The 56,191-nt window shown below is 71.9% G+C and carries 53 protein-coding genes, 1 tRNA gene and 3 pseudogenes (2 of these 57 only partly in view); 35 read left to right on the top strand and 22 right to left on the bottom strand.

The features are described 5' to 3' along the window. A protein-coding gene (locus MED15_RS07785; RefSeq protein WP_112582577.1) for a glycoside hydrolase family 3 protein crosses the window boundary here: on the top strand, positions 1-1,258 show its 3' portion. It extends 476 nt beyond the left edge of the window; only the last 1,258 of its 1,734 coding nucleotides appear in the window; its start codon lies off the left edge, out of view; the stop codon is at positions 1,256-1,258. 30 nt (positions 1,259-1,288) lie between these two features. On the opposite strand, the gene MED15_RS07780 is transcribed toward MED15_RS07785, so the two are convergent. Next, complete coding sequence (locus tag MED15_RS07780) at positions 1,289-1,963, bottom strand: lipoprotein (protein ID WP_112582578.1); 675 nt, start codon at positions 1,961-1,963, stop codon at positions 1,289-1,291. 134 nt (positions 1,964-2,097) lie between these two features. Here MED15_RS07780 and MED15_RS07775 point away from each other — a divergent pair, with 134 nt between their 5' ends. Then, positions 2,098-2,316 (top strand): hypothetical protein, encoded by a 219-nt coding sequence (locus tag MED15_RS07775; protein ID WP_112582579.1) that lies wholly within the window; start codon positions 2,098-2,100, stop codon positions 2,314-2,316. 49 nt (positions 2,317-2,365) lie between these two features. Here the strand turns inward: MED15_RS07775 and fabF are convergent, their stop codons facing one another. The 7 genes and pseudogenes from fabF to MED15_RS34535 all read right to left on the bottom strand — a co-directional run bounded on the left by fabF (position 2,366) and on the right by MED15_RS34535 (position 9,096). Further along, positions 2,366-3,592: a beta-ketoacyl-ACP synthase II gene (gene fabF / locus MED15_RS07770; protein WP_112582580.1), complete on the bottom strand. Its 1,227-nt coding sequence runs from the start codon at positions 3,590-3,592 to the stop codon at positions 2,366-2,368. Between the two features lie 2 nt (positions 3,593-3,594). Next, positions 3,595-3,834, bottom strand: coding sequence for an acyl carrier protein (locus MED15_RS07765; protein ID WP_030330276.1), 240 nt, complete (start codon positions 3,832-3,834; stop codon positions 3,595-3,597). An 85-nt stretch (positions 3,835-3,919) separates the two neighbouring features. After that, complete coding sequence (locus tag MED15_RS07760) at positions 3,920-4,864, bottom strand: beta-ketoacyl-ACP synthase III (protein ID WP_112582581.1); 945 nt, start codon at positions 4,862-4,864, stop codon at positions 3,920-3,922. Positions 4,865-4,869: 5 nt separating this feature from the next. Beyond that, positions 4,870-5,787, bottom strand: a pseudogene (locus tag MED15_RS07755) (ACP S-malonyltransferase); the annotation flags it as partial. Positions 5,788-5,865: 78 nt separating this feature from the next. Beyond that, on the bottom strand, positions 5,866-7,203 hold the full coding sequence (locus MED15_RS07750) for a PucR family transcriptional regulator (RefSeq protein ID WP_279636242.1): 1,338 nt from the start codon (positions 7,201-7,203) through the stop codon (positions 5,866-5,868). A 10-nt stretch (positions 7,204-7,213) separates the two neighbouring features. Continuing rightward, complete coding sequence (locus MED15_RS07745; protein WP_112735177.1) at positions 7,214-7,915, bottom strand: response regulator; 702 nt, start codon at positions 7,913-7,915, stop codon at positions 7,214-7,216. Next, positions 7,912-9,096 (bottom strand): sensor histidine kinase, encoded by a 1,185-nt coding sequence (locus MED15_RS34535; protein WP_112582585.1) that lies wholly within the window; start codon positions 9,094-9,096, stop codon positions 7,912-7,914. The genes MED15_RS07745 and MED15_RS34535 overlap by 4 nt, the downstream gene beginning before the upstream one ends. Positions 9,097-9,410: 314 nt before the next feature. On the opposite strand from MED15_RS34535, the gene MED15_RS07735 reads away from it, so the two are divergent. Next, positions 9,411-9,740, top strand: a complete 330-nt coding sequence (locus MED15_RS07735) for a hypothetical protein (protein ID WP_112724924.1) — start codon at positions 9,411-9,413, stop codon at positions 9,738-9,740. A 40-nt stretch (positions 9,741-9,780) separates the two neighbouring features. Here MED15_RS07735 and MED15_RS07730 read toward each other — a convergent pair whose 3' ends face one another. Beyond that, positions 9,781-10,431, bottom strand: coding sequence for a hypothetical protein (locus tag MED15_RS07730; protein ID WP_112601478.1), 651 nt, complete (start codon positions 10,429-10,431; stop codon positions 9,781-9,783). Between the two features lie 252 nt (positions 10,432-10,683). Here MED15_RS07730 and MED15_RS07725 point away from each other — a divergent pair, with 252 nt between their 5' ends. Next, complete coding sequence (locus tag MED15_RS07725; RefSeq protein ID WP_244220409.1) at positions 10,684-11,301, top strand: copper resistance CopC family protein; 618 nt, start codon at positions 10,684-10,686, stop codon at positions 11,299-11,301. Positions 11,302-11,336: 35 nt separating this feature from the next. Here the strand turns inward: MED15_RS07725 and gltX are convergent, their stop codons facing one another. The 3 genes from gltX to MED15_RS07710 are packed head-to-tail and all read right to left on the bottom strand — an operon-like array spanning position 11,337 to position 15,421. After that, positions 11,337-12,746: a glutamate--tRNA ligase gene (gene gltX, locus MED15_RS07720; protein WP_112731953.1), complete on the bottom strand. Its 1,410-nt coding sequence runs from the start codon at positions 12,744-12,746 to the stop codon at positions 11,337-11,339. A 51-nt stretch (positions 12,747-12,797) separates the two neighbouring features. Then, a complete protein-coding gene (locus MED15_RS07715; RefSeq protein WP_112582590.1) occupies positions 12,798-14,075 on the bottom strand; it encodes an MFS transporter in 1,278 nt (425 codons plus the stop codon). Beyond that, positions 14,072-15,421, bottom strand: coding sequence for a GH1 family beta-glucosidase (locus tag MED15_RS07710; RefSeq protein ID WP_112601476.1), 1,350 nt, complete (start codon positions 15,419-15,421; stop codon positions 14,072-14,074). The genes MED15_RS07715 and MED15_RS07710 overlap by 4 nt, the downstream gene beginning before the upstream one ends. Before the next feature lie 188 nt (positions 15,422-15,609). Between MED15_RS07710 and MED15_RS07705 the strand changes: the two genes are divergently transcribed. After that, positions 15,610-16,056: an SRPBCC family protein gene (locus MED15_RS07705; protein WP_112582592.1), complete on the top strand. Its 447-nt coding sequence runs from the start codon at positions 15,610-15,612 to the stop codon at positions 16,054-16,056. A 134-nt stretch (positions 16,057-16,190) separates the two neighbouring features. On the opposite strand, the gene aceE is transcribed toward MED15_RS07705, so the two are convergent. Continuing rightward, positions 16,191-18,929, bottom strand: coding sequence for a pyruvate dehydrogenase (acetyl-transferring), homodimeric type (aceE, locus tag MED15_RS07700; protein ID WP_112582593.1), 2,739 nt, complete (start codon positions 18,927-18,929; stop codon positions 16,191-16,193). Between the two features lie 178 nt (positions 18,930-19,107). On the opposite strand from aceE, the gene MED15_RS33800 reads away from it, so the two are divergent. Next, positions 19,108-19,578 (top strand): hypothetical protein, encoded by a 471-nt coding sequence (locus MED15_RS33800; protein WP_181562549.1) that lies wholly within the window; start codon positions 19,108-19,110, stop codon positions 19,576-19,578. Between the two features lie 26 nt (positions 19,579-19,604). Further along, positions 19,605-20,009 (top strand): YjbQ family protein, encoded by a 405-nt coding sequence (locus MED15_RS07690; RefSeq protein ID WP_167457620.1) that lies wholly within the window; start codon positions 19,605-19,607, stop codon positions 20,007-20,009. Positions 20,010-20,144: 135 nt separating this feature from the next. On the opposite strand, the gene MED15_RS07685 is transcribed toward MED15_RS07690, so the two are convergent. Continuing rightward, on the bottom strand, positions 20,145-21,791 hold the full coding sequence (locus tag MED15_RS07685) for an alkaline phosphatase D family protein (RefSeq protein ID WP_112601475.1): 1,647 nt from the start codon (positions 21,789-21,791) through the stop codon (positions 20,145-20,147). 274 nt (positions 21,792-22,065) lie between these two features. Here MED15_RS07685 and MED15_RS07680 point away from each other — a divergent pair, with 274 nt between their 5' ends. The 5 genes from MED15_RS07680 to MED15_RS07660 all read left to right on the top strand — a co-directional run bounded on the left by MED15_RS07680 (position 22,066) and on the right by MED15_RS07660 (position 26,314). Further along, complete coding sequence (locus MED15_RS07680) at positions 22,066-22,470, top strand: MarR family winged helix-turn-helix transcriptional regulator (protein WP_124855812.1); 405 nt, start codon at positions 22,066-22,068, stop codon at positions 22,468-22,470. A gap of 51 nt (positions 22,471-22,521) precedes the next feature. Then, positions 22,522-25,062: a thiamine pyrophosphate-dependent enzyme gene (locus MED15_RS07675; RefSeq protein WP_112601474.1), complete on the top strand. Its 2,541-nt coding sequence runs from the start codon at positions 22,522-22,524 to the stop codon at positions 25,060-25,062. 113 nt (positions 25,063-25,175) lie between these two features. Continuing rightward, positions 25,176-25,613, top strand: coding sequence for a DUF3052 domain-containing protein (locus MED15_RS07670; RefSeq protein WP_030330240.1), 438 nt, complete (start codon positions 25,176-25,178; stop codon positions 25,611-25,613). A gap of 88 nt (positions 25,614-25,701) precedes the next feature. Continuing rightward, positions 25,702-26,166 carry a peroxiredoxin gene (locus tag MED15_RS07665; RefSeq protein ID WP_112601473.1) on the top strand — a complete coding sequence of 155 codons (465 nt, stop codon included), beginning with the start codon at positions 25,702-25,704 and terminating at the stop codon, positions 26,164-26,166. A 76-nt stretch (positions 26,167-26,242) separates the two neighbouring features. Further along, positions 26,243-26,314 (top strand) — tRNA-Val (locus tag MED15_RS07660). A gap of 31 nt (positions 26,315-26,345) precedes the next feature. Here the strand turns inward: MED15_RS07660 and MED15_RS07655 are convergent. After that, entirely contained in the window at positions 26,346-26,933 is a 588-nt protein-coding gene (locus MED15_RS07655) for a TetR/AcrR family transcriptional regulator (protein WP_112732951.1), read from the bottom strand. 85 nt (positions 26,934-27,018) lie between these two features. Here MED15_RS07655 and MED15_RS07650 point away from each other — a divergent pair, with 85 nt between their 5' ends. From MED15_RS07650 to MED15_RS07640, 3 genes are all read left to right on the top strand, one after another. Further along, the gene (locus MED15_RS07650; RefSeq protein WP_112582597.1) at positions 27,019-27,435 is read left to right on the top strand and encodes a nuclear transport factor 2 family protein; all 417 of its coding nucleotides are present in this window, start codon (positions 27,019-27,021) and stop codon (positions 27,433-27,435) included. Beyond that, positions 27,432-27,635 (top strand): heavy-metal-associated domain-containing protein, encoded by a 204-nt coding sequence (locus tag MED15_RS07645; RefSeq protein WP_112582598.1) that lies wholly within the window; start codon positions 27,432-27,434, stop codon positions 27,633-27,635. The genes MED15_RS07650 and MED15_RS07645 overlap by 4 nt, the downstream gene beginning before the upstream one ends. A 115-nt stretch (positions 27,636-27,750) precedes the next feature. After that, a complete protein-coding gene (locus MED15_RS07640) occupies positions 27,751-28,299 on the top strand; it encodes a hypothetical protein (protein ID WP_112735173.1) in 549 nt (182 codons plus the stop codon). 92 nt (positions 28,300-28,391) lie between these two features. Here MED15_RS07640 and MED15_RS07635 read toward each other — a convergent pair whose 3' ends face one another. Continuing rightward, positions 28,392-29,135, bottom strand: coding sequence for an SDR family NAD(P)-dependent oxidoreductase (locus MED15_RS07635; protein WP_112582600.1), 744 nt, complete (start codon positions 29,133-29,135; stop codon positions 28,392-28,394). A 236-nt stretch (positions 29,136-29,371) separates the two neighbouring features. Between MED15_RS07635 and MED15_RS07630 the strand changes: the two genes are divergently transcribed. Further along, positions 29,372-30,001 carry an HAD-IA family hydrolase gene (locus tag MED15_RS07630; RefSeq protein WP_112601521.1) on the top strand — a complete coding sequence of 210 codons (630 nt, stop codon included), beginning with the start codon at positions 29,372-29,374 and terminating at the stop codon, positions 29,999-30,001. A gap of 6 nt (positions 30,002-30,007) precedes the next feature. On the opposite strand, the gene MED15_RS07625 is transcribed toward MED15_RS07630, so the two are convergent. Continuing rightward, positions 30,008-31,201, bottom strand: coding sequence for a glycosyltransferase (locus MED15_RS07625; RefSeq protein ID WP_112735171.1), 1,194 nt, complete (start codon positions 31,199-31,201; stop codon positions 30,008-30,010). 123 nt (positions 31,202-31,324) lie between these two features. Here MED15_RS07625 and MED15_RS07620 point away from each other — a divergent pair, with 123 nt between their 5' ends. Then, entirely contained in the window at positions 31,325-31,804 is a 480-nt protein-coding gene (locus MED15_RS07620) for a GNAT family N-acetyltransferase (protein ID WP_112582602.1), read from the top strand. Positions 31,805-31,897: 93 nt separating this feature from the next. Continuing rightward, positions 31,898-33,040, top strand: coding sequence for a polysaccharide pyruvyl transferase family protein (locus MED15_RS07615; protein WP_112582603.1), 1,143 nt, complete (start codon positions 31,898-31,900; stop codon positions 33,038-33,040). Between the two features lie 8 nt (positions 33,041-33,048). On the opposite strand, the gene MED15_RS07610 is transcribed toward MED15_RS07615, so the two are convergent. Next, a complete protein-coding gene (locus tag MED15_RS07610) occupies positions 33,049-33,255 on the bottom strand; it encodes a hypothetical protein (protein ID WP_030488784.1) in 207 nt (68 codons plus the stop codon). A gap of 82 nt (positions 33,256-33,337) precedes the next feature. Here MED15_RS07610 and MED15_RS07605 point away from each other — a divergent pair, with 82 nt between their 5' ends. After that, the gene (locus MED15_RS07605; RefSeq protein ID WP_112582604.1) at positions 33,338-33,856 is read left to right on the top strand and encodes a DinB family protein; all 519 of its coding nucleotides are present in this window, start codon (positions 33,338-33,340) and stop codon (positions 33,854-33,856) included. A gap of 28 nt (positions 33,857-33,884) precedes the next feature. Here the strand turns inward: MED15_RS07605 and MED15_RS07600 are convergent, their stop codons facing one another. Then, positions 33,885-34,757: a carbohydrate kinase family protein gene (locus MED15_RS07600; RefSeq protein ID WP_112601469.1), complete on the bottom strand. Its 873-nt coding sequence runs from the start codon at positions 34,755-34,757 to the stop codon at positions 33,885-33,887. A gap of 185 nt (positions 34,758-34,942) precedes the next feature. On the opposite strand from MED15_RS07600, the pseudogene MED15_RS34785 reads away from it, so the two are divergent. The 3 genes and pseudogenes from MED15_RS34785 to MED15_RS07590 all read left to right on the top strand — a co-directional run. After that, a pseudogene (locus MED15_RS34785) lies at positions 34,943-35,677 on the top strand (ATP-dependent helicase); the annotation flags it as partial. A gap of 123 nt (positions 35,678-35,800) precedes the next feature. Further along, positions 35,801-38,299: pseudogene (locus MED15_RS07595) on the top strand (DEAD/DEAH box helicase); the annotation flags it as partial. After that, positions 38,296-39,198 (top strand): SWIM zinc finger family protein, encoded by a 903-nt coding sequence (locus tag MED15_RS07590; protein WP_112735167.1) that lies wholly within the window; start codon positions 38,296-38,298, stop codon positions 39,196-39,198. The pseudogene MED15_RS07595 and the gene MED15_RS07590, both read left to right, overlap by 4 nt. Positions 39,199-39,244: 46 nt before the next feature. Here MED15_RS07590 and MED15_RS07585 read toward each other — a convergent pair whose 3' ends face one another. Beyond that, the gene (locus MED15_RS07585) at positions 39,245-39,502 is read right to left on the bottom strand and encodes a DUF3040 domain-containing protein (RefSeq protein WP_091409372.1); all 258 of its coding nucleotides are present in this window, start codon (positions 39,500-39,502) and stop codon (positions 39,245-39,247) included. A 431-nt stretch (positions 39,503-39,933) separates the two neighbouring features. Between MED15_RS07585 and MED15_RS07580 the strand changes: the two genes are divergently transcribed. Genes MED15_RS07580 through MED15_RS07560 form a run of 5 tightly spaced genes read left to right on the top strand, consistent with a single transcriptional unit; the run spans position 39,934 to position 46,224 of the window. Further along, positions 39,934-42,015: a DUF1800 domain-containing protein gene (locus MED15_RS07580; protein ID WP_112582608.1), complete on the top strand. Its 2,082-nt coding sequence runs from the start codon at positions 39,934-39,936 to the stop codon at positions 42,013-42,015. An 8-nt stretch (positions 42,016-42,023) separates the two neighbouring features. Then, positions 42,024-43,406, top strand: coding sequence for a DUF1501 domain-containing protein (locus MED15_RS07575; protein WP_091409379.1), 1,383 nt, complete (start codon positions 42,024-42,026; stop codon positions 43,404-43,406). Next, positions 43,403-44,821: a ferredoxin reductase family protein gene (locus MED15_RS07570; RefSeq protein ID WP_112735165.1), complete on the top strand. Its 1,419-nt coding sequence runs from the start codon at positions 43,403-43,405 to the stop codon at positions 44,819-44,821. The genes MED15_RS07575 and MED15_RS07570 overlap by 4 nt, the downstream gene beginning before the upstream one ends. A gap of 13 nt (positions 44,822-44,834) precedes the next feature. After that, on the top strand, positions 44,835-45,452 hold the full coding sequence (locus MED15_RS07565; protein ID WP_112735163.1) for an FMN-binding protein: 618 nt from the start codon (positions 44,835-44,837) through the stop codon (positions 45,450-45,452). A 49-nt stretch (positions 45,453-45,501) separates the two neighbouring features. Further along, the gene (locus MED15_RS07560; protein ID WP_112699552.1) at positions 45,502-46,224 is read left to right on the top strand and encodes an FAD:protein FMN transferase; all 723 of its coding nucleotides are present in this window, start codon (positions 45,502-45,504) and stop codon (positions 46,222-46,224) included. A gap of 263 nt (positions 46,225-46,487) precedes the next feature. On the opposite strand, the gene MED15_RS07555 is transcribed toward MED15_RS07560, so the two are convergent. Beyond that, positions 46,488-47,159 (bottom strand): bifunctional DNA primase/polymerase, encoded by a 672-nt coding sequence (locus MED15_RS07555; protein WP_091409390.1) that lies wholly within the window; start codon positions 47,157-47,159, stop codon positions 46,488-46,490. A gap of 248 nt (positions 47,160-47,407) precedes the next feature. On the opposite strand from MED15_RS07555, the gene MED15_RS07550 reads away from it, so the two are divergent. The 7 genes from MED15_RS07550 to mctP all read left to right on the top strand — a co-directional run bounded on the left by MED15_RS07550 (position 47,408) and on the right by mctP (position 54,147). Next, positions 47,408-48,637, top strand: coding sequence for a helix-turn-helix domain-containing protein (locus tag MED15_RS07550; protein ID WP_112582611.1), 1,230 nt, complete (start codon positions 47,408-47,410; stop codon positions 48,635-48,637). 16 nt (positions 48,638-48,653) lie between these two features. Further along, a complete protein-coding gene (locus MED15_RS07545; protein ID WP_112582612.1) occupies positions 48,654-49,226 on the top strand; it encodes a flavoprotein in 573 nt (190 codons plus the stop codon). A gap of 118 nt (positions 49,227-49,344) precedes the next feature. Then, on the top strand, positions 49,345-50,181 hold the full coding sequence (locus tag MED15_RS07540) for a Nif3-like dinuclear metal center hexameric protein (protein ID WP_373861034.1): 837 nt from the start codon (positions 49,345-49,347) through the stop codon (positions 50,179-50,181). Further along, the gene (locus tag MED15_RS07535; protein ID WP_112582614.1) at positions 50,171-50,908 is read left to right on the top strand and encodes a zinc ribbon domain-containing protein; all 738 of its coding nucleotides are present in this window, start codon (positions 50,171-50,173) and stop codon (positions 50,906-50,908) included. Before MED15_RS07540 ends, MED15_RS07535 begins: the two co-directional genes overlap by 11 nt. Positions 50,909-50,911: 3 nt before the next feature. Next, the gene (locus MED15_RS07530; RefSeq protein WP_112724911.1) at positions 50,912-52,093 is read left to right on the top strand and encodes a bifunctional RNase H/acid phosphatase; all 1,182 of its coding nucleotides are present in this window, start codon (positions 50,912-50,914) and stop codon (positions 52,091-52,093) included. Positions 52,094-52,255: 162 nt separating this feature from the next. Further along, complete coding sequence (locus MED15_RS07525; RefSeq protein WP_112582616.1) at positions 52,256-52,498, top strand: DUF3311 domain-containing protein; 243 nt, start codon at positions 52,256-52,258, stop codon at positions 52,496-52,498. Further along, positions 52,498-54,147: a monocarboxylate uptake permease MctP gene (gene mctP, locus MED15_RS07520; RefSeq protein ID WP_112734446.1), complete on the top strand. Its 1,650-nt coding sequence runs from the start codon at positions 52,498-52,500 to the stop codon at positions 54,145-54,147. Before MED15_RS07525 ends, mctP begins: the two co-directional genes overlap by 1 nt. A gap of 336 nt (positions 54,148-54,483) precedes the next feature. On the opposite strand, the gene MED15_RS07515 is transcribed toward mctP, so the two are convergent. Next, entirely contained in the window at positions 54,484-54,945 is a 462-nt protein-coding gene (locus MED15_RS07515; protein ID WP_112735161.1) for a MarR family winged helix-turn-helix transcriptional regulator, read from the bottom strand. Positions 54,946-54,999: 54 nt separating this feature from the next. Here MED15_RS07515 and MED15_RS07510 point away from each other — a divergent pair, with 54 nt between their 5' ends. Next, on the top strand, positions 55,000-56,191 hold the 5' portion of the coding sequence (locus MED15_RS07510) for an MFS transporter (RefSeq protein WP_112699518.1). 41 nt of this gene lie beyond the right edge of the window; 1,192 of the gene's 1,233 nt are visible here — the first part of the coding sequence; it begins with the start codon at positions 55,000-55,002; its stop codon lies beyond the right edge, outside the window.

Here is a 56,191-nt window from a genome sequence, read left to right as displayed (position 1 = left end):
CGCCGCCGGTTCGGCGCCGCTGCTCATCGGCACCGACCAGGAGTACGGCGTCGTCACCCGCGTGACCGACGGGGTCACGGTGCTGCCCAGCGCCCTCGCGGCCGGCGCGGCCGGTGACCCGAAGCTCACCGAGGCCGCCTGGCGGGCCGCCGGCGCCGAGTTGGCCGCGATGGGCATCAACATCGACTTCGCCCCGGTGGCCGACGTGCTGGCCACCCGCAGCGCCGTGATCGGCTCCCGGTCGTACGGCGCCGACCCGAAGCAGGCCGCCGCGCAGGTGGGCGGCGCAGTCCGTGGCCTCCAGGCGGTCGGGGTCGCGGCCACCCTGAAGCACTTCCCTGGGCACGGCCACAGCGCCGACGACTCGCACCAGGACCTTCCGGTGCTCACCCAGTCAGCCGCGGCGTTGCAGAGCGGCGCGTGGCCGCCGTTCACCGCCGGGATGGACGCGGGCGCGATGGCCGTGATGTCCGGTCACCTGGACGCGCGCGCGATCGACCCGGGGACCCCGGCGACCTTCTCCCACAAGCTGCTCACCGACGTGCTGCGCGGCCAACTCGGCTTCAAGGGCGTGGTGATCACCGACGGGATGAACATGCCGCCCGCGATGCGCTGGGCTCCCGGCGAGGCGGCGGTCCGGGCGCTCAACGCCGGTAACGACCTCATCCTGATGACCCCGAACGTCGGTCAGGCGTACGACGGGCTGCTCGCCGCGCTGCGCGGCGGATCGCTGCCCCGGACCCGGCTGGTCGAGGCGGTCACCCGGGTGCTGACCATGAAGTTCCAGCTCGCGGCGCTGCCGGCGGCGCAGATGTCCACGCTGAACACCCCGGCACACCGGGCGGCGGCCGACGCGCTGGCCGCCGCCGCCGTCACCGTGCTGCGCGGCGCCTGCGGCAAAGCGGTACGCGGGCCGGTCACCGTCACCTCGTCCGGCGGTCGGGACGGCACCCGGGCCACGCTCACCGCCGCGCTGACCGCCGCCGGGGTGCAGGTCAAGCCCAGCGGCGGCACGATCGTGCACCTGGTGGGCTACGGTGACGGCGCCAAGGACCTGAGCCCCGGCGCGGCGGTCACTGTCGCCATGGACACCCCGTACGTGCTGGCCGACGCGAAGTCACCGACGCTGCTGGCGACGTACTCCTCCAGCCGGGCGTCGATGACCGCGCTGGCCGCCGTGCTCGCCGGCAAGGCCCGGCCGGGCGGCCGGTCCCCGGTGGCCGTTCCCGGACTGCCCGCGACGACCTGCGGTACCTGACCGTCCGGCACGGCCAGGTCAGCGCCCACCTCACTCGCCCTTCGCGAGCCCTCGCACCGCGAGTCGGTACGCCGGCAGCACGTCGGTCCGTTCGGTGATCAGCCCCTCGTTGACAGCGAAGACCAGCGTCTGCCCCGCCGACTGGACGGCCAGCGCCCAGTTCCGCGACTGTTCCTCCTCCTCGACCAGCGGGTTGGTGGCGAGCCAGGTCATCTCGGTGGCGTCGAAGCCGCCAGCCCGGAGGTCACGGAACTGTTGCCCGGCGACCGTCTCGCCGGCCCCGGCGGCGAAACCCTCCAGCGCGGCGCGCGGCGTGGCCGTCGGCGAGTCCGCCGCCCAGATCCGCAGGAATCCGCCGCCGGCCGAGCGGCCGTCCACCTCGCAGCGCACGGTCGTGCCGCCGCGCTTGGTGAGCGCCTCGCCGACCAGCTCGGCCAGCTCGCCCTCGGGAGGCTCGATCGCCTTCGCCGTCCACCCGTCGGCCAGCGGAAACGTCACCGGTACCGGGCAGGGGGAACCAGTGCCGCCGGTGGTGCCGCCGGGCGACGCCGGGGTCGTCTCGTCGTACCAGGGCTCACCAGTGGCCTGTGGGGCCGGGGGGCCGGCGGCGGGCCCGGCGGGAGCGGCGGCGTCGTCGCCACAGCCGGACAGCAGGCCGAGGGTGAGCGCCGCCGCCGACACGGCGACGCGGGTACGAGTGTCCATGGTGGTGATCCCCGTCAGTCGATCTTCAGTCGGCCCATCTAAGCCGTGCGGTCTCTCGACGTCAATCGGGATCGTGTGCCCGCGCGAGCGAAATCCGGTCGCCTCACCCCCGATCGGTCTGACAGCCTCACCCCATGGGAGCGGCAGCAGGATTCCGGCACGTGCAACGGGCGGACGGCACTGTGGTGATCACCCACCACGGCCGGGTCGCCGGCACGCTGCGCGGCGCTCGGGCCGCGGAGTTCCTCGCCGAGGTCGACGACGACCCGCAGTTGGTGATGGCCCGCTGGACGGGCAACTACCGCCACGGCAACGAGCGCACCGCGAAACAGCACCCCCGCAACCGAGGCTGAACGACGAAAGGGCCCCTCCTCTCGACGAGGAGGGGCCCTTCGCGGGATCTCAGGGGCGGGCGAAGACGAGCGCCACGTTGTGGCCGCCGAAGCCGAACGCGTTGTTCAACGCGGCCGGGATCTCCATGTGGCGGGCCTTGTGCGCGGCGACATCCAGGGTGAGGCCTGGCTCGGGGTCGTCGAGGTTGATCGTCGGAGGGACGACACTGTCGCGGATCGCCAGGATGGTGGCGATCGACTCCAGCGCACCGGCCGCACCGAGCAGGTGACCGGTCATCGACTTCGTCGCGGACAGCACCGGGTGGTCGCCGAGCGCCTTGTGCAGCCCGCCGATCTCCAGCATGTCCCCGACCGGGGTCGAGGTGGCGTGCGCGTTGACGTGCACGATGTCCCGCTTGGCCACGTCCGCGTCGGCGATCGCCTTGGCGATGGCCCGGATGGCGCCCTCGCCCTCGGCGTGCGGCTGCACGATGTCGTACGCGTCGGAGGTGATGCCGGCGCCGGCGAGGCGCGCGTACACCCGGGCGCCCCGGGCCGCGGCGTGCTCGGCCCGCTCCAGCACCACGATGCCGGCGCCCTCGCCGAGGACGAAGCCGTCCCGGCCCCGGTCCCACGGGCGGGAGGCCCGCTCCGGGTCGTCGTTGCGGGTCGACATGGCCCGCATCGAGCTGAAGCCGGCGATCGGCAGCGGGTGGATGACCGCCTCGGTACCGCCGGCCACCACCACGTCGGCCCGGCCGGAGCGGATGATGTCCAGACCGAGGGCGATCGCCTCGGCGCCGGTGGCGCAGGCGCTGGCCACCGAGTGCACGCCGGCCTTGGCGCCCAGCTCCAGCCCGACCCAGGCGGCCGGACCGTTCGGCATCAGCATCGGGATGGTGTGCGGGGATACCCGCCGTGGCCCGGAGGCCTCCAGGATGTCGTCCTGGGCGAGCAGGGTGGTGGCACCGCCGATGCCGGAGCCGACGCTGACGGCCAACCGCTCCCCGTCGAGGTCGGAGCCGGCGAGGCCGGCGTCCGCCCAGGCCTGCTGCGCCGCGATGATCGCGATTGCCTCGGAACGGTCCAGGCGGCGCAGGCGGACCCGGTCCAGCACCTCGGACGGCTCCACTGCCAACTGGGCGGCGATCCGGACCGGCAGTTGCGCGGCCCACTCCTGGGTGAGGGCACTCACCCCGGAGCGGCCGGCGAGCATTGCGTCCCAGGTCGACGCGACGTCCCCGCCAAGCGGGGTCGTCGCGCCGAGCCCGGTGACGACGACGTCAGGACGACTCATGATCAGGACTGCGCCGCGATGTAGCTGACAGCGTCGCCGACGGTCTTGAGGTTCTGCACCTCGTTGTCCGGGATCTTGACGCCGAACTTCTCCTCGGCCGCGACCACGACCTCAACCATGGAGAGCGAGTCGACGTCGAGGTCGTCGGTGAAGGACTTCCCCTCGGCCACGTCGTCCGGGTTCACCCCGGCAACCTCTTCGAGGATCTCGGCGAGGCCGGTGGTGATCTCGTCACGGGTCATTGCGGTTGGTTCCTTTCATCGGGGTTCTCCGGCGGCCGGCGTCGCCGACCGCCACTCCTGGACGCGTACGCGCCCGAGGGGGTCATCAGGGGCAGCGGACGACCTGACCGGCGTAGGTCAGGCCACCGCCGAAGCCGAACAGCAGCACCGGTGCGCCCGAGGGCACCTCCCGGCGCTCGACCAGCTTGGACAGGGCCAGCGGCACGCTCGCCGCGGAGGTGTTGCCGGACTCGACGATGTCCTTCGCGATGATCGCGTTGGGGATGTTGAGCCGCTTGGCGATGCCGTCGATGATCCGGGCGTTGGCCTGGTGCGGCACGAACGCGGCCAGCTCCGACGGGTCGACCCCGGCCCGCTCGCAGGCCTGTAGCGCGAGCGGCGCGATCGCGGTGGTGGCCCAGCGGAACACCGACTGCCCCTCCTGCTGGATGTACGGGCGCCAACCCTCGATGCGGACCGCGTCGCTCTTGTCCGGCACCGAACCCCAGACGACCGGGCCGATGCCGGTCGGCTCGTCGTCGGCGGTGGCGGAGACCACAGCGGCACCGGCACCGTCCGCGAAGATGATGCAGGTGGAGCGGTCGGTCCAGTCGGTGAAGTCGGACAGCTTCTCCGCGCCGATGACGATCGCGTTGCGCGACGCCCCGGCCCGGATGGCGTGGTCGACGGTGCCCAGCGCGTACGCGAAGCCCGAGCAGGCGGTGTTGAGGTCGAACGCGCCCGGCGCGGTGATGCCCAGCTTGGCGGCGACCCGGCAGGCCACGTTGGGGCTGCGGTCGATGGAGGAGCAGGTGGCGACCACGACCAGGTCGATGTCGGCGGCGGTCAGGCCCGAGTTGGCCAGCGCCTTGCCGGCAGCCGCGGCGGCCATGTCGGCGACCGTCTCACTGTCGGCGATCCGCCGGCTGACGATGCCGACCCGGTCGCGGATCCACTCGTCGTTGGTGTCGACGAGCTGGGCGATGTCGTCGTTGGTCACCACCCGGGAGGGCTGGTAGTGCCCCATCGAGACGATGCGACTGCCAGTCATGAACGACCTCCGATACGGGCGATCAGGTCCCGTGCGGCCGGCAGGTCGTCCGGGGTGTTGAGGGTGACGATCTCCGGGGCGCCGTCGCCCTTGAGTTCCCGCTTGACCAGGCCGGCGAGGGTGCCGGCCGGGGGCAGTTCGATCACGCCGGTGACCCCGAGGTCGGCCAGCGTGCGCATGCACAGGTCCCAGCGCACCGGCGCGGTGACCTGACGGACGAGACGCTGCACCATGGCCGCGCCGTCGTCGACAGCGGTGCCGTCGAGGTTCGACAGCAGGGTCCGGACCGGGGCGGCGGGGCTGATCCCGGCGGCCTCCGCGGCGAGCGCGGTCTCGGCCGGAGCCATGTACGGGGTGTGGAACGCACCGGCCACCTGGAGTCGGATGATCCGGGTCCGGGTGGGCGGCGCGGCGGCGAGCTTGTCCAGCCCGTCCAGGGCGCCCGCGGCGACGATCTGCCCGGCGCCGTTGCGGTTGGCCGGGTAGAGCCCGTTCGCCTCGATCGCGGCGATCACCTCGTCGGGGTCGCCACCGAGCACCGCGGCCATTCCGGTCGGCTCCAGCGCGCACGCGGCGGCCATCTCCCGGCCGCGGACGCCGGCCAGGGTGATCGCGGCGTCGGCCGACAGCACACCCGCGAGGGCGGCGGCACCCAACTCGCCCACGCTGTGGCCGGCGGTGAGCGCGACGTCGTCCAGCGGCAGGTGCTCGGCCGCGAGCAACGCCGCGGCAACCAGCAACGGCTGGGTGCGGGCGGTGTCCTTGATCTCGTCGGCGTCGGCGGCGGTGCCCAGGTGCAGCAGGTCGACCCCGGCCAACGCCGACCAGTCGCGCAGTCGCGCCTCAGTGCCGGGCAGGTCGAGCCAGGGGGTCAGGAAGCCGGGTTTCTGAGAACCCTGGCCGGGACTAAGTACGGCGAGCACGTCTATGACTCTCCCGGATAAAGGCGGGTAACGCGGTGCCGCCTTCGACCAAACCACACTAGGACCTTTAGAGGTTTCCTACAAAGATCGGCGGGGATCATCCTCGGTTTGGGCGGATTTCCGGGTAGCCGGGGTCATTGTCTGAGTCGGGACCGGCGAGGCCAGCGGGGCGACCGGATCCAACCGACCCACTGTCAGCGCGACCTGAAGGGCGAACGCGTCGCGCGGCGACAGTGGCGAGAACCCGGTCACCTCGGCGATCCGGCGCAACCGGTAGCGCACCGTGTTCGGGTGCACGAACAGTGCCCGGGCCGCGCTCTCCAGCGTGCCACCTGCGGCCAGGAAGGCGTCCAGGGTCGCCAGCAGTTCTCCACCGGCGCGCACCAGCGTCGCGTACACATCGTGACGCAGCCGCCGACGGGCCTCCGCGTCGCCGGCGAGGGCCCGCTCCGGCAGCAGGTCCGCGGCCGGCACCGGCCGCGGCGCGCTCGGCCAGGCCGGTGCGGCGCGAAAGCCGGACAGCGCGGCCCGCGCCGACTCGGTCGCCTCGTCGAGGCTCGGTACGGCGGGACCGACCACCACCGGGCCGTCCCCGAACGCGCTCAGGAGCTTCGCGGTGGCGGTCAGCGGGTCAGGTGCGCCGCCCAGCACGATCACCAGCCGGTCGCCGTGGACGCCGCCGATCACCTCCACACCGATCCGCCGGGCCTGGCGGTAGACCACGTGCAGCACCGCGGAGACCTCGCCGCCGGGCGACCGACCGACAGCCACCGCCACCGGCGGTGCGTCCGCCCAGCCGAGCGCGGCGGCCCGACTGGCCAGGACGTCCGGCGAGTCACCGCGCAACAGCGCGTCGACCAGCAGCGCCTGCAACCGGGCGTCCCAGGCGCCGCGCGACTCGGCGGCCCGCGCGTACACCCGGGCGGCGGAGAACGCGATCTCCCGGGAGAAGCGCAGCACCGCCTCGCGTAGCTGCTGCTCCTCACCCTCGGCGGCCAGGTGCGACACCTGCTCCTCGACCACGTCGATCGTCACCTTGATCAACGCCACGGTCTGCTGGAGGGTGATCGACCGGGCCAGCGCCTGCGGGGCGGCGGCGAAGACCTCGTCCGACACCTCCTGGGTGCTGTCCGCCGTGCCGCCGCCCTCGCGCAGCCACTGCACCAGCGAGCTCGCGCCCGCCTGGGCCACCAGCATCACCCAGGAACGCTGGTCGGCCGGCAGCGCCCGGAACCAGGGCAGCGTCTCATCCATCCGGGCCACGCTGGAGGTGGCCAACGCCCCCGCCGATCGTTCGATCCGGCGCAGCGTGGCCGACAGCTCCCCACCGCCCGGCGTGCTCACCGCCCTAGCCTGACACGTCGTGAGCAGGCCAACCACGCCGGCACCGGTCCGCCGACCGCTGCCGGCGCCCAGCCGGCCCGTCTCACGGCTGCGGGGGAGCGGGCAGGCCCACCTCCTGGGCCAGGATCGCGGCCTGCACCCGGCTGCGCAGGTCCAGCTTCGCCAGGATCCGGCTCACATGGGTCTTGGTGGTGCTCTCCGCGAGCACCAGTCGATCGGCGATCTGCTGGTTGGACAGGCCCAACCCGAGGCAGGCCAGCACGTCACGCTCACGCGGGGTGAGGGTGCCCAGCGCCGCCCGGGCGTCCGCCGACGCGCCCGGCGCGGTGGCCGCGAACGCGGTGATCAACCGGCGGGTCACAGTGGGCGCGATGAACCCGTCGCCCCGCGCCACCGTCCGCACGGCGCTGACCAGGCCGTCGGCGTCGGTGTCCTTGAGCAGGAACCCGGCCGCGCCGGCCCGCAACGCCCCGAAGACGTACTCGTCCAGGTCGAAGGTGGTGAGCACCAGCACGTCGGCGAGCCCGTCGCCGACGATCGCCCGGGTCGCGGAGATCCCGTCCCGGTGCGGCATCCGCACATCCAGCACCGCCACGTCGGGGCGCAGCTCCCGGCACAGGCGCACCGCGGCGTGGCCGTCGGCCGCCTCGCCGACCACCTCGATGCCCGCTGAGCTGTTCAGGATCAGGGCCAGTCCGGCCCGTACCGCCGGCTGGTCGTCGGCGAGCACCACCCGTACCGTCGCCGGGCCAGCGGTGTCCGGCGGCCGCGCCGGCCCGGTCACCCGACCTCCCCGGTGGGCAGGGCCGCCCGCACCTGCCAGCGGCCGTCGTGCGGCCCTGCGGTGAACCGGCCGGCCAGCAGCGTGGCCCGCTCCCGCATACCGATCAGCCCGGCCCCGGCGCCCGGCAGCCCGGCCCCGCCCCGGCGCACCGGGTTCTCCACCGTCAACACCACCTCGGCCGGCCGGTACGCGATCGTCAGCTCCGCCTCACCCGTACCGTGCTTGAGCGCGTTCGTCAGCGACTCCTGCACGATCCGGTACGCGGCGAGGTCCACCCCCACCGGCAACGCGCCCGGCGTGCCATCGGTCCGGACCCGCACCGCGAGGCCGGCCGCCCGGGCCCGGTCGACCAGTCCGTCCGCCTCGGCCAGCCGCGCGGTGACCACCTCCGGCGTGGCCGGGTCGGCGTTGGTCCCGGGCTCGCGCAGCACCTCGATCATCTGACGCATCTCGGCGAGGCCCTGCACGCTGCTCTCCCGGATCACCCGCAACGCCGACTCCACCTGACCGCTGTCCAACCCGGGCACGGAGAGCACGGCGGTGGCGTGGATGGCCACCGCGCTGAGGTGGTTCGCGACCACGTCGTGCAGTTCCCGGGCCATCCTGGCCCGTTCGGCGCTGACCGCCTGCCGACGGTCCAACTCGACCAGCCGGGCGGTCTGCTCGGCCCGCGCCCGCTCGGCGGCAGCCTGGTCGCGGTACTGCCGCACACTGATGCCGGTCAGGACCGGCAGCAGCCCGGCGAGCACCACCAGCACCCCGAGCGCCGCCCCGCGCCACTGGCCGTACGCGAGCACGCCGACGACCACTCCGACCAGGCTCAGCGCCACGGTGATCCGCAGCAACCACCGCCACAGCCGGGGCGGGCCGTACACGCAGGCGTCGTAGAGCACCTGCGTGTAGACCAGGACCGTGCCCAGCGAACTGCCCAGCGCCGTGTCGACCACCAGCGCTCCGGTCCCCACGGCCAGGCTGGCGCGTGGAGCGACCCGCCGTAGGCCGACGGCGACGCAGACCGCCACCAGCGGCGGCAGAAACAACGCCGACGGCACGTTCCCGTCCGGACGGACCTGCGGTTGCCACCCCAGGGCGTGCAGCACCAGACCACCGGCCAGCGACGCGCCGGCCAGCACGAGGTCGCGGCCGAGGGTGCCGGAGTCGAGCCACGGTGGCGCACGCATGCCCCGATCCCACCACAGTCGTCGCCCGCCGAACTCCCACCGGGGGAGGACCTCGACCGCACCGCCATGCGCCGAAAGGGGTACGCGGGCCCTTACCGACCGCCAGTACGGTCCTTGGCCGTGACGCGTTGGGCGAACGGCACGAAAAGAAGCTGTGAACTGCGTAACCGGCCCCCGCGCCCGGCGGCGTCTCCGAGGATCGGCCGGTCCGGACCCCGGGTACGCTGCGCGCGGCCCGTCAGTCCCGGCCAGTACGGTGACAGGGCACCTCGGGGAGAGCACCCGAGGGTGAGGCGAGCGTGAGGAGACCGGGGATGGCGCACGGGGAGGCCGAGCACGGCTGCGCCCAGGGCGAGCCCTGCCGGCCGGGGCACCACGACCCGCAGGCGGCTGGCAAGCACCGCCGGCCGGTCGGCGGCGCATCATCGCACCCGGTGGAGCCACTGCACGGGCGCGTCGATGACGAGCCGGTGCTGCCGCGTCAGCGCTCCGCCGAGCCCGCCGGGCTCGCCGAGCCCGACTCGGACGTTCCCGCTGGTTGCCTCAGCGAACTTCCCGGCTGGGCCGGGGCGCACCGGCACGGCGCGGTCCGACCGCGGCCGCGGGCCACCCGCCGGGAGCGCCCACCGCGCCGCTGGTGCTGAGCACCGCCGACGCACCCGCCGCCTGAGCGAGTGCGTCGGGTCAGCGCGTGCGCCGGCGGATCAGCAGGGCGATCCCGGCGAGGCCGACCGTGATGGTCAGCATCACGCCGACGTTGAGCAGCAGCAGGTGTTGCAGGTCGCCGATCGCCTCGTCGAGGTCCTTCGCGGGGTCGAGAGTGTCCTCCGGGAGCACGCGCTCGCCGCCGCCCGCGCCGCCACTGACCGTGTCGAACTGCCGCTCCAACGGCACACCGGCGGTGCGCAGGGTCTCGGACATGCTGAGCCGACCCAGGAACCAGCCGGCGCTGGACTTGCGGCCGTCCGGCTGCTTCGCCGGCCGGTAGACGCGGGGGCCACCGACAGCCTTGGGATACAGGTCGTAGGTCTGCTTCGGCGTCTCGCCGGCGAGCACCACGACAGTGTATTTCGGACCGAGGTTGGCTGCCTTCGGACCGGTCGGCATGCCGGTGCGAGCGAGGAAGTTGACCTGGTCGATGACCGCGCCCACGAGGGCGGGCTCCTTGTCCGCGTGCAACCGCAGCGGCTCGGACAGCCCCGTGCCGGTGATGTCCACTCCGGCGGGTGCCGGCTTCGGCGCCGCCGAGGCCGAGCCGGCGGTGCCAAGCGACAGCAGTGCCACCGCCAGCGTGCCCGCCAACACGGCGACCAACCGCCTCATGTGTCGGACCATCCCGCCTCCTCGCCCCGTTCGATGGATGGCTTCGTCGTGACGTCTGGACCGATCTGCCGGTGCGGCATCGACCGGATGGTCGCGTCCACTCCTACAGACTCCGCAGAACGTCGATGAGTTGCAGCTTTCGGAACAGTAATTGGAACTATCTGCGATCTCTGCTCGACTAATGAGGAGCCGTTTGATCAGCGGGCGGATCGTACCCTTACGGAGGGGTTCATGGGGGGCAGGGTTACACGTACGGTGCGGGTCATGCCAGTGGTGCTCGGCGTGGCGTTCGGTGTGTCGTTTCTGGTGCCGGCGACTCCGGCCGCCGCCCACAACCAACTGACCGGCAGCAACCCGCGCGACGGCGCCCGCGTGGCGACGGCACCCGCCCGCGTCGAGCTGCGGTTCCTCGCCACGCCGTCGCCGACTACGACGAAGATCACAATAACCGGACCGGACAATGTGGTCGCTGGCGGGACTCCCGCCTTCGACGGCAGTCGGGTGCGGGTGCCGTTCAAGCCGGCCGCCGCCGGGCTCTACATCGTCGGCTACCAGCTCGCGTCGTCCGACGGGCACCCGGTGAAGGGCGAGGTGCGGTTCACCCTCACCACCGGCACCGCGGCAGACCCGTCCGCCTCGCCGTCGGCCGCCGCCAGCACCAGCCCGGCCGGCGCGCCCTCGGCTGGCGCGTCGGCCGTCGGCGCACCCTCCGCCGGGCCCGCCTCGGCGACCCCCGGCAGCTCGACGGCCTCCACCGTGCCGGCGGCGTCGGAGCGGTCCGACTCCGGCAGCCGCTGGTGGATCTGGGCGCTCGGCGGCCTGTTGCTGCTCGCCGCACTCGGAGCCGGCCTCGTGTTCCGCCGCCGACGCGGAGCGCAGTGATCAGCGGAGCGCACTGATCAAACTGTTGTGCTTCGTCAGACCAGGCGCAGGCGGGCGGCGCGCATCCGGGTCAGGGTGCGCTCGCGACCGAGCACCTCCAGCGACTCGAACAGCGGCAGACCAACGGTGCGGCCGGTGACCGCGACCCGCACCGGCGCCTGCGTCTTGCCGAGCTTGAGGCCCCGCTCGGCGCCGACCGCCTCCAGCGTCGACTTCAACGACTCGGCGTCCCAGGACTCCAGCGCCTCGAACGCGGCGACGGCGTCGTCCAGCAGCTCGGCGGAACCGTCCTTCATCGTCTTGGTCCAGGCGGCCTCGTCGATCAGCGGCGAGGCCAGGAAGAGGAAGTCGACGTTCGGCACGATCTCGCTGAGCACCGCGATCCGCGTCTGGGCCAGCGGCGCCACGGCGGCGAACGCGTCGGCGTCGAACTCCTCCGGCTGCCACGGCGGCGGCGCGATGGTCCCGGTGCCGGTCAGCCACGGCTGGCAGGCGTCGATGAACTCGGCCACCGGCAGCGCGCGAATGTACTCGCCGTTGAAGGCGCGCAGCTTCTTCTCGTCGAAGAAGGCCGAGGAGAGGTTGACCTCGTCCAGCCGGAACTCGTCCTCGATGACCGACCAGGGAACGATCTCCCGGTCGCCGGAGGGGGCCCAGCCGAGCAGCATGAGGTAGTTGCGCATCGCGCCGGCGAGGTAACCCTCGTCGCGGTACGCCTCCAGGGCGACCTTGTCCCGGCGCTTGGAGAGCTTCTGCCGCTTCTCGTTGACCACCACCGGCACGTGCGCCCAGATCGGCGGCTTGACCCCGAGGGCTTCCCAGAGCAGTTGCTGCTTGGGGGTGTTGGGCAGGTGCTCCTCGGCCCGGATCACGTGGGTGATCCCCATGGTCATGTCGTCGACGACGTTGGCCAGCAGGAAGACCGGCGAGCCGTCGCCCCGGGCGATGACGAAGTCCTCGATGAGCTTGTTCTCGAAGGTGGGCTCACCACGGATCAGGTCGACCACCACTGTCGCGCCCTCGTCGGGCGTACGGAACCGCAGGGCGTTCCCCGGGCCGGGGCCGAGGCCACGGTCGCGGTGGTAGCCGTCGTAGCCCTGGTACTGCGAGCCGGTGCGGGCCTGCAGGTCCTCACGGGTGCAGTCGCAGTAGTAGGCGCGGCCCGACTCGTACAGGCGCGCGGCGGCGGCCCGGTGCTCGCCGGCGTTCGCCGACTGGAAGTACGGGCCCTCGTAGCTGCCCCGGGAGATGCCGATCCAGTCCAGCGCGGAGAGGATGCCCTCGGTCCACTCGGGCTTGTTGCGCGCCGCGTCGGTGTCCTCGATGCGCAGCACGAACACGCCGCCCTGCTGCTTGGCGTAGATCCAGTTCTGCAGCGCCGAGCGGGCACCGCCGACGTGGAACATACCGGTCGGGGAAGGGGCGAAGCGCACACGTACTGTCACGTCCCCCAGCCTACGGCGGTACGCGACTGCTTTCCGCCACCGCCCCCTGGCTCACGGCACCGAGCGGATCTTGACGACCAGCGCGCTGCCGAGCAGGGTGACCACGGCGGTGACCGCGTAGAGCGTGGGATAGCCGCCCAGGTACACCACGAGCGGGGCGGAGAGCGCCGGACCGAGCACCTGCGGCGCCGAGTTGGCGATGTTGATGACGCCAAGGTCCTTGGCGCGGTCGGTGGCCCGGGGCAGCACCTGGGTGATCAACGCGGCGTCGACCGAGAGGTAGACGCCGTAGCCAGCGCCGAGCAGCAGCGCGGCGACGATCGCCATCGGCCAGACCGGCGCGACAGCGAGCAGCAGCGCCGCCACCGCCATGATCAACCCGGAGACGATCACGTAGATCTTGCGGCGGCCGGAACGGTCGGACAGCCGGCCGGCGACCACAGCGGTCAGCATCATTCCGAGCGTGTAGAGCAGGATCAGCACCAGCAGCCCGCCCTCGGGGTCGGGGTGGCGCACCCCGTCGCTGAGGAAGTACAGCAGGTAGAGGGTGCCCAGGGCGTTGCCCAACTGGACCAGGAACCGGGTGATCCAGGCCCAGGCGAAATCCGGATGTCGGCGAGGGCTGATCCACATCGAGGCCAGCAGCGCCCGCGTCCGGATCGCCGGCCGATGGGTACGCGGCAGCGGTTCGTCGGGGGTGAGCAGCGCGAACGGCAGCGACAGCAGCAGGATGGCCACGGCGATGGCCAGGTAGCCGGCGGCGTTGCCGGTGACCACGGCGGTGACCAGCACCGCGCCGAGCACCAACCCGAGTGCCTGCGGGATGCCCACCCACCCGGAGACCCCGCCGCGCTGGCGCACCGGGACCCGGTCCGGGATGGCGGCGGTGAGGCTGGCCAGCATCGCGTTGAAGCAGACCTGCGCGGCGACCCAGCCGAGGGCGACGCCGAGGATGGTCCGTTGCTGGGCCAGCAGCACCAGGGCCGCCGCGCCGAGCACGGCCCCGCCCGCCGTCCAGACGTGCCGACGACCGAACTCGCGGCCGGCGATCCGCAGGCAGGTCCGGTCGGAGAACGCGCCCGCCAGGGGGTTGGCCAGCACCGCGGCCAGCGCACCGAGGCCGGTGACCACGGCCAGCATGTTCTCCTTGTCGCCGGGCGCGATCTGCTCGATCTGCTGTGGCAGCAGCACCTGGATGGGAGTGAAGAACGCCATCCACACGCCGAGGTTGGCCGCGAAGATCAGACCGATCCAGCCGCGCCGCACCGGCACCGTCGGCTCGGCGAGCGCCGCCGGCAGCGACGCCGGCGTCGGGTCGAGGGTGGTCACCGCGCCGACCCGGGCCGGCTGGCCGCGATCACGTCCCGCAACCAGGTGTACGACGACTTCGGCGTACGGGTCTGGGTGGCGTAGTCGACGTGCACCAGACCGAAGCGCTTGGTGAACCCCTCGGCCCACTCCCAGTTGTCCAGCAGCGACCAGACGAAGTACCCGCGGACGTCCACCCCGTCGTCGATGGCGGCTCGGACCGCCCGCAGGTGCCCGTCGAGGTACGCGATCCGCTCCGGGTCGGCCACCTGCCCGTCGGCGTCGGGTGCGTCGTCGTACGCGCAGCCGCTCTCGGTGATCTCGATGGGCGGCAGCGCGTCGCCGTACGTGTCGCGCAGCCAGCCGAGCAGTTCGCGTAGCCCGTCGGGGGCCACCGGCCAGTCGAAGGCGGTACGCGGGTAGCCGTCCAGCGGCACGAGGTCGAACGGCAGGGGCGAACCCTCCTCGGCCGCCCGTACCCCGGTGGGGTTGTAGTAGTTCACCCCGAGCACGTCGATCGGCGTGGCGATCGTGTCGAGGTCGCCGGGGTGGATGACGCTCGGGTCGAAGCCGGGCAGCTCCGGGTAGCCACGGCCGAGCAGTGGGTCGGTGAAGAGCCGGTTGTGCAGCGCCTCGTACGCCGCCCCGGCGGCCCGGTCGGCGTCGCGGTCGCCGAGCACCCGCACCGGCGAGTAGTTGTTGGCGATCGCCACTGGGCTGGCGGCGTGGGTCCGCAGCGCGGCGACCGCGAGCCCGTGCCCGAGCAGTTGGTGGTGGGCGACCGGGAAGGCGTCGAACAGCAGCATCCGGCCGGGGGCGTGCACACCCATGCCGTAGCCGAGGCTCATGTGGATGAACGGCTCGTTGAGGGTGATCCAGAGCCGGACCCGGTCGCCGAGGCGGGCGGCGGTCTTCTCGGCGTACTCGGCGAACCGGGCGGCGGTGTCGCGGTGCAGCCAGCCGCCGGCGTCTTCGAGGGGTTGCGGCAGGTCCCAGTGGTAGAGGGTGGCCACCGGGTCGACGCCGGCGGCCAGCAACTCGTCCACCAGGCGGTCGTAGAAGTCCAGGCCGGCCGGGTTGGCCGGGCCGGCGCCGGTGGGCTGGATGCGGGGCCAGGCGATGGAGAGCCGGTACGCGGAGACGCCCAGGCCGGCCAGCAGCGCCACGTCCTCGGTGTGCCGGTGGTAGTGGTCGCAGGCCACCTCCCCGCTGCTGCCGTCGCTGATCCGCCCGGGGGAGCGCGCAAAGGTGTCCCAGATGGACGGAGCCCGGCCGTCGGCAGTGGTGGCGCCCTCGATCTGGTGGGCCGATGTGGAGACGCCCCAGCGGAAGCCGGTGGGGAACTGGGGCATCGGTGCGGTTGACATGCGCCCTCCCGGTCAACGTGAAACGTGCTCGGGACTTTAGGGCGCTCTCGATGAATGCGCCATAGGCCGGCCTGGCGCAATGCGCAATGGTTGATCGGCGTGTCTTTTTCCGAACCCGTCCAGGTAAGTCCGATTTAGCGCATAGAGTGCCGATATCGTGGGATGTCCTCACCGGAGGAAAGACGGAAATGATCCTCGTGGAACGCAGTGCGCACGTGGCGGCGCCAATTGAAGTGGTCTGGGATGTCGTGCAGCGGGCCGAGCAGTTGCCGGCCTGGCTCGCCGGGGTCCGCGCGGCCGAAGTGCTCTCGGGAGAGGGCTTCGGGCGGCGACAACTGGTCCAGGCAGGGCGCGGCTCGGCGCATGAGGCCGAGGTGATCGCCTACCAGGAGCCGACGCTGATCGGCTGGCGGGAGCGGGCCAAGGGTGCCGGTGCTCGTGCGGAGGCGCGCACCGAAATCTACGTCCAGCTCACCGGAGACGAGGAGGAGGGCGGAACCATCGTGCGCCTCATCGTGGTCCGCTGGCCGGCCGGCCCGGTCAAGGCGGCCCTGCTGCGCCTCGGACTGCGTCGGGTCGGCGCCGACCTGGAGGACTCGCTGGCCCGGCTCACCGACCTGGCCGCCGTCGGCTGACGAGCGCCCATCCTCCCGGCGTCACCCGCGACGGCGGTGGTCCGGATCCCCGCCAGGGCCCCCGGACCACCGCCGCTCCGTACACCGAAAAGGGCCCGGCGCGGATGCGCCGGGCCCTCCTCAGTGGTGCTGGATCAGCTGTCGCCGCCGGTCTCGCCGACCGGGGCGGCGTTGACGTCGTCGATCGCGTACTTCTTGGCGGCCTCGGCCGGCACCGTGGTCGCCACCGCGCCGCTGCGGGCGAGCTGCCGCAGCGTGGCCACCACGATCGACTCCGCGTCGACGTGGAAGTGCCGGCGCAGCGCGTGCCGGGTGTCCGACATGCCGAAACCGTCGGTGCCGAGCGACGTGTAGTCGCCGGGTACCCAGCGGGCGATCAGATCCGGTACCGCGCGCATGAAGTCGCTGACCGCGATCTTCGGCCCGTCCGACTCGGCCAGCTTCTGCTGGATGTACGGAACCTTCGCCTCGGCACCCGGGTTGAGCAGGTTGTACTCCTCGGTCTCCACCGCGTCGCGGCGCAGCTCGGTCCAGGAGGTCACCGACCAGACGTCGGCACCCACCCCCCAGTCCTGGGCGAGGAGCTGCTGGGCCTTGAGCGCCCACTGCATCCCGGTGCCCGAGGCGAGCAGGTTGGCCTTCGGGCCGTCGACCTGCGGTGCCGGCGAGTAGCGGTAGATGCCCTTGAGCAGGCCCTCCACGTCCACGTCGGCCGGCTCGGCCGGCTGGAGAGTCGGCTCGTTGTAGACCGTCAGGTAGTAGAAGACGTTCTCCTGAGCGTCCCCGTACATCCGGTGCAGACCCTGCTCCAGGATGTGCGCGATCTCGTACGCGAACGCCGGGTCGTACGCCACCACGGCCGGGTTGGTAGCGGCGATCAGCAGCGAGTGCCCGTCCTCGTGCTGAAGGCCCTCACCGTTGAGCGTGGTCCGACCCGCGGTGGCGCCGAGCAGGAAGCCCCGGGCCATCTGGTCGGCCGCGGCCCACAGCCCGTCGGCGGTCCGCTGGAACCCGAACATCGAGTAGAAGATGTACATCGGGATCATCGGCTCGTCGTGCGTGGCGTACGCCGAGCCGGCTGCGGTGAACGAGGCCACCGAACCGGCCTCGTTGATCCCCTCGTGCAGGATCTGCCCGGTCGTCGACTCCTTGTACGACAGGAACAGCTCCCGGTCGACCGAGGTGTAGCGCTGGCCGTGCGGCGAGTAGATCTTCGCGGTCGGGAAGATCGAGTCGAGACCAAAGGTGCGGGCCTCGTCCGGGATGATCGGCACCCAACGCTTGCCGAACTCCTTGTCCTTCATCACGTCCTTGAGCAGACGGACGAAGGCCTGCGTGGTGGCCACCTTCTGCTTGCCGGAGCCGCGCTTGATGTCGGCGAACCGCTCCGGCCCGGGGATGGCCAGCCGCTTCGTGCTGGTCCGCCGGGACGGCAGGTACCCGCCGAGCTGCTCGCGCCGCTCCTTGAGGTACGCCATTTCCTCGGACTTCTCACCCGGGTGGAAGTACGGCGGCAGGTAGGGGTTGTCCTCCAGCGCCGAGTCCGGGATGTCCAGGTAGAGCCGGTCGCGGAAGGTCTTCAGGTCCTCCAGCGTCAGCTTCTTCATCTGGTGGGTCGCGTTGCGGCCCTCGAAGTGCGAGCCGAGGGTCCAGCCCTTGATCGTCTTCGCCAGGATGACGGTGGGCTGACCGGTGTGCTCGGTGGCCGCCTTGTAGGCCGCGTAGAGCTTGCGGTAGTCGTGCCCACCCCGCTTGAGGTTCCAGATCTCGTCGTCGCTGAGCGGCTCGACCATCTTGCGGGTCCGTGTGTCACGGCCGAAGAAGTGCTCCCGCACGTACGCGCCGGACTCCGCCTTGTAGGTCTGGTAGTCGCCGTCGGTCGTGGTGTTCATCAGGTTGACCAACGCGCCGTCGGTGTCCGCGGCGAGCAGCGGGTCCCACTCACGACCCCAGACGACCTTGATCACGTTCCAGCCGGCACCCCGGAAGAACGCCTCCAGCTCCTGCATGACCTTGCCGTTGCCCCGGACCGGGCCGTCCAGCCGCTGCAGGTTGCAGTTGATCACGAAGGTGAGGTTGTCCAGCTCCTCGCGGGCGGCGACGCCGATGGCGCCGAGCGTCTCCGGCTCGTCCATCTCGCCGTCGCCGAGGAACGCCCAGACGTGCTGCTGGGAGGTGTCCTTGATGCCGCGGTGCTGCAGGTACCGGTTGAACCGGGCCTGGTAGATCGCGTTCAGACCGCCGAGGCCCATCGAGACGGTGGGGAACTCCCAGAAGTCCGGCATCAGCCGAGGGTGCGGGTACGAGGGCAGCCCACCACCGGGGTGCGACAGCTCCTGGCGGAACCCGTCGAGCTGGTGCTCGCTGAGCCGCCCCTCCAGGAACGCCCGCGCGTACATGCCGGGGGAGGCGTGGCCCTGGTAGAAGATCTGGTCGCCACCGCCCGGGTGGTTCTTGCCCCGGAAGAAGTGGTTGAAGCCCACCTCGTAGAGCGACGCCGAGCTGGCGAAGGTGGAGATGTGCCCGCCGACGCCGATCTCCGGGCGCTGCGCCCGGTGCACCAGCATGGCGGCGTTCCACCGGACGTACGCCCGGATCCTCCGCTCGACGTGCTCGTCACCCGGGAACCAGGGCTCGCGCTCCGACGGGATGGTGTTGATGTAATCGGTGGTGGTCAGGGGCGGAACCCCGACCTGGCGCTCACGGGCCCGCTCCAGCAGGCGCAGCATGACGTAGCGGGCGCGTTTGGCGCCGCGTTCGTCGATGACACCGTCAAGCGACTCGACCCATTCGCTGGTCTCTTCAGGGTCGATGTCCGGAAGCTGGCTCGGTAGGCCGTCGCTGATCACCGGGCGCTTGCGTTCCGTAGCCACAGGCGTTCCCTCGGTTGTGTGTGGGATAGGTCTCTAGCGCCATCCTGCCCCCTGGTGGCACCCCTCGTCACGTCTAGGTCCCCCCGACGCGATGCTGAACACAGGTACTCGCCGGTAACTTAGCGCGACGGCCGGGTGAAAGCTGAGCGGTTTGACCGCCACTCCTACCGTTACCGCCATGAACGGACGCCGTGTCGCGGTCGCCGCGACCATGATCGTTGTCGGGGTGGTTGGCCTGGTCATCGGCGCCGTCGCCCTCGCCTCCGGCAACCTGCCGATGGTCGGACTGGTGGCCCTGGGCGCCCTGGTGGCAGTGCTCGGCGGGGGCCTGCTGCGCGACGCGATCCGCGCGGCCCGTCTGAGCGGCCAGGATGGCCGTCGCCGTCGTCCGGACGCGGACGGCGGCGGGTACGGGTTCTACCCGATGCCCGCCGGGGACGCCGGAAGCGGGCACGTCGGCCGCCAGCGGGACGGCGACCACGACAGCTCCGACAGCACGGAGCCGGCCGGCGGCAGCGGCGACTCCGGGGGAGGCTGGTCCGGCTGGGGCTGGTCCGGCGGTGACTCCGGTGGCGGCTGGTCCGGCGGTGACTCCGGTGGCGGGTGGTCCGGTGGCGGCGACTCTGGCGGCGGTGGCGGCAGCTCCTGACCGCACGCTGCGGCAGAATGCGACGTATGCGCAGCGACGTGATCACCGTCCAGACCGGGTCCCGGCCGACCGTCCGGGACATCACCGCGGAGGCCCAGCAGTTCGTCTCGGGCGAGGGCGACGGCCTGCTGCACGTCTTCGTGCCGCACGCCACCGCCGGCCTGGCGATCATCGAGACCGGTTCGGGCTCCGACGACGACCTGCTCAGCGCCGTGGACGACCTGCTCCCCACCGAGGACCGCTGGCGGCACCGACACGGCTCGCCCGGCCACGGCCGCGACCATGTGCTGCCGGCGTTCATCCCGCCGTACGCCACGCTGCCGGTGCTCGGCGGTCGGCTGGCGCTCGGCACCTGGCAGTCGATCTGCCTCGTCGACACCAACGGCGACAACCCGACCCGCCAGGTCCGCTTCTCCTTCCTCCCCGCCTGACCGCGCCTGCCCGGCCGTCGTCCCGGGACGCCGGCCCGCCTCAAGATCTGCACAACCTCCCCGGAACTGCTGGCTCAGCGCGTGGCGAGGCAACAAGTTCCCTGACGTTGCGCGGATCTTGAGGCGTCGGGCTGGTTACGGGCGGACGGTCTCCTGCTGGACGGTCTGCTGGCCGGGGTCCGCGGATGGCGCGGCAGTGCGGGCCGCTGACGGGACTGGATTGTCCGCCGTCTGGTGCAGGCCGGGCACCCGGTCCTCGATCACGAACGAGGCCCGGGTGTACGCGGGCGCGCCCGGCCGGCTGACGTACGGCAGCACGTCGAAGTCGGCAGTGAGCTGTCCCGGGGTGATCGTGGTGCGCACGTACCCCCGCAGGTTGTTCTGGAAGCGCAGGTGCGGGTTGAACGCGAACCACGGGTGCGAGCCGGACGCCGAGTCCGCGCCGTCACCTGTCGAGGTGATCGAGGAGCAGACCAGTTCGGTGCCGACGGTGCGCGAGGTCGGGTCGGCATAGTCCAGCTTGAGATCACTGGCCCAGTGCGCGTGCACGTCGCCGGTCAGCACCACCGGGTTGCGTACCCCGGCGGCCAACCAGCCCCGGGTGATGCGGTCCCGAGAGGCGACGTAGCCGTCCCAGGAGTCCATGCTGGTGACGGTGAGCGGGCCGGAGTTGTTGTCCCGTTGAGCGAAGAAGACCTGCTGGCCCAGGATGTCCCACTGGGCGTCCGAGCGGCGGAAGCCGTCCAGCAGCCACGCCTCCTGCTCGGCCCCGGTGATCGACCGGGCCGGGTCCGATGCCGCCGCGCAGTCCCGGTAGCCGTCGCCGCAGGCCTGGTCGTCGCGGTACTGCCGGGTGTCGAGCATGTGGAACGTGGCCAGCCGCCCCCAGCGCACCCGTCGGTAGAGCTGCATGTCGATGCCGCGGGGAATCGAGGTGCGCCGCAGCGGCATGTTCTCGTAGTACGCCTGGAACGCCGCCGCCCGCCGCGCGGGGAACTCCGGGTCCGGCGCCTCGGGCACCTCGTCGGCCCAGTTGTTCTCCACCTCGTGGTCGTCGAACACCACAGCCCACGGCGCCACCGCGTGCGCGGCCTGCAGGTCGGCGTCGGTCTTGTACTGAGCGTGCCGCTGCCGATAGTTGGCCAGCGTCCGCGTCTCCGGGCCCTCGTGGTCACGCGGGTTGCCACCGGGGACGTTGTACGTGTCCGGGGCGTACTCGTACTGGTAGTCGCCCAGGTGCAGGATGAGCTCCGGCTCGGTCTCGGCCAGCCGCCGGTAGGCGGTGAAGTAGCCGTGCTCGTACTGGGAACAGGAGGCGAAGCCCATTGCCAGGGCGGCTGGCATGGTCCACGGTGCCGGGGCGGTGCGGGTGCGTCCGGTCGGCGAGACGTGGCGCTCGGCCCGGAACCGGTAGAAGTACTCGCGTCCGGCCAGTAAACCGGCCAACTCCACGTGCACGCTGTGCGCCGAGCGGGTGCGGGCGACCGCGACCCCGCGGCGCACCACGTGCCGGAACCGCTCGTCGGCGGCCAACTCCCAGTGCACCGGCACGTCGCGGTCCGGCATGCCGCCGAGGCCGTCCTCGGCCAGTGGCTGTGGGGCCAGGCGGGTCCACAACACGAACCCGTCGTGGTCGGGGTCGCCGGAGGCCACACCGAGGGTGAAGGGGTAGGCCAGCGGCCGGCCCGGTGCCGCGCCGGCCGTCGCCGGCAGCCCGGTGACCGCGCCCGCGGCGCCGATCGCGGCGCCGGACAGCAGGATGGTACGTCGGGACAGTGACACGAATCCTCCCCAGAGTCCGATCTTCGTGACTCCGGGAGCCTCGCGAGCCCCGATGGCCGACAGATGACACTGAGTGGCCCTGCTTGTCGCCAGCAGTCGAACACCGATGACAGCTGTCGATCGGTGCTGACCGCCGTCCGACGGGTGTGATCCGGCCGGGCCCTGACCGACGACGCCCGTCTCTGCGTACCATGTGGCCGTGACGCAGGAGGTGGTTCCCGCGGCAGGTGAACGGGTGGATCGGGCCGGTCTCGCCGTCGATGTGGTGCGGCGGATGGCGCACGTCACGGCCGCGCTGCGACACCGGCAGGGTTCTGCGTTCGCCGAGTTGGGGCTCACCCCGGCGGCGGCCCGGGCGCTGCGGGAGTTGGACCCGGATCACCCGCTTCCGGCTCGGGATCTCGCCGGTCAGTTGGGTTGTGACCGGTCGAACGTGACGGTGCTGGTCGACAAGCTGGAGCAGGCCGGGCTGGTCGAGCGCCGCACCGACCCGACGGACCGGCGGCAGAAGACGCTGGTGGTGACCGGGGAGGGCCGCGTCGTGCGGGCGCGGGTGATCGAGGTGATGTCCGACTCCCGACTCCTGTCCGGGCTGAGCGACGAGGAGCTGAGCACCCTTCGTGACCTGGTCTGGAAGGTGTCCGACGGCGGCTGTCCGGAGTCCTTCGGGCCGGAGTGAGCGCACCCCCGCCGGCCGTGTCCCACTGGGCGAGCAGGGCTTCCGTCGGTAATGCTGTCCGACGTGACCACCCCGCAAGATCTCGACGACCGGTTCCGGGAGACGCTGGCGGCGCTGCCTGCCGCCGAGCGGCGGCGTGACCCCGCCGACCCGGTCACCGATGACGCCCCGCTGACCGGCGCGCAGGTGCTGGACCTCTTCGACGCGCAGGTGACCAGCCGGCAGCTCGACCTGGCCGGCCGCTGGTTGCGCAGCTTCGGGGAGGGCTTCTACACCATCGGCTCGGCCGGGCACGAGGGCAACGCCGCTGTCGCCGCCGCGCTGCGTCCCACCGATCCGGCGCTGCTGCACTACCGCTCGGGCGCCTTCTACTGTCTGCGTGCCGCCCAGGTCGCGGCCGACCCGACGCTGGCCACCGACTCCGTGCCGTCCGCCGTCCGGGCACGGACCGCCGACCCCGATCAGGACGCCGACCGAGCGCGGTCCGCCGACAGTGAGTTGACCGTCGACGGCGCAGCGACACGTGACCCGGAGACGACCTCCGATCCGCAGCTGTCCGAATCGGAGCCGGCCGGGACCGAGCCGACCGCGGCGACCGGGGCCGCGAACGCGTTCGCGGCGTACGCCGACGCGGCCCGGGACGTGCTGCGCGGGATGGCCGCGTCCAGCCTTGAACCGATCGCGGGGGGCCGGCACAAGGTGTTCGGGCGGGCGGACCTCGCCATCGTGCCGACCACCTCCACCATCGCCTCGCACCTGCCCCGCGCGGTCGGAATGGGACTGGCCGTGGAGCGGCTGCGCCGGCTGGACAGCGCCGGACGGCGTACCGGGGCCGGGGTGCGGGTCGGCAGTGGCGCGGGCGCCACGCACGCCCCCTGGCCGCCGGACGCGATAGTGGTCTGCTCCTTCGGCGACGCCTCGGTCAACCACGCCAGCGCCACAGCCGCCTTCAACACCGCCGGGTGGTACGACCACGCCGGGCTGCGGATTCCGGTGCTCTTCGTCTGCGAGGACAACGGGCTGGGCATCAGCGTCCGCTCGCCGGAGGGCTGGGTCGAGGCGACCCTGCGTGCCAAGCCGGGCATCCGCTACTTCAGCGCGGACGGAGCCGACCCGGTGCGGACGTACGAGGTGGCGGCGGAGGCCGCGGCCTGGGTACGCCGCAACCGGCGGCCGGCCGTGCTGCACCTGCGCACCGTACGGCTGATGGGGCACGCCGGGGCGGACGCGGAGTCGGCGTACCGGAGTCCGGCCGAGCTGGCCGAGGACCTGGACCGGGACCCGGTGGCCGCCACCGCGCGGCTGCTGGTCGACGCCGGGGTGGCGACCGGCGAGGAGCTGCTGGCCCGGTACGACGAGACCGGCTGGCAGGTACGCCGGCTGGCCGAGGAGGTGCTGGGCGAGCCGAAGCTGGCCTCTGCGGCCGACGTGGTGTCGGCGTTGGCCCCACGCCGTCCGGTGCGGGTGGCGCGGGCGGTGGCCGACGCCGCGGCGCGGGCCAGCGGGCCGGGCGCGGGCGCGCGGGCGGAGGCGTTCGGCGGCAAGCCGCCGGAGCTGGCCGGGCCAATGACCCTGGCGCAGAGCATCAACGCCGCGCTCGCCGACGGGATGCTCGACCATCCGCAGATGGCGCTCTTCGGTGAGGACGTGGCCGCCAAGGGCGGCGTGTACGGGGTGACGAAGGGGCTGCGCGACCGGTTCGGGGCCGCCCGGGTCTTCGACACCCTGCTCGACGAGACGTCGGTGCTCGGGCTGGGCCTCGGTGCCGGGCTGGCCGGGATGCTGCCGGTGCCGGAGATCCAGTACCTGGCGTACCTGCACAACGCCGAGGACCAGCTGCGCGGTGAGGCGGCCACCATGCGGTTCTTCTCGCAGGGGGCGTTCCGCAACCCGATGGTGGTGCGGGTGGCGGGCCTGGCGTACCAGGAGGGGTTCGGCGGGCACTTCCACAACGACAACTCGGTGGCCGTACTCCGGGATGTGCCCGGTCTGGTGGTCGCGGTGCCGGCGCGGCCGGACGACGCCGCGCCCATGCTGCGGACCTGTCTGGCGAGCGCGGCGGTGGACGGCAGTGTCTGCGTGTTCCTGGAACCGATCGCGCTCTACCACACCCGCGACCTGTACGCGGAGGGTGACGGGGAGTGGCTGGCCGGCTATCCGGAGCCGGGCGGGTGGGTGGCCGGCCATGTGCCGATCGGGCGGGCCCGGGTCTACCGGGTCGGGTCGGCGGACGACCTCACCATCATCACCTTCGGTAACGGGGTGCGGATGTCGCTGCGGGCCGCGGCCGTCCTCGCCGAGGAGGGGGTGGGCACCCGCGTGGTGGATCTGCGCTGGCTGGCTCCGCTGCCGGTGGCCGACATCATCCGGGAGTCCTCGGCGACCGGCCGGGTGCTGGTGGTGGACGAGACGCGCCGCTCCGGCGGGGTCGGCGAGGGCGTGATCGCCGCGCTGGTCGACGCCGGATATGTCGGTGCCGCACGTCGAGTGGCGGGAGTTGACTCGTTTGTACCATTAGGTCCGGCAGCACGTCACGTACTGGTCTCCGCGGAAGCCATTACCGACGGTGCCCGTACGCTGCTGGCACGGTAAATTCCGTTCCACCCGGTGCGCCACTTGCGCGCAGACCAACAACTGTGTGGACTTTGCCTGACGGCCGTCGCACCGACGCCGCGAGCAGGGACGAGATGAGGAGGCACGCGACAGTGAGCGCGACCGCTGGTCAGGCCGCCGACGGGGTACGCAGCCTGGCGGACCGGTTCGGAATCGAACCGGGGATGGTCGTCATGGAGATGGGGTACGACGATGACGTCGACCAGGATCTCCGAGACGCCCTGACCGACCGCTGTGGAGATCTGGTCGACGAGGACACCGACGAGGTGGTCGACGCGGTGCTGGTCTGGTACCGGGACGGCGACGGCGACCTTTTCGAGCTGCTCGTCGATGCCCTCGGCCCGCTGGCCGACAACGGCGTCGTGTGGCTGCTCACCCCGAAGGCGGGGCGCGAGGGGCACGTCGAGCCGAGTGAGGTCGCGGAGTCCGCGCCCACTGCCGGCCTTCAGCAGACCTCGACCGTCAACGCCGGCCGGGACTGGAGCGGCGCCCGTCTGGTGCTCCGTCGAGGGGCCAAGGCCAAGAAGTAACCAGCGCCGCTCCGCTCGCCCGACGGTCCGCCCACCGCCGGGTAGCAGGCTGGTGCCGTCACCCCGACTCGACGCGAGGAGAGTTCGCATGCCCATCGAGGTTGGTGCCGAAGCACCCGACTTCGTGCTCAAGGACCAGAACAACCAGGAGGTGCGTCTCTCGGACTTCCGGGGCAGGCGCGTCGTCCTGCTGGTCTTCTACCCGCTCGCTTTCACCGGCACCTGCCAGGGCGAGTTGGGCGAGGTGCGCGACAACCTCGGCGAGTACGTGAACGACGACGTCCAGGTGCTGACCATCAGCGTCGACTCGGCCTACAGCCACAAGATCTGGGCCGACCGCGAGGGCTACCAGTTCCCCATGCTGGCCGACTTCTGGCCGCACGGCGCCGTCGCCCAGGCGTACGGGGTCTTCAACGACGTGGCCGGCTTCGCCAACCGGGGCACCTTTGTCATCGACAGGACCGGCGTGGTCCGCTTCGCCGAGATGAACGGCCCGGGCGAGGCCCGCGACCAGCAGGGCTGGCGCAAGGCCATCGCCGAAGCGACCAACTGACCGGGGTACGCCGTGCGCCCGGGTCGGTGGCGGGCAGGTAAGCTTGCCAGCCACCGGCCCGCCACACGGGCGATCCGGGCGCGTAGCTCAGTGGGAGAGCACCCGCCTTACAAGCGGGGGGTCGCAGGTTCGAAACCTGCCGCGCCCACCCTTCATCACCAACGAAACCGTCCCGAGAGTCAGTTCCCGGGGCGGAGCACTCGGAGCAGGGCGGTACGCAGCGCTTCGGCCGCCTCGGCGCGGGTCATCCGGCCGGCGTCGACCTCCTCGCCTGCGGCGTGGCCGATCTTGATCGTGATCGCGGCGAGCCAGTCGGCGGGGAGTCCTCTGTCGAACTCGCCGCTCGCCTGACCGCGCTGGATTACCTGCTCTATCCGTTTGGCGACCGGGGCGTGGCGGGCCACGTCGATGTCGGGGCTCACCGGGAGTGCCGCGATCTGCTGGACCAGGACCGGATAGCGCGATGCGATCTGGGCGCCGGCCTCGAGCACCCGGATCAGCGCGTCCGCGGCGGCACCGGTGTCCGGCTCGGCGGCGTCCATCGCGGCGACGGCGTCGTCGGTGATCCGGTCGACGATGGCGGCCATCAGGTGCTCGCGGGACGGAAAGTGGGCGTAGACGGTCTGCCGGGTCAGCCCTGCGTCGGTGGCGATGGCGTCGAGGCTGGCATCGGGCTGCGCGTCGAGTAGCCGGATTGCCGCATCGAGGATCGCGCTGTAGTTGCGGCGGGCGTCGGCGCGACGGTTGCGCTCCGCTGAACGGTTCATCTCTTACACCTTGCCAAAGTTCTCGGAGATAGATATTTTACGAGTTGTAAAGGTTCGGCGGAGATCACTAGTTGATGGTGGTGAGATGGGCGCGCTCGATGACACCGATCCGAAGGAGTTCATCACCGACTTCTTCACCTCCTTCATGAGTGACCTGGTTCGCGGTGACGAGGATCCGGCGGTGATCGTCGATCGGTACCACACGCCCGACATTCTGCAGGTCGCCGACGGCCACCTGATGGACCGCGCCAAGCTCATCGCGCACACCCGCCCGGCGCGCAAGCACCAGACCGGCGCCCGGTGGGAGGTGCACGAGGCGATAGCGGACGGGGACCGGATCGCCGCCCGCTACACCCTGCACTTCCAGACCTCCAAGCGCGAGGGCAGTGTGGACGTCCACTTCTTCGGGCAGTTCGCTGACGACGGGCGGATGCGCCGGGCGCACATGCTCACCCGTTCCGTGCCCGTCGAGGTGAGCGACCGGGGGCGGGTGTCGACATGACCGTCAGCACCTATCGCGTGATCGGCATGGCCTGTGGGCACTGCGCAGGCTTCGTCACCGAGGAGATCGAGCGAATCCCCGGCGTCACCGCCGTGGCGGTGGACGTCGAACACGACACCGTCACGGTGAACAGCGACCGCCTCCTCGACCTCGTCGAAGTGCGGGCCGCAGTCGAGGAAGCCGGCTACGAACTGCACTGACACCTACCTGCGGGCGACGCTCGGCCCGTCGTCGATCCCCCTGGGTGGGGTGCTTCCTTCACCAGAGAAGACCCGCCTCGGCGGAGCCCGGAGTGAGTCACGCCATGATGGGCGGGTGCAGGACACCGTCGCCGTCGCGTTGATCACCTCTCTGTCCACCCTGGCCGCCGCCGCCCTGACCGGGCTGGTCGGCGCACTCAGCACCCGTCGGCAACTGGCTCACCAGCTCACCGTCGCCCGGCAGGAGAGTGCCGAGCGCCGGGCGACGCGTCGGGATGAGCTGCGGCGGGACGCGTACGTCGGGTTCCTGAGCGCCTGCGACCAGGCGTACCGGCAGTTGGACCGGCGGTGGCTGGACGTCGGTGGGGGCGTGCCAATGCCCGGCTACGACGAGGCGTACGCAGCGATGCGCACGGTGGACGAGGCGTACAACCTGGTGTTGCTGGAGGGCCCGGCGGAGGTCGCGGCGGCCGGCCGGGCCGTGTTGACCAGCCTCACCACGGAGTACGCCGACCAGCGCCGACTGGGTGACGAGTCGGGCGACGGGAGCGCGCCGCTGCGCGACCGGCACCGGGAGCGCTGGCTCGCGGCGATCGAGGTACGGACGAAGCGCCGGATCTCGTTCGTCGACACGGTACGCAAGGTGCTGGGTCACCCCGCCTGACGAGCCGGCGTTCCTGACCCACCGCGCCGTAGCGCCTGCCGATCGTTGAGGCCGGGCGGCGTCGGATGGCGCGTCGACGCCGCCCGGGCTCCTCAGCTGGTGAAGCCGCCGTCCACGTTGACCACCGCACCGGTCACGTAGCCGGCTTCGGCGCTGGCCAGGTGCGCGACGGTGGCCGCGATATCGGCCGGGCGAGCGTACCGGCCGACGGCGGTGAATCCGCTGATCGCCGCCGCGTTCGGTCCGTCCGCCGGGTTGGCGTCGGTGTCCGTCGGCCCGGGGTTGACCAGGTTGACGGTGATGGCCCGTGGGCCCAGTTCACGGGCCAGGCCCCGGGTCAGCCCGACCAGAGCGGTCTTGCTCATCGCGTAGAGCGTCAGCCCGGGAAAGACCGCCCGCTCACCGACGTTGCTGCCGATGCTGATGATCCGTCCGCCGTCGCCGAGGTGCCGCAGGGCTGCCCGCGCGGCGACGTACGGTGCCCGGATGTTGACCGCGATCGTCTGCTCCATCTCCGCCGAGCCGAGCTCGTCCAGGGCGCCGACCAGGAACACCGCGGCATTGTTCACCAGGATGTCCAGCCGACCCAGTTCGGCGGCTGCCCGGTCGACCGCGCCCCGCACCGCGTCCGGGTCGGCGCCGTCCGCCTGGATCGCCAGCGCCCTGCGGCCCAGCGCCTCGATCTGCTTCACCACGATCGCGGCCCGCGCGGCGTCCTGCCGGTAGGTCAGCGCCACGTCGGCGCCGTCCTGTGCCAGGCGCAGTGCGATACCGGCTCCGATGCCCCGGGAACCCCCGGTCACCAAGGCGACCTTGTCGTTGAGTGTCGTCGTCATGCAAACGATCATCTGGCCGCGCAGCCCTTCCGTCTGGCGGCCATCGGACGTCTCGCTCCGACCTCAAGGTCCGATACCCGCGATCCTCGACGGCCTGCGGACCCGGCGGCCGCCATGATCCGCGCAACTTCACGGATCCTGCTGCCTCACCAGGCGACGAGACAGCGGGGTCACCGAAGTTGCGCGGATCTTGCGAGGTGGGGGAGGGTGGGGCGAGCGATTCGGGGAGCGTGGTCGTGGAACTGGCAGGCATTGGCGCGGTGCTGTTCGACATGGATGGCACCCTGGTCGACTCCGACGCCGCCGTCGAGCGGGCCTGGGAGCGGTGGGCCGCCGAGTACGCCGTCGACCCGGCGGCGGCGTTGGCGATCGCGCACGGCAGCCCGGCCGACCGGACAATCCGCCGGCTACTGCCCGCGCTCGACGAGGCCGCGGTCGCCGCTGCCGCGGCCCGGCAGTTGGCGTTGCAGTACGACGACCTGTCCGACGTGACAGCCACCCCCGGGGCGCACGAGCTACTGAACGCGCTGGCCCGGCTGGCGTTGCAGTGGGCGGTGGTGACCAGCGCCGATCGGCGGCTCGCCGAGGCCCGGCTCGGCGCCGCCGGCATCAAGGCGCCGGTGCTGGTCACGGTGGAGGACGTCAGCGTGGGCAAGCCGGACCCGGAGGGCTATCTGCTGGGCGCGGCGCTGCTGGGCGTACCCGTGGGGCGGTGCCTGGTCGTCGAGGACGCCGAGGTGGGCCTGCGGGCCGGGCGGGCGGCCGGGGCGATGACCGCCGCGCTGAAGGGCCTCGACGGCGACCTGCGCCTGCGCGACCTGGCCCAACTGGCGCACCAACTGGAGTCCACGCCGTCGGCACCCTGACCACTGTCAACCAGTGCGCCGTTGAGTCAGGCGAACCGGCGGCGGGCCGACTGGTCGCTCCGACCTGGCCTCCGCGTCACCTCGACGCGCCTTGCCGATAGCAGCTCGCGCCGTGCCGACGGGCGGCAGCGACGCGTACAGCCTGACCAGCTCGGCCAGGTAGCGCTCCGCGGACCAGTCCGTCGCCGCCGCCCGGCCGTCCCGGATCACGGCCCCGCGTAACTCCCGCTCGGTCAGCAGCCGGGTGAGTAGCGCCCCGAACGCCGCCGGGCTGGGCTCGGCGACCGGTCGGGTGGTGGAGGCGAACGCGAGCAGGTCCGCCGCCCGGTAGTAGCCGCCGACCAGGTGGCGTGGCACCGGACGGAGCAGGTGCAGCGCGCCGGTGACGCCGTACCGGCGGGCCATCCGGCGGACCGAGAGCCGGTGCCGCCGGGCCCCGAGCAGCACCAACCGGGCGGCCGGCAACTCGCGGCGGACCTGGGCGAACGCGGCCAGCAGCAGCTCGGGGTTCTTCTCCGGCGTGGCCCGCCCGACCGCGAGCAGCACCGGCGCGTCCGCCGGGATGCCGAGCCGGGCCCGCAGCCGCCGCCGGTCGTCGGCGTCGGCGTGCGGCGCGGCGGCCGGGGTCGGCAGGACCAGGATCGGTGTACGCCCCGCCATCGTCGCCATCATCGCCGCGGTCTTCGCCGAAGGGGCGATGAGGACAGTGGTGTGGGCCAGGAGGGTTCGCCCGAGCGCCGCCAGTCGGGCCTGTCGACCCGGTCCGGGATGAGCGAGCGCCCACAGGTCGCCCGCCCGCCAGCGCAGGCCCAGCCGCAGGCCGGCGTACGCGGCCCCGATCGGGATCTCCGGGTAGTGCGCGGCGTACGCGACGAGGTCGGTGTGCCAGGTCAGCACGGTCGGTACGCCCCGGGTGGCGGCCCAACGCAGGCCGGCGACGCCGAGCGGGCCGGTGGTGTGCACGTGCACCACGTCGACCGGTGCGCTGGGCGCCCGGGGCAGCGCCAACCGGTACGGCCGGGTCGGCACCGACAGCGAGGGCACCTCGCCCGGTCGGCGGCGACACCGGGACAGTGGACCGGGGCAGTGCAGCACGACCCGGTGCCCGGCGGCGCGCAGCAGCGCCACTGTGGTGCCGACCGAGGTGGCCACCCCCTCCGGGTTGGTGAGGTGGCTGTCGCTGACGTGGGCGATCCGCACGTTGCCATCGTCGCCCGCCCGCGCACCCCCGGCCGTCCCGTCCGCCCCGGGCGGGGAAACGGTTGGCGTGCCCGGGCCGGTTCTGCTGCACTACCCGCTGGCGACGACGAAGGGGGAGACGCTGTGGAGTTGACGCTGACGCCGATGACGGCACAGGAGCTGGACCGCTTGCGGGGGCCACTGGTGCAGGGGTACGCCGAGGACCTGGTGGCGCACCGGGGGATGACCCCGGAGGCGGCCCTGGCACGGTCGGTCGACCAGATCCGGGAGTCGCTGCCGGCGGGCGTGGCCACCGAGAGGGCGTTGCTGCGGGTGGGCCGGGTCGGCGACACCGAGGTCGGCTGGATCTGGGTGACCCTGCCGGCGGCCGCCGCCCCGGACCAGGCGTGGATCCACAACATCGAGGTGCACGAGGAGCATCGGGGACACGGGTACGCGCGGCGGATGATCCAGCTCATCGAGGCCGAACTCGCCCAGCTCGGCGTGCCCGAGCTGGGTCTGAACGTCTTCGGTTCGAACACCGTGGCGATCGGCCTCTACCGCAGTCTGGGCTTCGAGGTCACCTCGCAGCAGATGGCGAAGCGCCTCACCCCGGCGAGCTGAGCCGGCGGCGGCCCAGGGACGGGTCCCCTCGGCAGGACTGTTCACCTGCCCAGCGGGAAACCGGCGCGGACCGCACCTGGGGAGGAGCGACGGATGACGCACGGCGCCGGACTGACCATCGGTGTGCTGGGCTCGTACGGTGGGCGAAACCTCGGCGACGAGGCGATCCTCACCGGCCTGCTCACCGATCTGCGTACGCAGGAACCGAACGCCAGGATCATCGTCTTCTCCAGGAACCCGGAGCACACCAGGGCCGCGCACCCGGACGTCGAAGCGGTGCCCTGGGAGGGCGTGAGCCGTACCGACTCGGCCCTGGTCCTGGCCCAGCTCGACCTGCTCATCCTGGGCGGCGGCGGCATCCTGTACGACCGGGAGGCCCGCCGTTACCTGCGGGTGGTCCGGGTGGCCCAGGAACGCGGCCTGCCGCTGCTCACGTACGCGGTGGGGGTCGGGCCGCTCAGCGACGGCGTGGACACCGGCATGGTCCGGGAAACGCTCTCCAGCGCGACCCAGGTGACAGTCCGGGACCAGGAGTCCCGGATGGTGCTGGAGGAGGCCGGCCTGCTCAACCCGATCACGGTCACCGCGGACCCGGCGTTCCTCCTGCAACCGGAGGAGTTCCCGGCCCACCTGCTGGCCGAGGAGGGCGTGCCGGTCGGTAAGCGCCTCGTCGGGATCAGCGTGCGGGAGCCGGGCCGGGCCGCCGAACGCCTCGACGTGGACGGCTACCACCGGCTGCTGGCCCAGATCGGTGACTTCCTGGTGCACCGGATCGACGCGTACGTGCTGTTCGTACCGATGGAGCGCGACGACATCCGACACTCGCACGGGGTGCTGTCGCACATGGTCGCCGCCGAGCGAGGTCGAATCCTGCACGGCACCTACTCTCCGCAGCAGGTGCTGGGGCTGATGCGCCACTTCGACCTGGCCGTGGGCATGCGCCTGCACTTCCTGATCTTCGCGGCGATGGTCGGTACGCCGTTCCTGCCCCTGCCGTACGCCGGCAAGGTCTTCGACCTGGCCCAGCGACTCGGCGTGCCGGCGCTACGCGGCGTGGAGCGGGAGGTCGAGGGGCCGCTGCTGGCCGAGGTCGACCGACTCTGGGACGAGCGGGAGCAACGCGCCGAGGCCACCGCACGACGGGTGGCGGAGGTGTGCGATCAGGCGCGGGGCACCTCGGAGGTCACCCGCGGCGTGTTGGAGAGCCTGCGAAGCCAGACCCTCACCCGGGTCTGAGCGGGCGGTCACACCGCCGGGCCTGTCCACCGGTAGCGCCACTCGCGGGCCTCCTCGCGGGCGGTCTCCAACTCGTAGATCTGCGCGTCGGCCAGCCCACCGGAGCCGAGGTGATGGTGGGTCAGCGGCGGACGGCCGTTGCTGTCCAGTTCGACGGTGATGGTCTGCCCGTCCGCCGTGCCGCCGACGAGAAGGATCTGCACGGATGAAGCCATGCGCCCATCCTGCCCGGCCTGACGTCCGCCCGCAGCGGATAGCGGGGCAGCGGGGCGCCCCGCCCGTGGCTAGGGTCGGCGGATGGAGCAGACGATCGATCCCACGCTCGGTCCGGTGCTCGCCCGCACCGGCGACGAACGCGCCGTCCTGACCTCGTTCCTCGACTTCCACCGGGCCGTGCTGCTGCGCAAACTGCGCGGTCTCTCCGACGCCGACGCCCGACGCCGGCTGGTGCCATCGGCAACCACGCTCGCCGGGCTGGTCAAGCACCTGACAATGGTCGAGCGGAACTGGTTTCCAACCCTGTTGGCCCCCGAGCCCGGCGACGTCTACCTGACCTCGGAGGAGGACGCAGTCGCCAGCTTCACGCTGAGCGACCAGGAAACCATCGTCGGGCTCACCGACGCGTACGAGCGAGCCTGCGCCCGCAGCCGGGCGGTCGCCGCGAGCATCGACCTCGACCACGTGGTGCCGCACCCGCAGCTCGGTGAGGTGTCGCTGCGGTGGATTCTGGTGCACATGATCGAGGAGACAGCCCGGCACGCGGGCCACGCCGACATCCTGCGCGAGCTGACCGACGGTGAGGCCGGCGCGCTCTGAGCCCCGGGTCGGCGCACGCCGTCGGCCGTCAACCGGTGGGCAACAGGCCCGGCGGATACTCCATCCCGTCATGCGTGCAGGCCGCAGCGGCAACCCGTGCCGCGTACCGGGCGGCACGCGCCAGTGGCTCACCGCGCAACCGGGCGGCGATCAGACCGGCCGCGAAGGCGTCGCCCGCCCCGTTGCTGTCCACCACCGGCTTTCCGGGGACGGCGGGCGGTACGGGCACCGTCGTGCCGTCGCCCGGGTACAGCTCGGCGCCGTCCGCGCCGCGGGTCACCATCACCGTCCGGGGCGCCAGCTCGCCGGCGAGCGACGCGGCCCGGTCGCCCAACCGCACCCCGCTCAGCAGAACCAGGTCGGCAACCTCCGCGAACGGCTGATGGTAGGTGTTCTCGCCGTCCCAGTCGTGCAGGTCGGTGGAGAGCGCCACGCCCGTCGTCACGGCAGCCCGCACCGCGGGCAGCAACGGCACCGTCCAGTCCATGATCGAGAGGTGGACGTGCCGGGCGTCGCGGACCAGTGCGGCCAAGTCGGTGGCGGGAAACGGTGGACCACCCTGCCATGGGCGCGGGTCGTACAGCGACGTGCGCCGTCCGCCCGGGTCCACCAGGTTCACCGACCGGCGGGTGCCGCCCCGGTGCTCGGCCAGCAACGCCGGCACCTCGGCCCGGGTCAACGCCGCCCGGACCAGCTCACCGGCCGGATCCGCGCCGAGGGTGTCGACAACCAGTACCCGCAGGCCGAGCGCCCGAGCGGCCAACGCCACCCCGGCGCCGGTGTTGCCGATCCGCAGCTCGATCGGCTCGACGGTGTGGGAATCGGCAGCCGGAAGCGGCAGCGCGGGCACCCGAACCCGTACGTCCACCCCAAGCCCGCCAAGAACCAGCAGATCGACCACAACGCCGACGCTAGCCCGTTGCCGCTCCCACCTCCAGCGCCCCGCGATCTTGTGCTTTCTGCGGCGACAAAAGGTGCACCGCTCGCAGAACACCGACAGGAACTGCAAGATCGCGCAGGTGGGGGGCGTCGGTCTGGTCAGCGGGGCCGCCTATCCTGGGGGCGGGCGGCGACTAGGGGGAGCAGGTGCTGGTCATCCACGGGCTGTGGTTGCCCGGCGGCAGCTCGACCGGCGGCCTCGCCGTCTGGGCCGAGGACAGCGCCGCACCGGTCCCCGCTGCGCGTTCGGGCCGGCCGGCCCGGGAACGCCCGCACCCCTTCGCCGCCGGGCACATCGACCTGGCCGCCGTCCTCGCCGATGCCGCCGAGCCGACCCGGCCGGACACCGCGTTGCTCACCCTGCCCACCCTGGCGGGCGCGCCGACCGACTCACCCGAGTTGATCCGGACCACCGTCGCACCTGCGGCCCGCGGCCGGCTCACAGTGGCCGGGTGGCGGGTCCCCACACTGGTGTACGCCCCGGACGACGCCCTTTCGCTGCTGCAAGCCCTGGACGACATCCCGGCGGTGGCCGGGGCCACTCTGCGGCACCTCGCCGAGCTGGCCGACTTCGCCGCCGACCTGGTGACCCGTGGCCGCGTCCTCCCCGGCGTGCGCGCGACAACGGCCGACCAGACGCCCGGCGCTGGAGTCACGGCGGCCGGCCAGATGCCCGGCGCTGGAGTCACGGCGGCCGGCCAGATGCCCGGCGCTGGAGTCACGGCGGCCGACTGGACGTCCGGCGCTGGAGCGACGACGGCGTCGGACGGTGCCGAGCAGGTGCCCGCGCAGGCGGTCTGGCGTCCGCTGCTGACCGGCACCGACGCCGCCTGGGCGCGCTCGCTGGCGCTGGCCCTGCCACCGGCCGCCCGAGCCGCCGTCCTGCCGCCCGCCACCGCCGCGTTGCCGCCCACCGCCGCCGCTGGTCAGGGGCCCACCGGGAGCGCGGCCACCTCCGCCGCGACGGCCGTTGGTTCGAGCGGGCCTGAGCTGACCGCTGCCGCCCTGGTCGCGGATGCGCTGGATGCGTTGACCGATGCTGCCGCACGGGCTGCGCTGGCGGCCACCACGCTGGCCCGGGGGCTGCGCCCCGGTGGTCCGGCGCCGGCCTGGCTGGCCGCGCTCGCCGGCCCGCAGCGGGACTTCACCATCGACCCGGCCGGGCTGGCCACCCTCTCCGCCGAACTGGACGCCTGGCAGCGCGACGCCGCAGGTGGCCCGGTGCGGGCCAGTTTCCGCCTGGTGGAACCAGCCCCCGACGAGGTCACCGAACCGATCCTGGCCACTCGGGCGGTGCCCGCCGACGGTGCGCCCGTGCCGGTGCCGGTCGGGTCGGTCGGTGCCGGACGCTGGCGGTTGGAGTTCGGGTTGCAGGCCGCTGACGAACCCGGCCTGCACGTCGACGCCGGGGACATCTGGCGAGCGCCGCAGACCCTCGGCGGCCTGGTTGGCCGGACGACCAGCCCGCAGGAGACGCTCCTCGCCGAGCTGGGCCGGGCCAGTCGGCTCTGGCCGGACCTGGACGCCGCGCTGCGTACCGCCGCCCCGGAGGCGATGGAACTCGATGTCGAGGGGGCGCACCGGTTCCTCAGTGCGGGCGCTCCGGTGCTGCACGCGGCCGGGTTCGGGGTGCTGCTGCCCTCCTGGTGGCAGCGTCCGTCGGCACGACTGGGCGCCCGGTTGCGGGCGCGCAGCCGCACCGCGCCGGGCACTGTGGGTGGCGCCGATGCCGGTGTCGGTCTGGACGCCCTGGTCGACTACCGCTGGGAGATCGCGCTCGGTGACCAGCCGCTGTCCGCCGAGGAGTTGGCGGCGTTGGCCGAGACGAAGACCCCGCTGGTTCGGCTCCGCGGCCGGTGGGTGGAGCTGGACCCGGGGCGGCTCGCGGCCGGGCTGCGCCTGCTCCGCTCCGCGGGCGAGTTGACCGTCGCCGACCTGCTCCGCCTCGGGCTGGCCGACGGCGAGGCCACCGGCGAGCTGCCGGTGCTGGAGGTGACCGCCGACGGGGCGTTGGGCGACCTGCTCGCCGGCGCGGTCGAGCGGCGGCTCACCCCGCTGGACCCGCCACCGGGCTTCCGGGGAACGCTGCGGCCGTACCAGCAGCGGGGACTGGCGTGGCTTGCCTTCCTGCGCTCACTGGGCCTGGGCGGTGTGCTCGCCGACGACATGGGGCTGGGCAAGACTGTGCAACTGCTCGCGCTGCTCGCCGGGGACCCCCCGGAGGCCGGGCCGACCCTGCTGGTCTGTCCGATGTCGCTGGTCGGCAACTGGCAGCGGGAGGCGGCACGGTTCACCCCGGAGCTGCGGGTGCACGTACACCATGGTGCCGAGCGGGCGCGGGGCGCGGAGTTCACAGCGGCCGCGCACGGCGCGGACCTGGTCCTCACCACCTACTCGGTGGCCGCCCGCGACGCCGTCGACCTGGCCGGCATCGACTGGCACCGGGTGGTGGTGGACGAGGCGCAGGCGATCAAGAACGCGTCGACCCGGCAGGCCGAGGCGGTTCGCGCGCTGCCCGCCCGGCAGCGGGTGGCGGTGACCGGTACGCCGGTGGAGAACCGCCTCGCCGACCTCTGGTCGATCATGCAGTTCGCCAACCCGGGTCTGCTCGGGCCGGCCGCGACGTTCCGCAAACGGTTTGCCGAGCCGATCGAGCGGCACGGCGACGCCGAGGCCGCCGAGCGGCTCCGCCGGATCACCGGCCCGTTCGTGTTGCGCCGACTCAAGACCGACTCGTCGATCATCTCCGACCTTCCGGAGAAGTTGGAGATGGAGGTGCTCTGCAACCTCACGGCGGAGCAGGCCGCGCTGTACCGGGTGGTGGTCGACGACATGCTGGCCCGGATCGAGACCAGCGACGGCATCGAACGACGCGGCCTGGTGCTGGCCACCATGACCCGCCTCAAGCAGGTCTGCAACCACCCCGCCCAGCTGCTGCGCGACGGCTCACCGCTGGAGGGCCGCTCCGGCAAGCTGGCTCGGCTCACCGAGATCCTGGAGGAGGTGCTGGCGGCGGGGGAGCGGGCACTGCTCTTCACCCAGTACGCCGAGTTCGGTGCGATGTTGCGGGGTCACCTGTCGGCGCGGTTCGGCCGGGAGGTGCTGTTCCTGCATGGTGGCCTCGGAAAGGCCGAGCGGGACGCCCTGGTGCAGCGTTTCCAGTCGGCGGAGGGCCCACCGCTGTTCGTCCTCTCCCTCAAGGCCGGCGGCACGGGGCTGACCCTGACCGCCGCGAACCACGTGGTGCATGTGGACCGGTGGTGGAACCCGGCGGTCGAGGACCAGGCCACCGACCGGGCGTTCCGGATCGGGCAGCGCCGACGGGTGCAGGTGCGCAAGTTCGTGTGTGCCGGCACTGTCGAGGAGAAGGTGGCCGCGCTGATCGCCGACAAGCGCAGCCTCGCCGAGCGGGTGGTCGGCACCGGCGAGCAGTGGATCACCGAGTTGTCCACCGGCCAGTTGCGGGACCTGTTCGCCCTGGAAGCCGGCGCGGTGGTGGAGTGACGGACTTCGCCGACTACGGGCGCCCGCGTCGGGTCGACGGGGGTCTGCGGGCGCGCAGTGCCCGGGGCGCGATCGGCCGGTCCTGGTGGTCGCGGCGTTTCCTGGAGGTGCTGGAGTCGTTCGCGCTCGGCACCCGGTTGACCCGGGGCCGGTCCTACGCGCGGGCCGGTCAGGTGCTCACGCTCGACATCACACCCGGGCGGGTCAGCGCGGTGGTGCAGGGTTCCCGGCCGCAGCCGTACCAGGTGTCGATCGCGCTGAAGCCGTTCCCGGCGGCGCTCTGGTCCCGAATCGAGGACGAGCTGGCAGGGCAGGCGTTCTTCAGCGCCCGGCTGCTCGCCGGGGACCTCCCCGACGAGTTGGAGGAGCTGTTCGCCGCCGCCGGCGCGCCGCTCTTCCCGTCCGCCGTGAACGAGTTGACCCAGCGCTGCAACTGCCCCGACTTCGCGGTGCCGTGCAAGCACCTCGCGGCGACGTTCTACCTGCTGGCCGAGGCGTTCGACGCGGACCCGTTCGAGCTGCTGCACTGGCGTGGTCGGTCCCGCGCGGAGTTGCTCGACGAACTCCGCGCCCGGCGGGCCGTGGCCACCGGTGCCACAGCACCGCCCCCACCGGTCGACCCACCGTCCGGACCGGACGGTGTGCTGTCGACAGTGGAGTCCGTGGCACCGGTCGGTGCCGCCCGGGCGCTCGCCGGGCTGTCGGCGACGCCGCTGGCGGATACGGCGGACCGTTTCTGGTCAGCGCCGGTGCCGCTGCCGGATCGGCCGCCCCGACTGGTGACCGGCACCGACCTGCTGCTGCGCCAGCTCGGAGCGCCGGCCCCGGCCATCGGTGGGCCGGGACTGCTCGAACGGTTGCGCCGCGCGTACCGGGCGTTCGGTCCGGCTGACAGGTGAGCTGTCACGTCCACCGGTTGACCCGTCCCGTTGAGCGGTTGAGCAGTCACGTCCAGCGGCGGCGGAACCGCCACATGATCGCGGCATTGGCCACCAGCACCACCGCGCAGATCGCGCCGGTGAGTCGACCGGCGAACACGGCTATCGCCGGCAGCGACGCCCACAGCACTATGGTCAACAACATCAGGTAGCGGCCCCTGCGGGCTCGGGCCCGATGGTCCAGCCGGTTGAAGAAGGCCGGATCACTTTCCCGGAGCTGACGGGTGATCTGGTCGAATCTGCGCTGATCCTCTTTGCTGAGCATGGCGCTGCCTTCCCCTCACGCGTTCAGCGGTTCGGCGGCATACCCGCTGCGGTGGCGGCTCACGCTCGCCCGCTACTGCTACTTTTCCTCCACGCGAGCACGCCTCATGTCCGGCTTACCTGAACCTTAAGTTTGCCTTTGGTGGTGAACGACGCCGAAACTGTCGCGTACGGCGGCCTGGTCCGATCCGTGCTCGGCTGCCGCGCGTACGCCCTGCTGGGAAGGTCGGCGGGCAGACCCATCCGGCCACCCACCGCCGACGTCGCACTGAGCGCTGTCTTAAGTGCCCTCACGAGTGGGTTCCGGCCACCTTGAAGGGCCCTGGGGCCTTGGTTACCTTGCCGTAGCAACCCCCTCAGGCAACAGTCGCCGCACCTGCCGCACCTGCCCGGTAGCAGCTTCCGGCGCTCATCAGAAATCGGGATTGGTACATGGCCGACCAGAATGTGCCACCACGTCGACCGCGGGACGACCGCGGTTGGGACGGACATCAGCACCCCAACGCTGACGGCTACGGCGACCCCCACACGCCAGCGCCCTACGGCTACGACTCGCCCCACCCCTACCAGGGCGGCTACGCCGCGCAGGCCGACCCGCGTGAGCAGTACGCCGGGCAGCCCGCGCCCGCCCCGCGCGGTCCGCAGTGGGTTGGCCCGGAGGGCCTTGGCCGCCCGGCCCCGGCACGACCGGCCGGTACCGGACTGCCCACCCTCGACGATGACAACGAGCCGGGTCGCAAGGTCGGCCGACGTAAGGCGATGGTGGCCCTCGGCGGCACCGCCGCCGTCGTCGCCGGTGGCGCGGCGCTCGCCATGACCCCGCAGATCCGTGGCCTCTTCGGCGACGAAGCGGCGGCCGGCGACGCGACCGGCAGCACGGTGACCGACGGCACCGCGGCGCGGCCCAGCGGCCAGCAGCCCAGCACCGTGCGTACCTACACCGAGCAGAACGAAAGCTACATGGGCTCCCGGGCCGGTGAGGCGTTGAAGAAGAACGCGCCGGCCGGTGGGCGGACCTTCTCCGGCCCGGCAGCGGCCGCGGCGGCGACCAAGGTGACAGTGAAGACGGTGCTGGCCAAGGACCCGATCCTGCACCTGGCCCGGCGCGCCACCTTCGGCGCGACGCCCGCAGTGATCGCCGACATCAAGCGCGAGGGCATGGACGCCTGGATCCGCGCCCAGCTGGACCCGGGAAAGTTGGAGCCGAGCAAGGGCGAGCTGAAGCTCGCCGAACTGCCGACCCAGAAGCTCTCCGTGCAGCAGCTGCGTGACCAGCGGGACAAGCTCAACGAGCAGGACGCCCACCCGGAGCGGGAGATGGTCGACGCCACCATCGCCCGACAGATCTGGTCCAAGCGCCAGTTGTTCGAGGTGATGGTCGACTTCTGGAACGACTTCCTGCACGTCGCCGCGGACTTCGACGGCGGCGAGGTGTACCGCAACTCGTTCGACCAGGACGTCGTGCGTAAGCACGCGCTGGGCAGCTACCCGGAGATGCTGGTCGCGGCGAACAAGCACCCGGCGTTGCTGATCTACCTGAACCAGAAGGACTCCCGCAAGGACGCGATCAACGAGAACCTCGCCCGGGAGAACCTCGAGCTCTACTCGGTCGGCGTCGACGGCGGCTACAAGGAGCCCGACGTCCGGCAGGCAGCCATGTTGCAGACCGGCCGCGGTGTGGACGACAAGGGCAAGTACGTCTTCCGCCCCGAGCAGCACTACGTCGGCAAGGTGAAGATCCTCGGCTTCACCCATCCGAACAACTCGGCCGACCCGAAGAAGGCCGAAGCGGCGATCGACGCGTACATCACCTACATCGCGACGCACCCGTCGACGGCGAAGTACGTGGCGCAGAGCCTGGCCACCCGGTTCGTCTCGGACACCCCGCCGAAGTCCCTGGTGGACCGGCTGGCCAAGACGTACACCACGAACAAGGGCATGATCAAGCCGGTCCTGATGACGCTGTTCTGCTCCTCCGAGTTCTGGGCCGGTGTGGGCCAGAAGGTGCGCCGGCCGATGGAGTACCTGGTCGCCACGTACCGCACCCTGGGTGTCTCGCCGGAGGCGTCGCCGAAGCACAACAACGGCGACAGCAAGCGCACCGCGTACGCCCGGGGCCTGCGCCAGATCCACGACAAGATGCGCGAGCTGGGTCAGTCCCCGATGGGTCATCCGACCCCGGACGGCTACCCGGACGTCTACGTCGCCTGGACCTCGGCCGGCACCATGGTCAACGGCTGGAACGAGGCGGGCGAGATCCTCGCCGGCTACCGCACCACCTTCACGTACACGGCGCCGGAGAAGCTGGTCGCCAAGCCACCGGCGACGGCCGGGGCGTACGTGGACGCGCTCTCCCTGCGGCTGGTCGGCCAGAAGTTGAGCACGCGGGAGAAGAACCTCATCCTCGGCGTGGCCGGTGTGGCGGCGACCACCAAGGTCGACGCCACGTTCAACGGGGCCATCACCGCCGTCGCGCGGGCGATCCTCGCTTCCCCCCAGCACCACCTCCGGTGAGGCACCCGATGGAGAAGACTGTGTACAACTCTTTCCCCCTGCACCCCGAATGCCCCGACGTGCGACGGCTGGCCGACAACCCGGCCGAGGCGTTGCTGCGCGCCGAGGCGGACATCGTCGCCGCCGAGAACGCCGCCGAGTTCGACAGGTACCGCACCCTGGAGAACCTGGAGGAGGCCCAGCAGGACGGTCGCGGCGTGACCCGGCGGACCTTCGTCGCCGGTGCCGCCGCCACCGCCACCGCGCTGGCCACCGCCCAGTTCGTCACCACCTCGGCGTCGTTCGCGGCGACCAAGACCGGCACCCTGATCCACGTCTTCCTCTACGGCGGTCTGGACGGCCTGAGCCTGATCGCGCCGGACAACGACGCGGTGCTCAACAAGGCCCGGCCCGACCTGCTGCTCGGCAACGACTCGCTGGCTCTGGGCCGCGGCTTCAAGCTGACCGGCGCGTTCAAGCCGTTGGAGAAGTGGCTCACTGCCGGTCAGCTGGGCTTCATCCCGGCGGTCTCCGACGAGCGGCTGTCCCGTAGCCACTTCCAGGCCGCCGACGCCTGCAACCTGGGCGGGCTGCCCAACGAGACCGGTGGCCGGGGTTGGCTCGACGGTCTGGTCGACAACCTGGGCAAGGGCACCGCGTTCCGCAGCGTCGGCATCGGCAGCACGCTGCCCCGTTCGCTGGTCGGCAACAACGGCGCGCTCTCGCTGAACAACGTCGGCTCCCTGCGGCTCAACGGTGACGAGCGGTTCCGGGCCGCCACCGAGAAGGCCATCAAGGGGCTCTTCACCGGGATCAACCACCCGGTCGAGGAGGCCGTGCAGGAGGGCATGGGCGCGCTGGCCACCGCCCAGAAGCTCGCCGCCAAGCCGTACCAGCCCGCCGAGGGCGTCAAGTACGAGGGCGTCGGCAACGCGTTCCAGCAACTCGCCCAGCTGATCAAGGGTGGTGCCAACGTTCGGGTCGCCACTGTCGGCATGGGTGGCTACGACACCCACGAGAACCAGGGCACCCGCGAGGGCGGCCAGCTGTACCGCCGCCTGAACGAGCTGGCCAGCGCGATGGCCGCCTTCTTCACCGACCTCGGCCCGAAGGCCGCCGACGTGACGATCATGGTGTCCAGCGAGTTCGGCCGTCGGGTCGGCTCCAACAACAACGGCACCGACCACGGGCACGGCGGCGTGGTCACCCTGCTGTCCGGCAAGAAGCTGGCCGGTTCGCTGCTGGGCACCTGGAACGGTCTGGACAAGCTGGACTCCGGTGACGTGCCGGAGTACAACAACATGTTCAACGTCTACGGCGCGGTGGCGCAGGGCCGGTTCGGGCTCACCAACGCGGAGGTCGACAAGGTCTTCCCCCGCCAGAAGTACGCCCCGATGAAGCTGTACGCGTGACGCATTCGCATACCCACGCCGCCGGCCGTCGTACCGGGACCTCGTCCCGGCACGGCGGCCGGTCGGCGGTACCCGTACCCCCGCAGATCCCGGACCGGCGCGGGCCCGGCGGCCGACGGCTGCTCGGCGTGCTGCTCCTGGTCGGCCTGCTCGCCAGCGTGCTGCCCTGGTGGCTGGGCACCCCCGCAGGATCGCTGCGGACCACCGCGGCAACCGTCACCTCGGCCGGCCGGATCACCGGCCTGGTCGCCGGCTATCTGCTGCTGGTGCAGGTGCTGATGATGAGCCGACTGCCGGTGCTGGAACGGTGGATCGGCGGCGAGCACATGGCCCGCTGGCACCGGGACGTCGGCGCCACCCTGCTGGTGACCGTGCTGGCGCACATGTCGCTGATCCTGGTCGGCTACGCCGACCTGCGTAAGCAGTCGATCCTCGCCGAGGTCGGCACGTTGCTCGGCGACTACGAGGACATGGTCTCGGCGTTCGTCGCGGCCGGCATCATGATGCTCGTCGGGTTCAGCAGCATCCGGGCGATCCGGCGGGCGTTGCCCTACGAGCTGTGGCATCTGCTGCACCTGTCCAGCTACCTGGTCCTGCTGCTCGGCTTCGGCCACCAGTTCACCCACGGCGCGCAGCTCTACCGGCCCGGCCCGGTGCGCACCGGCTGGATCGCGCTCTACCTGCTGGTGGTCGCCGCCCTGCTCTGGGGCCGCGTGATCGCGCCGCTGGCGTTCAACCTGCGCTACAAGCTGCGGGTCGCCGACGTGGTCGCCGAGAGCACCGACACCATCTCCATCTACCTCACCGGGGAGCGGCTCGGCCGGCTGGCCATGCTCGGCGGCCAACACTTCCGCTGGCGGTTCCTCACCCGGGGTTGCTGGTGGCAGTCGCACCCGTTCTCCGTCTCCGCCGCCGCCAACGGCCGCTGGCTGCGGGTCACCGTCAAGGTGGTCGGCACCCACACCGCCGACCTGCGCGACCTGGAACCGGGCACCCGGGTCTGGGCCGAAGGCCCGTCGGGCACCTTCACCGCCGCGCACCGGCTCGGCGAGCGGGCGCTGCTGATCGCCGGTGGCAGCGGCATCACGCCGATCCGGGCCATGCTGGAGGAGTTGCCGCCGGGCGCCGCGCTGATCTACCGGGCCCGCACACCGGCCGACGTGCTGCTCAGCCGCGAGTTGGACTGGCTGGCCCAGGAACGCGACACCTCCGTCTGGTACGTCATCGGCTCCCGCGACGACCCCGGCCCACGCCAGCTGATGAGCCCCGACGGGCTGCGGCAACTGGTGCCCGACGTGGCCCGGCGCGACGTCTACCTGTGCGGGCCGCCCGGTCTGGTGGAACAGTCGGTGCGTGCGCTGCGGCGGGCCGGCGTGCCCCGACGGCAGATCCACCTGGCCACGTTCGAGCTGTAGGAAGGGCATCCCCATGCGTCGCGCGCTCCTCGCGATCACCGGCCTGGCCGCCAGCACCACAGCGCTTGTGGTGTTCAAGGGCTCGCCGGGCACCAGTCAGGTCGCCCAGAACCTGCCGACCGCGCAGCCGGCCAACCCCTCCGGGCCGGGCACCGACCCCGGCGCCGCCGCGGGTGCGCCGGGCACCGACCCGGCCGGCGGCACGCCGACGTCATCGGGAAGCGCCAAACCGTCGACGTCGCCCAAGCCCGGCAAGACCACCGCGCGCCCGTCGGGCACCAAGACGACGAAGGCCCCCAGCGCTCCGCGGACCACCACCAAGGCACCCCAGTCGACCACCCGCCGGGTCACCGGCAACGGCTTCGACGCGATTGACGACAGCCAGAAGTACGGGTTCGTGCAGGTGCAGATCGTCGTCTCCGGCAACCGGATCGTCGACGCCGTCGCGCTGTCGCTGCCCAGCGGAGGTGAGTCCGACATCCACAGCGGTGACGTTCGTACCGCCTACGACGGCAGCGGTGCGGAGGTGGTGCAGAAACAGAGCGCCAACCTCAACACCGTCTCCGGTGCCACAGCCACCAGCGACGCCTACAAGAAGTCCCTGCGGTCCGCCATCGAGAAGGCATTCTGACGTGCGGGCCACGCTGACCCGACCCGGGCTGTGCCGGGTCGAACAGATCATGGGTACGACGATCACCCTGGACCTCGCCGACGATCTGCCACCGGCGACAGTGCGCGAGTTGGCGGACGAGGTCTTCGCCTGGATGCACGAGGTGGACGCGCGGTTCAGCACCTACAAGCCGGACAGCGAGGTGTGCCGCTTTGACAGGGGTGAGGTGCTGCTCTCCGAGGCGTCCGCGGACCTGCGGTACGTGCTGGAGACCTGCGCCGACCTGTGGGGCGCCACCGACGGGTTCTTCGACGCGTACGCCACCGGTCGGCTCGACCCGTCCGGCTTCGTCAAGGGCTGGGCCGCTCAGGTCGCCTCGGACCGCCTCGTCGCCGCCGGTGCCGTCAACCACTGCGTGAACGCCGGCGGCGACGTACGGGTGCGGGGCCTGTCGCCGTCCGGGGAGCCGTGGCGCATCGGCATCCGGCACCCGTGGGACGCGATGGCGGCCTGCCTGGTGCTCAGCGGGACCGACCTGGCCGTGGCCACGTCCGGCGTCTACGAGCGGGGCCGGCACGTGCTGGACCCGCGCCGGGGGGCACCGGCCAGTGGGCTGCGCTCGGTGACTGTGGTCGGCACCGACCTCGGGTTGGCCGACGCGTACGCCACCGCCGCCCTCGCCATGGGCACCCCAGGCCTCAACTGGCTGGCTCGCCTGGACGACCACACCCACGCGGCGATAACCGACAACGCCCGTCAGTACCACTCCGTCGACCTCCCCCTGACCGACTAGCGGAGGGGGCGGTGGGTGCCGGCTGGACGGGAGCCGGTGGGGCGTGGGCGGCCGGGGCGGGACCCGGACGGTCGGGTGCCGGCCCAGCGGCGCCCCGGGTGGCTGCGCCGGGGCGGCTCGGTGCCGCCGGGGTGAGGCGCTCTGTCGTTGGTGGACATCGTTCCCCCGTTCGTGGCGCGCGTTCGCACCGTCCCCCTGTCAACGAGGACCGACGCCTCGGCGACGCTGTCGGGCACCAGATCGAATCGCCGACCGGGCCGGTTTCACATGCCTCGTCGGGGCAGCGGCAGGTGACCGGGGAGCAGGTCGGGGGCGAGCGTCACCCCGGCGGCGCGCAGCGCCCCGATCAACGTGTTCTGCACGAGGTACGAATCCGGAAGCTGCCAGCGCGCCTGCTCCGGGGCGACCGCCCAGCGGACCGTGCCCTCCGGCAGCCGGGTGGGTGGCGCGGGGATCCACGAGCCAGGCCCGTGCCGGACCACGTGGAAGCAGTGCTCCAACTCCGGCCGCAGCGGGTCGCCGGGGCGGACCAGGAACATCCACCGTCCGGTGGGCGTGACCAGCACCGGTCCGCGTACGCCGGTGCCGGCTGGGTGGATCTGGACCGCGTCGAGCACGTGTCGGCCCAGGTGGGCGGGCACCTCCAGCACGTCGAAGGCCCGGCCGGTGGGCAGCAGCACCCCGTGTGGTCGGCTCCGCCACCAGGTCGCCACCCGGGCCGGGTCGGCGCTGGCGGCCAGCTCCCAGTTCTCCAGGGCGGGGTGACAGCCCACAGTGGGACAGCCGGCCCGGCCGCAGACGAAGCGGCTGCGGGCCAGACAGGCACCCGGTGTGACCTCCCAACCATGTACGGCGTACCGGATGGCGACCCGGCGCAGCCGGACCCGCTCCAGCGGCGACAGTTCGGCAACGCGCGGTACGACATTCCCCCACATGTGTGCCAACTCCTCTCGTCGGGCCCGGCGTTCGCCAGGTCGCATGTCGAGCACCGTCACTGCCGTAACCCACGATCGTTGAGGTTGACGAACGGCTCGTGCAACTTGCACGAAAAGTACGAGGACTGGCTGTACGGCTGACGTACATCCTGTGCGACCAGGCAAAACCTGAAAGTGAACGGCAGTCGCCGCACCCGCGGACATCGCCCCGACTCAATTGGTCGTCGGTGGCAGGGGAGGATGGGGAGATGGACGAGCTACCCATAGGACGGCGAGTTGCCTACTGGCGGGGGCGACGCAAGATGTCGCAGCAGGTCTTCGCGGACCGGCTGGGCAAGTCCAAGAGCTGGGTGGACAAGGTCGAACGCGGCGTCCGACGGTTGGACAAGTTCTCCGTCCTCTACGAGATCGCCGACATCCTCCAGATGGACGTCCAGCTGCTGATGGGCAAGGACCCGGAGCGGCGCGCCGACGCCCTCAACTGCATCGACCAGGTCGAGGTGCAGGAGATCCGGGCGGCGCTGGAACGCTACGACTCGATGAGCGCGTACTTCGACGCGGCGCCGTACCCGCCGCCGATGGACGACATGCGCAAGGCCGTCAACCACGCCTGGCTCACCTACCAGTACGGCCGCTACGGGATGCTCACCCGGGCGCTGCCGAAGCTGCTGCGCGACGCCCAGGCGGCCGACGCCGCCTACGGCGGTGGGCAGGCTGCCGAGGCGGCCCATCTGCTCGGCCAGGTCTACCAGATCGCCTCCTCGGTGCTGCGCAAGCTCGGCGAGTGCGAGCTCGCCTGGTTGGCCGCCGACAGGTCGATGGCGGTGGCCCAGCGGGCCGACGACCCGCTGCTCGCCGGGATCGCGACCACCCGGGTGTGCAACGCCCTGGTCGCGATGGGGCGGGCCCGCCCCGCGCTGGAGCTGAACGTCCAGATCGCCAACCGGCTGGCACCGGGTGGGAGCAACGAGGTCTCGCCGGCCCGCCTCTCCGTCTACGGGATGCTGCTGCTCCAAGGGGCGATGGCCGCGTCCCGCATCGGTGACTCGGCCAGCGTCGACGACCTGATCAACTGCGCGCAGGAGGCCGCCACCCTGCTCGGCGGCGACCACAACCACTACTGGACGTCGTTCGGCCCGACCAATGTCGAGCTGCACCGGGCCGCCGCCGCTGTGGAGCTGGGCGACGGGGGGCGGGCCGTGGAGGTGCACCAGCTGCGCATCGCGGAGCCCGCCTTCAACGCGCTGCTGCCCGAGCGCCGCGCCCACCACCTGCTCGACATCGCCCGCGGGTACGCCCAGATAGGTGACGTGGCGAACGCCGGCGAGATGCTGCTGCTCGGTGATCGGCTCGCCCCGTCGGAGATCCGCTGCCGGCCGATCGCGCACGAGGTGATGTCCGACATCCTCCGTCGCACACGTGGTGCGCCGCCTTCTCCGGTAGCGGAGTTGGCTGAGCACATGGGAGTAGGGGTATGAGCGCGGAGCCGGTCTGATGGCCGGTGCAGCGCACAACAGCGGGCACCGCGAGGTGCTCTACGTCATCGCCTGCGGTTCGCCGCTGGCCCGGCACGTCGGTCGTCTGGTCGACCTCGCTCAACAGGACGGTTGGGACGTCTGCGTGGTCACCACGCCGGACGGCGCGAAGTTCGTCGACCAGTCGGCCCTGATTCGGCAGACCGGCCACCCGGTGCGGACGCACTACAAGAACCCCGGTGACCCGGACGTGCTGCCGCCCGCCGACGCCATGATCGTCTGCCCGGCCACCGTCAACACTGTCAACAAGTGGGCCGCCGGGATCACCGACACCCTGGCGCTCGGGCTTCTGGTCGAGGCCCAGGGCAAGGGCGTCCCCATCGTGGCGGTGCCGTACACCAACGCGGCGATGGCCTGCCACCCGGCGTTTCGTGCCGGGGTGGCCCGGTTGGCCGAGTGGGGTGTCACTGTGCTCTTCGGCGACGATGTGATCGCTCTGCACCCGCCCGGGACGGGGGAACAGCACCTGCACGCCTTCCCCTGGGCGATGCCGCTGGCCGCATTGCAGACCGTCTCCTGGACCGCCGCCTAGCGCGTCCGGCAGATCTTCCACCCGACGCGGCCGGGCCGGGTGTCACCGCCCGGCCGCCCCGACGCCGGTAAGCTGGCCCGCCGTGAGCACAAGCGGATCCGCCCCCACAGTCAGCGACGTGGTGGCCGCACTGGAACGGCGCTTTCCGCCGGTCTGGGCGGAGGAGTGGGACCGGGTGGGCCTGGTGCTCGGTGAGCCGGCCGCCCCGGTCCGCCGGGTGCTCTGCGTGGTCGACGTGGTGCCCGAGACGGTCGACGAAGCCCTCGCCGCCAACGCGGACATGATCGTCGCGCATCACCCGCTGCTGCTGCGCGGGGTGTCGTCGGTCGCCGCGACGACCTTCAAGGGGCGGATCATCCACCAGTTGATCCGGGCCGGGGTGGCGCTCTACGCGGCGCACACCAACGCCGACGTGGCCTCCCCGGGCGTCTCCGACGCCCTCGCCGCCCGCTTCGGGCTCACCGGTCTGCGCCCACTTCAACGACCCGCGCCCGGCTCGCCCGCCCACGGCGACGACAGGGGGTTCGGCCGGATCGGCGAACTGCCCCAGCCGATGACCCTCGCCGAGCTGACCCGGCACGCGGCAGCGGTGCTCCCCGTCACGTCCTGGGGAGTTCGCGCGGCGGGGGATCCCGGGCGTATGGTTCGTACCCTCGCCGTCAGCGGCGGGTCGGGGGACAGCTTCCTCGGCGCCGCGACCGCCGCCGGGGTGGACGCGTTCCTCACCGCCGACCTGCGGCACCACCCGGCCGGCGAGCACCTCGCCGCCGATGGTCCCGCCCTGATCGACGCCGCCCACTGGGCGACCGAACGACCGTGGCTGGACGACCTGGCCGCCTTCCTCCGGGAGGCGGCGGACGTCGAGACGCTGGTGTCCGACCTGGACACCGACCCGTGGACCGTGCACGCCGCCGCACCCGCTGTGGACGACAAGGAGCCCGACCGTGAAGGCTGACCCTCAGGTGCAGCGCCGCCTGCTCGACCTCCAGGCGATCGACACCAACCTCGCCCAGCTCGCCCACCGCCGACGGTCGCTGCCCGAGCGGGCCGAGCTGGAGTCGCTGGCCCGGGAGCTGTCGTCGATGGAGGACGAGCGGGTCCGCGCGCAGGTGGCGGTGGACGACCTGGACCGGGACATCGCCCGGTTGGAGAAGGACGTCGAGCAGGTCCGGGCCCGCAAGGAGAAGGACGAGAACCGGCTTGCCGCCGGCACCGGCCCGGCCCGCGAGCTGGAGGCGCTCCAGCACGAGCTGGTCTCGCTCAAGCGCCGCCAGGGCGACCTGGAGGACGCCGAGCTGGAGCTGATGGAGCAGCGCGAGACCGCGCAGGGCGTACTGGACGGCGTGGAGCAGCGGCTGGCCGAGACCCGGGACAAGCGGGCCGCGACCGAACAGCGCCGCGACGAAGCGCTGGCCGAGATCGCCAAGGAGGAGGAGTTCAAGCGGGGCGCCCGTCAGCCGCTCGCCGCCGACCTCCCCAGCGATCTGGTCAACCTGTACGACAAGATCCGCGAGGACACCGGGTTGGGTGCCGCCCTGCTCACCGGGGGCCGCTGCGGCGGGTGCCGCCTGGACCTGTCCGGCGCCGACCTGGCCCGGATCCGCAAGGCCGCCCCCGACGACGTGGTCCGCTGCGAGGACTGCCGACGGATCATGGTCCGCACCAACGAGTCGGGCCTGTAGGTCGTGGCGCCGCGCGTGGTCTCCATGGAGGCCGACGGTGGGTCCCGGGGCAACCCCGGCCCCGCCGGCTACGGCGCGGTGGTCCGCGACCCGGAGACCGGCGAGGTGCTCGCCGAGCGCTCCGAGTCGCTCGGCACGGCCACCAACAACGTCGCCGAGTACCAGGGCCTGATCGCCGGGTTGACCGCCGCCGCCGAGCTGGGCGCCGCCGAGGTGGACGTCCGGATGGACTCCAAGCTGGTGGTCGAGCAGATGTGCGGCCGGTGGCAGATCAAGCACCCCGGCCTGCGGCCCCTCGCCGCCCAGGCCGCCGCGCTGGTGGGCCGGTTCACAGCGGTCCGGTTCAGCTGGATTCCGCGCGAGCAGAACCGGCACGCCGACGCCCTCGCCAACGCCGCCATGGACGCCGCCGCGGGCCGTCCGTCGGCGACCGCGGCCCCCGCCCGTCCTGCGACGACTGCGGCCGCCGGCCAGCCCTCGACGACGCCCGCCGCCCCGATCATCGGCAGCGACCCGGCGACCGCGCCAGCCTCCTGGGAGCCACGGCCGACCTTCACCGCCACCCGGCTCATCCTGGTCCGGCACGGCGAGACCCCGTACACCGAGCAGCGGCGCTACTCCGGGCGCGGCGACGTGCCGCTCTCCGAGCGTGGCCGGGCCCAGGCCCGCGCCACCGGCACCCGGGTGGCCGAGCTGGCCCCGTCCGTCGCGGCCGTGCTCAGCTCACCGTTGTCCCGGTGTACGGCCACCGCGGCGTCGATCGCCGAGGCGCTCGGCGGTGACGTGCCGGTCCGCACCGAGGACGACCTGATCGAGTGCGACTTCGGCCAGTGGGAGGGGCGCACCTTCGCCGAGGTACGCCAGCAGTGGCCGGGGGAGATGGACGCCTGGCTCGCCTCACCCCGGATCGCGCCGCCGGACGGGGAGTCGTTCACCCAGGTCGCCGAACGCGCGCACCGCGTCATCAGCGGGCTGCTCACCGCGTACCCAGGTGAGACAGTGGTGGTCGTCTCGCACGTCTCGCCGATCAAGCTGATGCTGCGCGACGCCCTCGCGGCCGGCGACGGTTTCCTGCACCGGCTCTTCCTGGACGCGGCCGGCATCTCGGTGCTCGACATGTGGCCCGACGGCGGCGTGGCAGTGCGCACTGTCAACGACACCGCCCACCTCGCCAGCCTCGACTGAGCCGCCGCACCCTTCGTTGGTAGGGCCGGTCGGCCGCGCCGTTCGGCGCAGCCGGCCGGCCGTTCGGCGCAGCACCCTCCGGGCGGGTCAGGTGACCGCCATCACAGAGTCGTAGCCTCCGGCCGTTACAGCCAATGCCTCGACTCCCCGGAGGTGTGTCAGATGACTGCACCCGAACCGGAGGCGCCCACCACGGCGCCGTCCAGGGCGAAGGACCACAGCCCCTGGAACTGGTTGCTCTTCATCCCCATCGTGGTGCCGCTGATCCCGGCGTTCTTCAATGGCGACTCGCCCCGGGTCTTCGGCTTCCCGCGCTTCTACTGGCTGCAACTGGCCTTCATCCTGCTCGGCGTCGGCACCACCACGTTGGTCTACCAGATGACGAAGAAGCGGGGAGGCCGCTGATGTGGCGCGACCATCTCACCGAGATCATCGTCTTCTCCCTGCTGTTCCTTCTGGTCAGCGTGATGGGCTTCGTGGCCGCCCGGTGGCGGGCACCGAAGGACATGGCGCACCTGGACGAGTGGGGGCTGGGCGGGCGGAGCTTCGGCGGCTGGATCACCTGGTTCCTGGTCGGCGGTGACCTCTACACCGCGTACACCTTCGTGGCGGTGCCGGCGTTGATGTTCGGTGCCGGCGCGGCCGGGTTCTTCGCCGTGCCGTACACCATCGTCATCTACCCGCTGGTCTTCCTGGTGCTGGTGCGGCTCTGGTCGGTGTCGCACCGGCACGGGTTCGTCACGCCTGCCGACTTCGTCCGCAACAGGTTCGACTCGCCGGTGCTGGCGCTGCTGATCGCGATCACCGGCATCGTCGCCACCATGCCGTACATCGCGTTGCAGCTGATCGGCATCGAGGCGGTGCTCAAGACGATGGGCGTCACCGGCGACAACGCGCTGGCCCGGCACCTGCCGATCATCATCGCGTTCGCCATCCTGGCCGCCTACACGTACCAGTCGGGGTTGCGCGCGCCAGCGCTGATCGCGTTCGTCAAGGACAGCCTGATCTACATCGTGATCCTGGTGGCGGTCATCTACCTGCCGTACAAGCTGGGCGGCTGGGGTGACATCTTCGCCGCCGCGGACGCGAAGTTCGACGCCTCGCCCAACCCGAACGACGGCATCCTGCTCAACGGCAACAACCAGCTTCAGTACGTGACGCTGGCGCTCGGCTCGGCGTTGGCGCTGTTCCTCTACCCGCACAGCATCACCGGTGTGCTGGCCAGCAGGAACCGCGACGTGATCAAGCGGAACATGTCGGCGCTGCCCGCGTACAGCCTGCTGCTCGGGTTGATCGCGCTGCTCGGCTACATGGCCATCGCCGCTGGCGTGAAGCCGCTGCCCGGTGCCAAGGAGGGCACTGTCGACAGCAACACCGTCGTGCCGTTGCTGTTCGACCAGCAGTTCCCGGACTGGTTCGCCGGTGTCGCGTACGCGGCGATCGGCATCGGCGCGCTGGTGCCCGCGGCGATCATGTCGATCGCTGCGGCGAACCTGTTCACCCGCAACATCTACAAGGAGTACCTGAAGCGGGACGCCTCCCCGGCCCAGGAGGCGACCGTCTCGAAGATCACCTCACTGGTGGTGAAGGTCGGCGCGGTGGCCTGCATCGTCTTCCTCGACCCGCAGTTCTCCATCGACCTCCAGCTGATCGGTGGCGTGATCATCCTGCAGACGCTGCCGGCGGTGGCGCTGGGCCTCTACACCCGCTGGTTCCACCGCACCGGCCTGATCGTCGGCTGGGTGGCCGGCATGGGGTTGGGCATGTGGATGCTCTACCAGGTGGCCAGCCCGACCCGGAAGCACTTCGGCGGCTCGGCGTTCCCGCTGTCGGAGTTCGGGTTCGACACCACCCGGACGATCTACGTCGGCATCGTGGCGGTGGCGGTCAACCTGGCCGTCGCGGCGCTGGTGACGCTGGCGCTGCGGGCCGCGAAGGTCGAGGAAGGAGTCGACGGCACCGAGCCGGACGACTACTTCGCCGACGAGGGCGACCCCCGGGTCACCCCGGGCACCGACCGCGACGCCGACTCGGCCCGCGAACCGGTCGCCTGACCTCGGGTACGCCTGGGCGCCGACGTCGGTCGGTGCCCGGGCGTACCTGTTCCGCCGTGGCGGCCGTGTGGTGCGTCCGCCGGACGCTGTAGAGCTGATGTCGCAGACGATTCAGGCACCGCCTGGCCTCGCCGACGGCCGTGGCGGGGCCTGGTGGCCGTGGCGGGGCCCGGTGGGCTGGCGGCTCCGGTGGGCCGGGCGGTTTTGCCGGCTTTGCCGCCAAGATCATGCTCGATCCTTGTTGTAGTGGTGTCGGACCGCGCGGGATGCCACTACAACAAGGATCTTGCGCGATCTTGGTGGATTCGGCGACGGGGGCCACGCCACCTGACTGGGTTAGCGGGGGCGGTTGCGGCTTATCAGGGCCTGGTTGAGGCGGCCCAGCAGGGCTGCCAGGGTGGAGCGGTCCTCGGGGCTCCAGTCGGCCAGCATGTCGCCGTAGAGCCGGGTGCGGGCGGCCTGGACGGCGGCCATCCGTTGCAGACCGGCCGGGGTGGGGGAGATGACAGTGCCGCGGCCGTCGGACGGGTCCGGGGTACGGGTGATCAGGCCGTCGCGCTGAAGCGCGGAGACCTGTCGGGTGACTGTCGAGCCGTCCAGGTTGAGTCGGGCGGCGAGCGCCGAGACGTTCTGCGGGCCGGCGTCGGCCAGGTGGCGCAGGATGACGTACGCCGCGCGGTCCAGCACCCGGTGCTCGGCGGTGCCGGTGGCCCGCCGGGTGGCCTCGCCGAAGCGCATCAGCAGGGCCACCTCGGTCTCGATCCGGCCGAGGGTGCTCTCGTCATGGTCGTCGCTCATAGCTGTATGATACAGAATAAGTACCTGTACGATACAGCTATCTGAGGAGTCGGAGTGGATCGGCGTTCCGAACCGAACCGCAGTGCCATCTACGCCACCACGCTGGTGGCCTTCCTCGCCATCGCCGGCATCGCCGTCGTCGACCCGATCCTGCCCGCCATCGGCGAGGCGATCGGAGTCACCGCATGGCAGGTCGAGCTGCTGTTCACCGCGTACATCGCGGTCATGGCCCTTGGCATGATCCCGGCGACGCTGGCCAGTGGCCGGTTCGGCTTCAAGCCGGTGCTCATCACCGGCGTCTCCGTGGTCGGCCTCGCCGCGATCCTCGCCTCGTTCAGCGACAACATCGTGCAGCTCTCCGTGCTGCGCGGCGTCTGGGGGCTGGGCAACGCGATGTTCTTCGCCACCGCCATGGTGGTGCTGGTCAACCTGGCCGTCGACCGGGAATGGGTGGTGGGCCTCTTCGAAACCGCCCTCGGTCTCGGCTTCGCCGTCGGACCGCTCATCGGTGGCCTGCTCGGTGAGGTCAGCTGGCGGCTGCCGTTCTTCGTCTGCGGCGTCTTCATGGTCCTCGCCCTCGGCGTGGCGTCCCGCAAACTTCGCGAGCCCACCAACCGGCAGGCCCCGGTACGCGTCGGCCAGATCTTCGCCACCTACCGCCGACCGGCGTTCATCGCCCTCTGTGTGGTGACCGCCGCGTACAACTTCGTGTTCTTTGTGGTGCTCGGCTACACGCCGCTCTTCCTCGGCCTGGACGTCATCCCGCTGGGGCTCGCCTTCACCGGCTGGGGGCTCGGCCTGGCCGCCGGCATCATGGTGATCGGTCACCGGCTGGCCCACCGCATCGGCGCGGTACAGACCGTCGGCGTGGCCATCGCCGGGCTGCTGGTCTGCATGGTCCTCTTCGCCACCTCCACCAGCACCACCGAGGCGCTCGTGGTGCTGGTGCTCGCCGGGCTCTGCATGGGGCTGGCCAACGCCAACCTCACCGACCTGGCGCTCGGCCTCGGCTCCAGCGACCGGCGCGTCGCCACCGGCGCGTTCAACCTGGTCCGCTGGGGCGCCGCCGCGCCGGCACCGATCATCTCCGGCAAGCTCGCCGAGCAGTCGCTGTCGCTGCCGTTCTGGGTCGGCTTCGGGGTGCTCGCCGTCGGCGTGCTCGTCTACCTGGCCTTCGCGCACCTGATGGCCGCCGGCTACGGCGAGCGGGTCCTCTGGTCCCGCTGGAACCGCGCCGCCGCGAAGA

Origin of the sequence: Micromonospora noduli, assembly GCF_003264475.1 — a bacterium.
GTDB lineage: Bacteria > Actinomycetota > Actinomycetes > Mycobacteriales > Micromonosporaceae > Micromonospora > Micromonospora noduli.
The sequence above is the reverse complement of the archived record's forward strand: the minus strand, read 5'-3'. Positions and strand labels throughout refer to the sequence as shown.

Coding starts and splice junctions, on each gene's coding strand:
- MED15_RS07780 (WP_112582578.1), bottom strand. CDS start 1,963: ATGGACACTCGTACCCGCGTCGCCGTGTCGGCGGCGGCGCTCACCCTC.
- MED15_RS07775 (WP_112582579.1), top strand. CDS start 2,098: ATGGGAGCGGCAGCAGGATTCCGGCACGTGCAACGGGCGGACGGCACT.
- fabF (WP_112582580.1), bottom strand. CDS start 3,592: ATGAGTCGTCCTGACGTCGTCGTCACCGGGCTCGGCGCGACGACCCCG.
- MED15_RS07765 (WP_030330276.1), bottom strand. CDS start 3,834: ATGACCCGTGACGAGATCACCACCGGCCTCGCCGAGATCCTCGAAGAG.
- MED15_RS07760 (WP_112582581.1), bottom strand. CDS start 4,864: ATGACTGGCAGTCGCATCGTCTCGATGGGGCACTACCAGCCCTCCCGG.
- MED15_RS34535 (WP_112582585.1), bottom strand. CDS start 9,096: ATGCGTGCGCCACCGTGGCTCGACTCCGGCACCCTCGGCCGCGACCTC.
- MED15_RS07735 (WP_112724924.1), top strand. CDS start 9,411: ATGGCGCACGGGGAGGCCGAGCACGGCTGCGCCCAGGGCGAGCCCTGC.
- MED15_RS07730 (WP_112601478.1), bottom strand. CDS start 10,431: ATGGTCCGACACATGAGGCGGTTGGTCGCCGTGTTGGCGGGCACGCTG.
- MED15_RS07725 (WP_244220409.1), top strand. CDS start 10,684: ATGCCAGTGGTGCTCGGCGTGGCGTTCGGTGTGTCGTTTCTGGTGCCG.
- MED15_RS07710 (WP_112601476.1), bottom strand. CDS start 15,421: ATGTCAACCGCACCGATGCCCCAGTTCCCCACCGGCTTCCGCTGGGGC.
- MED15_RS07705 (WP_112582592.1), top strand. CDS start 15,610: ATGATCCTCGTGGAACGCAGTGCGCACGTGGCGGCGCCAATTGAAGTG.
- MED15_RS33800 (WP_181562549.1), top strand. CDS start 19,108: ATGAACGGACGCCGTGTCGCGGTCGCCGCGACCATGATCGTTGTCGGG.
- MED15_RS07690 (WP_167457620.1), top strand. CDS start 19,605: ATGCGCAGCGACGTGATCACCGTCCAGACCGGGTCCCGGCCGACCGTC.
- MED15_RS07680 (WP_124855812.1), top strand. CDS start 22,066: ATGGCGCACGTCACGGCCGCGCTGCGACACCGGCAGGGTTCTGCGTTC.
- MED15_RS07675 (WP_112601474.1), top strand. CDS start 22,522: ATGCTGTCCGACGTGACCACCCCGCAAGATCTCGACGACCGGTTCCGG.
- MED15_RS07665 (WP_112601473.1), top strand. CDS start 25,702: ATGCCCATCGAGGTTGGTGCCGAAGCACCCGACTTCGTGCTCAAGGAC.
- MED15_RS07655 (WP_112732951.1), bottom strand. CDS start 26,933: ATGAACCGTTCAGCGGAGCGCAACCGTCGCGCCGACGCCCGCCGCAAC.
- MED15_RS07650 (WP_112582597.1), top strand. CDS start 27,019: ATGGGCGCGCTCGATGACACCGATCCGAAGGAGTTCATCACCGACTTC.
- MED15_RS07645 (WP_112582598.1), top strand. CDS start 27,432: ATGACCGTCAGCACCTATCGCGTGATCGGCATGGCCTGTGGGCACTGC.
- MED15_RS07635 (WP_112582600.1), bottom strand. CDS start 29,135: ATGACGACGACACTCAACGACAAGGTCGCCTTGGTGACCGGGGGTTCC.
- MED15_RS07615 (WP_112582603.1), top strand. CDS start 31,898: ATGACGCACGGCGCCGGACTGACCATCGGTGTGCTGGGCTCGTACGGT.
- MED15_RS07610 (WP_030488784.1), bottom strand. CDS start 33,255: ATGGCTTCATCCGTGCAGATCCTTCTCGTCGGCGGCACGGCGGACGGG.
- MED15_RS07605 (WP_112582604.1), top strand. CDS start 33,338: ATGGAGCAGACGATCGATCCCACGCTCGGTCCGGTGCTCGCCCGCACC.
- MED15_RS07585 (WP_091409372.1), bottom strand. CDS start 39,502: ATGCTCAGCAAAGAGGATCAGCGCAGATTCGACCAGATCACCCGTCAG.
- MED15_RS07580 (WP_112582608.1), top strand. CDS start 39,934: ATGGCCGACCAGAATGTGCCACCACGTCGACCGCGGGACGACCGCGGT.
- MED15_RS07575 (WP_091409379.1), top strand. CDS start 42,024: ATGGAGAAGACTGTGTACAACTCTTTCCCCCTGCACCCCGAATGCCCC.
- MED15_RS07565 (WP_112735163.1), top strand. CDS start 44,835: ATGCGTCGCGCGCTCCTCGCGATCACCGGCCTGGCCGCCAGCACCACA.
- MED15_RS07560 (WP_112699552.1), top strand. CDS start 45,502: ATGGGTACGACGATCACCCTGGACCTCGCCGACGATCTGCCACCGGCG.
- MED15_RS07555 (WP_091409390.1), bottom strand. CDS start 47,159: ATGTGGGGGAATGTCGTACCGCGCGTTGCCGAACTGTCGCCGCTGGAG.
- MED15_RS07550 (WP_112582611.1), top strand. CDS start 47,408: ATGGACGAGCTACCCATAGGACGGCGAGTTGCCTACTGGCGGGGGCGA.
- MED15_RS07545 (WP_112582612.1), top strand. CDS start 48,654: ATGGCCGGTGCAGCGCACAACAGCGGGCACCGCGAGGTGCTCTACGTC.
- MED15_RS07525 (WP_112582616.1), top strand. CDS start 52,256: ATGACTGCACCCGAACCGGAGGCGCCCACCACGGCGCCGTCCAGGGCG.
- mctP (WP_112734446.1), top strand. CDS start 52,498: ATGTGGCGCGACCATCTCACCGAGATCATCGTCTTCTCCCTGCTGTTC.
- MED15_RS07515 (WP_112735161.1), bottom strand. CDS start 54,945: ATGAGCGACGACCATGACGAGAGCACCCTCGGCCGGATCGAGACCGAG.